This window comes from Streptomyces sp. NPDC053367 (genome assembly GCF_044545925.1).
GTDB lineage: Bacteria > Actinomycetota > Actinomycetes > Streptomycetales > Streptomycetaceae > Streptomyces.
Genome location: NZ_JBITYN010000001.1, coordinates 397,085 through 453,120, shown reverse-complemented (window position 1 = coordinate 453,120; position 56,036 = coordinate 397,085). Strand labels below are relative to the sequence as shown.

General features: G+C 72.1%; 52 protein-coding genes, 2 pseudogenes and 1 riboswitch (1 of these 55 cut by a window edge). Of the genes and pseudogenes, 38 read left to right on the top strand and 16 right to left on the bottom strand.

Going from position 1 to position 56,036, the window contains the following annotated elements; all coding sequences use genetic code 11:
• The first annotated feature begins 156 nt into the window (after window positions 1–156).
• Window positions 157–873, top strand: a complete 717-nt coding sequence (locus ACIGXJ_RS02080) for a class I SAM-dependent methyltransferase (protein ID WP_399640336.1) — start codon at window positions 157–159, stop codon at window positions 871–873.
• A 96-nt stretch (window positions 874–969) separates the two neighbouring features.
• Here the strand turns inward: ACIGXJ_RS02080 and ACIGXJ_RS02075 are convergent, their stop codons facing one another.
• A complete protein-coding gene (locus ACIGXJ_RS02075; protein ID WP_399640333.1) occupies window positions 970–2,187 on the bottom strand; it encodes a bifunctional adenosylcobinamide kinase/adenosylcobinamide-phosphate guanylyltransferase in 1,218 nt (405 codons plus the stop codon).
• Between the two features lie 130 nt (window positions 2,188–2,317).
• On the opposite strand from ACIGXJ_RS02075, the gene ACIGXJ_RS02070 reads away from it, so the two are divergent.
• Window positions 2,318–2,530, top strand: a complete 213-nt coding sequence (locus ACIGXJ_RS02070; RefSeq protein ID WP_399640331.1) for a hypothetical protein — start codon at window positions 2,318–2,320, stop codon at window positions 2,528–2,530.
• An 18-nt stretch (window positions 2,531–2,548) separates the two neighbouring features.
• On the opposite strand, the pseudogene ACIGXJ_RS02065 reads toward ACIGXJ_RS02070, so the two are convergent.
• From ACIGXJ_RS02065 to ACIGXJ_RS02055, 3 genes and pseudogenes are all read right to left on the bottom strand, one after another.
• Window positions 2,549–2,827: pseudogene (locus ACIGXJ_RS02065) on the bottom strand (PDZ domain-containing protein); the annotation flags it as partial.
• A gap of 172 nt (window positions 2,828–2,999) precedes the next feature.
• Window positions 3,000–3,707: a class I SAM-dependent methyltransferase gene (locus tag ACIGXJ_RS02060; protein ID WP_399640328.1), complete on the bottom strand. Its 708-nt coding sequence runs from the start codon at window positions 3,705–3,707 to the stop codon at window positions 3,000–3,002.
• Window positions 3,708–3,790: 83 nt separating this feature from the next.
• The gene (locus tag ACIGXJ_RS02055; RefSeq protein ID WP_399640325.1) at window positions 3,791–4,423 is read right to left on the bottom strand and encodes a DUF3043 domain-containing protein; all 633 of its coding nucleotides are present in this window, start codon (window positions 4,421–4,423) and stop codon (window positions 3,791–3,793) included.
• 263 nt (window positions 4,424–4,686) lie between these two features.
• On the opposite strand from ACIGXJ_RS02055, the gene ACIGXJ_RS02050 reads away from it, so the two are divergent.
• The 6 genes from ACIGXJ_RS02050 (at window position 4,687) to ACIGXJ_RS02025 (ending at window position 13,337) form a co-directional block, all read left to right on the top strand.
• Window positions 4,687–5,481 carry a PspA/IM30 family protein gene (locus tag ACIGXJ_RS02050; protein WP_399640323.1) on the top strand — a complete coding sequence of 265 codons (795 nt, stop codon included), beginning with the start codon at window positions 4,687–4,689 and terminating at the stop codon, window positions 5,479–5,481.
• Window positions 5,482–5,500: 19 nt separating this feature from the next.
• Complete coding sequence (locus tag ACIGXJ_RS02045; protein ID WP_399640321.1) at window positions 5,501–5,779, top strand: hypothetical protein; 279 nt, start codon at window positions 5,501–5,503, stop codon at window positions 5,777–5,779.
• Window positions 5,780–5,897: 118 nt separating this feature from the next.
• A complete protein-coding gene (locus tag ACIGXJ_RS02040) occupies window positions 5,898–7,115 on the top strand; it encodes a sensor histidine kinase (protein WP_399640317.1) in 1,218 nt (405 codons plus the stop codon).
• Window positions 7,112–7,792: a response regulator gene (locus ACIGXJ_RS02035; protein WP_399640312.1), complete on the top strand. Its 681-nt coding sequence runs from the start codon at window positions 7,112–7,114 to the stop codon at window positions 7,790–7,792. Before ACIGXJ_RS02040 ends, ACIGXJ_RS02035 begins: the two co-directional genes overlap by 4 nt.
• Before the next feature lie 156 nt (window positions 7,793–7,948).
• Window positions 7,949–11,056: an efflux RND transporter permease subunit gene (locus tag ACIGXJ_RS02030; RefSeq protein ID WP_399640310.1), complete on the top strand. Its 3,108-nt coding sequence runs from the start codon at window positions 7,949–7,951 to the stop codon at window positions 11,054–11,056.
• Between the two features lie 112 nt (window positions 11,057–11,168).
• On the top strand, window positions 11,169–13,337 hold the full coding sequence (locus ACIGXJ_RS02025; protein WP_399640308.1) for a PQQ-binding-like beta-propeller repeat protein: 2,169 nt from the start codon (window positions 11,169–11,171) through the stop codon (window positions 13,335–13,337).
• Between the two features lie 15 nt (window positions 13,338–13,352).
• On the opposite strand, the gene nadA is transcribed toward ACIGXJ_RS02025, so the two are convergent.
• A complete protein-coding gene (nadA, locus tag ACIGXJ_RS02020) occupies window positions 13,353–14,537 on the bottom strand; it encodes a quinolinate synthase NadA (RefSeq protein WP_399640305.1) in 1,185 nt (394 codons plus the stop codon).
• A 274-nt stretch (window positions 14,538–14,811) separates the two neighbouring features.
• Here nadA and ACIGXJ_RS02015 point away from each other — a divergent pair, with 274 nt between their 5' ends.
• Complete coding sequence (locus ACIGXJ_RS02015; protein WP_010037217.1) at window positions 14,812–15,168, top strand: iron-sulfur cluster assembly accessory protein; 357 nt, start codon at window positions 14,812–14,814, stop codon at window positions 15,166–15,168.
• A gap of 97 nt (window positions 15,169–15,265) precedes the next feature.
• Here the strand turns inward: ACIGXJ_RS02015 and ACIGXJ_RS02010 are convergent, their stop codons facing one another.
• Both ACIGXJ_RS02010 and ACIGXJ_RS02005 read right to left on the bottom strand, forming a co-directional pair.
• Window positions 15,266–16,813, bottom strand: coding sequence for a hypothetical protein (locus tag ACIGXJ_RS02010; protein WP_399640302.1), 1,548 nt, complete (start codon window positions 16,811–16,813; stop codon window positions 15,266–15,268).
• Window positions 16,814–16,985: 172 nt separating this feature from the next.
• On the bottom strand, window positions 16,986–17,198 hold the full coding sequence (locus ACIGXJ_RS02005; protein ID WP_399642161.1) for a hypothetical protein: 213 nt from the start codon (window positions 17,196–17,198) through the stop codon (window positions 16,986–16,988).
• A gap of 130 nt (window positions 17,199–17,328) precedes the next feature.
• Between ACIGXJ_RS02005 and ACIGXJ_RS02000 the strand changes: the two genes are divergently transcribed.
• The gene (locus ACIGXJ_RS02000; protein ID WP_399640300.1) at window positions 17,329–18,303 is read left to right on the top strand and encodes a carbohydrate kinase family protein; all 975 of its coding nucleotides are present in this window, start codon (window positions 17,329–17,331) and stop codon (window positions 18,301–18,303) included.
• Between the two features lie 82 nt (window positions 18,304–18,385).
• On the opposite strand, the gene ACIGXJ_RS01995 is transcribed toward ACIGXJ_RS02000, so the two are convergent.
• Window positions 18,386–19,762, bottom strand: coding sequence for a cysteine desulfurase/sulfurtransferase TusA family protein (locus ACIGXJ_RS01995; protein ID WP_399640298.1), 1,377 nt, complete (start codon window positions 19,760–19,762; stop codon window positions 18,386–18,388).
• A gap of 259 nt (window positions 19,763–20,021) precedes the next feature.
• Between ACIGXJ_RS01995 and coxB the strand changes: the two genes are divergently transcribed.
• The 4 genes from coxB to ACIGXJ_RS01975 all read left to right on the top strand — a co-directional run bounded on the left by coxB (window position 20,022) and on the right by ACIGXJ_RS01975 (window position 24,518).
• Entirely contained in the window at window positions 20,022–20,981 is a 960-nt protein-coding gene (gene coxB / locus ACIGXJ_RS01990; RefSeq protein ID WP_399640295.1) for a cytochrome c oxidase subunit II, read from the top strand.
• Window positions 20,978–22,717 carry a cytochrome c oxidase subunit I gene (gene ctaD / locus ACIGXJ_RS01985; RefSeq protein WP_399640292.1) on the top strand — a complete coding sequence of 580 codons (1,740 nt, stop codon included), beginning with the start codon at window positions 20,978–20,980 and terminating at the stop codon, window positions 22,715–22,717. The genes coxB and ctaD overlap by 4 nt, the downstream gene beginning before the upstream one ends.
• Window positions 22,714–23,112 (top strand): cytochrome c oxidase subunit 4, encoded by a 399-nt coding sequence (locus ACIGXJ_RS01980; RefSeq protein WP_399640290.1) that lies wholly within the window; start codon window positions 22,714–22,716, stop codon window positions 23,110–23,112. Before ctaD ends, ACIGXJ_RS01980 begins: the two co-directional genes overlap by 4 nt.
• A gap of 146 nt (window positions 23,113–23,258) precedes the next feature.
• Complete coding sequence (locus ACIGXJ_RS01975) at window positions 23,259–24,518, top strand: Ig-like domain-containing protein (RefSeq protein ID WP_399640287.1); 1,260 nt, start codon at window positions 23,259–23,261, stop codon at window positions 24,516–24,518.
• A gap of 104 nt (window positions 24,519–24,622) precedes the next feature.
• Here ACIGXJ_RS01975 and ACIGXJ_RS01970 read toward each other — a convergent pair whose 3' ends face one another.
• The gene (locus tag ACIGXJ_RS01970; RefSeq protein ID WP_399640284.1) at window positions 24,623–25,024 is read right to left on the bottom strand and encodes a hypothetical protein; all 402 of its coding nucleotides are present in this window, start codon (window positions 25,022–25,024) and stop codon (window positions 24,623–24,625) included.
• 166 nt (window positions 25,025–25,190) lie between these two features.
• Here ACIGXJ_RS01970 and ACIGXJ_RS01965 point away from each other — a divergent pair, with 166 nt between their 5' ends.
• The 6 genes from ACIGXJ_RS01965 (at window position 25,191) to ACIGXJ_RS01940 (ending at window position 32,337) form a co-directional block, all read left to right on the top strand.
• Window positions 25,191–25,811 (top strand): heme-copper oxidase subunit III, encoded by a 621-nt coding sequence (locus ACIGXJ_RS01965; RefSeq protein WP_399640282.1) that lies wholly within the window; start codon window positions 25,191–25,193, stop codon window positions 25,809–25,811.
• A gap of 77 nt (window positions 25,812–25,888) precedes the next feature.
• Window positions 25,889–26,701: a c-type cytochrome gene (locus ACIGXJ_RS01960; protein ID WP_399640280.1), complete on the top strand. Its 813-nt coding sequence runs from the start codon at window positions 25,889–25,891 to the stop codon at window positions 26,699–26,701.
• On the top strand, window positions 26,698–27,756 hold the full coding sequence (locus ACIGXJ_RS01955) for a Rieske 2Fe-2S domain-containing protein (RefSeq protein ID WP_399640278.1): 1,059 nt from the start codon (window positions 26,698–26,700) through the stop codon (window positions 27,754–27,756). The genes ACIGXJ_RS01960 and ACIGXJ_RS01955 overlap by 4 nt, the downstream gene beginning before the upstream one ends.
• Complete coding sequence (locus ACIGXJ_RS01950) at window positions 27,753–29,390, top strand: cytochrome bc complex cytochrome b subunit (RefSeq protein ID WP_399640276.1); 1,638 nt, start codon at window positions 27,753–27,755, stop codon at window positions 29,388–29,390. The genes ACIGXJ_RS01955 and ACIGXJ_RS01950 overlap by 4 nt, the downstream gene beginning before the upstream one ends.
• A 166-nt stretch (window positions 29,391–29,556) precedes the next feature.
• Window positions 29,557–30,621 (top strand): anthranilate phosphoribosyltransferase, encoded by a 1,065-nt coding sequence (gene trpD, locus ACIGXJ_RS01945; RefSeq protein WP_399640273.1) that lies wholly within the window; start codon window positions 29,557–29,559, stop codon window positions 30,619–30,621.
• 88 nt (window positions 30,622–30,709) lie between these two features.
• A riboswitch (SAM riboswitch) is annotated at window positions 30,710–30,827 on the top strand.
• Window positions 30,828–30,960: 133 nt separating this feature from the next.
• Entirely contained in the window at window positions 30,961–32,337 is a 1,377-nt protein-coding gene (locus ACIGXJ_RS01940) for an aminotransferase class V-fold PLP-dependent enzyme (RefSeq protein ID WP_399640270.1), read from the top strand.
• Between the two features lie 85 nt (window positions 32,338–32,422).
• Here the strand turns inward: ACIGXJ_RS01940 and ACIGXJ_RS01935 are convergent, their stop codons facing one another.
• Together ACIGXJ_RS01935 and ACIGXJ_RS01930 are read right to left on the bottom strand one after the other, a co-directional pair.
• Window positions 32,423–32,704, bottom strand: a complete 282-nt coding sequence (locus ACIGXJ_RS01935; protein WP_037652980.1) for an Lrp/AsnC family transcriptional regulator — start codon at window positions 32,702–32,704, stop codon at window positions 32,423–32,425.
• Window positions 32,701–33,444 carry a rhomboid family intramembrane serine protease gene (locus ACIGXJ_RS01930; RefSeq protein WP_399640267.1) on the bottom strand — a complete coding sequence of 248 codons (744 nt, stop codon included), beginning with the start codon at window positions 33,442–33,444 and terminating at the stop codon, window positions 32,701–32,703. The genes ACIGXJ_RS01935 and ACIGXJ_RS01930 overlap by 4 nt, the downstream gene beginning before the upstream one ends.
• Before the next feature lie 155 nt (window positions 33,445–33,599).
• On the opposite strand from ACIGXJ_RS01930, the gene ACIGXJ_RS01925 reads away from it, so the two are divergent.
• The 5 genes from ACIGXJ_RS01925 (at window position 33,600) to ACIGXJ_RS01905 (ending at window position 38,995) form a co-directional block, all read left to right on the top strand.
• A complete protein-coding gene (locus ACIGXJ_RS01925; protein WP_020939540.1) occupies window positions 33,600–33,839 on the top strand; it encodes a hypothetical protein in 240 nt (79 codons plus the stop codon).
• Window positions 33,840–33,875: 36 nt separating this feature from the next.
• The gene (locus tag ACIGXJ_RS01920; RefSeq protein ID WP_399640264.1) at window positions 33,876–35,225 is read left to right on the top strand and encodes an NYN domain-containing protein; all 1,350 of its coding nucleotides are present in this window, start codon (window positions 33,876–33,878) and stop codon (window positions 35,223–35,225) included.
• A gap of 278 nt (window positions 35,226–35,503) precedes the next feature.
• Window positions 35,504–36,544, top strand: a complete 1,041-nt coding sequence (locus ACIGXJ_RS01915) for an NlpC/P60 family protein (protein WP_399640263.1) — start codon at window positions 35,504–35,506, stop codon at window positions 36,542–36,544.
• Window positions 36,545–36,758: 214 nt separating this feature from the next.
• Window positions 36,759–37,775 (top strand): NlpC/P60 family protein, encoded by a 1,017-nt coding sequence (locus ACIGXJ_RS01910; protein WP_399640259.1) that lies wholly within the window; start codon window positions 36,759–36,761, stop codon window positions 37,773–37,775.
• A 29-nt stretch (window positions 37,776–37,804) separates the two neighbouring features.
• A complete protein-coding gene (locus ACIGXJ_RS01905; protein ID WP_399640256.1) occupies window positions 37,805–38,995 on the top strand; it encodes a hypothetical protein in 1,191 nt (396 codons plus the stop codon).
• Here ACIGXJ_RS01905 and ACIGXJ_RS01900 read toward each other — a convergent pair.
• The gene (locus ACIGXJ_RS01900; RefSeq protein WP_399640254.1) at window positions 38,983–39,513 is read right to left on the bottom strand and encodes a PadR family transcriptional regulator; all 531 of its coding nucleotides are present in this window, start codon (window positions 39,511–39,513) and stop codon (window positions 38,983–38,985) included. The genes ACIGXJ_RS01905 and ACIGXJ_RS01900 overlap by 13 nt on opposite strands.
• A 109-nt stretch (window positions 39,514–39,622) precedes the next feature.
• Here ACIGXJ_RS01900 and ACIGXJ_RS01895 point away from each other — a divergent pair, with 109 nt between their 5' ends.
• Complete coding sequence (locus ACIGXJ_RS01895) at window positions 39,623–40,927, top strand: MATE family efflux transporter (protein ID WP_399640251.1); 1,305 nt, start codon at window positions 39,623–39,625, stop codon at window positions 40,925–40,927.
• Window positions 40,928–41,140: 213 nt separating this feature from the next.
• Here ACIGXJ_RS01895 and ACIGXJ_RS01890 read toward each other — a convergent pair whose 3' ends face one another.
• Window positions 41,141–42,376 (bottom strand): glycosyltransferase 87 family protein, encoded by a 1,236-nt coding sequence (locus tag ACIGXJ_RS01890; protein ID WP_399640248.1) that lies wholly within the window; start codon window positions 42,374–42,376, stop codon window positions 41,141–41,143.
• 120 nt (window positions 42,377–42,496) lie between these two features.
• Here ACIGXJ_RS01890 and ACIGXJ_RS01885 point away from each other — a divergent pair, with 120 nt between their 5' ends.
• Window positions 42,497–43,639 carry a glycosyltransferase family 4 protein gene (locus tag ACIGXJ_RS01885; RefSeq protein ID WP_399640246.1) on the top strand — a complete coding sequence of 381 codons (1,143 nt, stop codon included), beginning with the start codon at window positions 42,497–42,499 and terminating at the stop codon, window positions 43,637–43,639.
• 179 nt (window positions 43,640–43,818) lie between these two features.
• On the opposite strand, the gene ACIGXJ_RS01880 is transcribed toward ACIGXJ_RS01885, so the two are convergent.
• Window positions 43,819–45,615, bottom strand: a complete 1,797-nt coding sequence (locus ACIGXJ_RS01880) for an AMP-dependent synthetase/ligase (RefSeq protein WP_399640242.1) — start codon at window positions 45,613–45,615, stop codon at window positions 43,819–43,821.
• A gap of 312 nt (window positions 45,616–45,927) precedes the next feature.
• Here ACIGXJ_RS01880 and ACIGXJ_RS01875 point away from each other — a divergent pair, with 312 nt between their 5' ends.
• The 6 genes from ACIGXJ_RS01875 (at window position 45,928) to ACIGXJ_RS01850 (ending at window position 50,834) form a co-directional block, all read left to right on the top strand.
• Window positions 45,928–46,704, top strand: coding sequence for a metallophosphoesterase (locus ACIGXJ_RS01875; protein WP_399640239.1), 777 nt, complete (start codon window positions 45,928–45,930; stop codon window positions 46,702–46,704).
• Window positions 46,705–46,787: 83 nt separating this feature from the next.
• On the top strand, window positions 46,788–47,231 hold the full coding sequence (locus ACIGXJ_RS01870; RefSeq protein WP_399640236.1) for an SRPBCC family protein: 444 nt from the start codon (window positions 46,788–46,790) through the stop codon (window positions 47,229–47,231).
• Window positions 47,232–47,250: 19 nt separating this feature from the next.
• Complete coding sequence (locus tag ACIGXJ_RS01865; RefSeq protein ID WP_399640233.1) at window positions 47,251–48,426, top strand: ArsA family ATPase; 1,176 nt, start codon at window positions 47,251–47,253, stop codon at window positions 48,424–48,426.
• Window positions 48,427–48,483: 57 nt separating this feature from the next.
• Window positions 48,484–48,948, top strand: coding sequence for a DUF5304 domain-containing protein (locus ACIGXJ_RS01860; protein ID WP_399640230.1), 465 nt, complete (start codon window positions 48,484–48,486; stop codon window positions 48,946–48,948).
• 55 nt (window positions 48,949–49,003) lie between these two features.
• On the top strand, window positions 49,004–49,957 hold the full coding sequence (locus ACIGXJ_RS01855; RefSeq protein WP_399640228.1) for an ROK family glucokinase: 954 nt from the start codon (window positions 49,004–49,006) through the stop codon (window positions 49,955–49,957).
• Between the two features lie 130 nt (window positions 49,958–50,087).
• A complete protein-coding gene (locus ACIGXJ_RS01850) occupies window positions 50,088–50,834 on the top strand; it encodes an endonuclease/exonuclease/phosphatase family protein (RefSeq protein WP_399640225.1) in 747 nt (248 codons plus the stop codon).
• Window positions 50,835–50,837: 3 nt separating this feature from the next.
• On the opposite strand, the gene ACIGXJ_RS01845 is transcribed toward ACIGXJ_RS01850, so the two are convergent.
• Both ACIGXJ_RS01845 and ACIGXJ_RS01840 read right to left on the bottom strand, forming a co-directional pair.
• Window positions 50,838–51,434: a hypothetical protein gene (locus ACIGXJ_RS01845; protein WP_399640223.1), complete on the bottom strand. Its 597-nt coding sequence runs from the start codon at window positions 51,432–51,434 to the stop codon at window positions 50,838–50,840.
• Window positions 51,427–52,206 carry an alpha/beta hydrolase gene (locus tag ACIGXJ_RS01840; protein WP_399640220.1) on the bottom strand — a complete coding sequence of 260 codons (780 nt, stop codon included), beginning with the start codon at window positions 52,204–52,206 and terminating at the stop codon, window positions 51,427–51,429. Before ACIGXJ_RS01840 ends, ACIGXJ_RS01845 begins: the two co-directional genes overlap by 8 nt.
• 146 nt (window positions 52,207–52,352) lie before the next feature.
• Here ACIGXJ_RS01840 and ACIGXJ_RS01835 point away from each other — a divergent pair, with 146 nt between their 5' ends.
• The 5 genes and pseudogenes from ACIGXJ_RS01835 to ACIGXJ_RS01815 all read left to right on the top strand — a co-directional run.
• Window positions 52,353–53,093, top strand: a complete 741-nt coding sequence (locus ACIGXJ_RS01835) for a lysophospholipid acyltransferase family protein (RefSeq protein ID WP_399642123.1) — start codon at window positions 52,353–52,355, stop codon at window positions 53,091–53,093.
• A gap of 33 nt (window positions 53,094–53,126) precedes the next feature.
• A complete protein-coding gene (gene macS, locus ACIGXJ_RS01830; protein ID WP_399640217.1) occupies window positions 53,127–54,350 on the top strand; it encodes a MacS family sensor histidine kinase in 1,224 nt (407 codons plus the stop codon).
• Window positions 54,347–55,021 (top strand): response regulator, encoded by a 675-nt coding sequence (locus tag ACIGXJ_RS01825; RefSeq protein ID WP_399640214.1) that lies wholly within the window; start codon window positions 54,347–54,349, stop codon window positions 55,019–55,021. Before macS ends, ACIGXJ_RS01825 begins: the two co-directional genes overlap by 4 nt.
• 12 nt (window positions 55,022–55,033) lie before the next feature.
• Window positions 55,034–55,183 (top strand): annotated as a pseudogene (locus tag ACIGXJ_RS01820) (6-phosphofructokinase); the annotation flags it as partial.
• Between the two features lie 21 nt (window positions 55,184–55,204).
• Window positions 55,205–56,036: the 5' end (the start) of a CHAT domain-containing protein gene (locus ACIGXJ_RS01815; RefSeq protein ID WP_399640211.1), read on the top strand. The gene runs 2,900 nt beyond the window's last position; 832 of the gene's 3,732 nt are visible here — the first part of the coding sequence; the start codon lies at window positions 55,205–55,207; its stop codon lies off the right edge, out of view.

Below are 56,036 nucleotides of genomic sequence, written 5' to 3'. Positions count from 1 at the left end.
GGCACCACTCGAATAGGACGCCGCCACATCGCCACCACACCCCCACGACGTCGTTGCACCCAAGATCGGGATCCCATACGTTCCGTTTTGCAGTGGATTGTCGTACCCCCGTCTGCCGCCCGTGTCCGCCGCCCCGGCCGTCCCTGGGAGTCACCGATGCCACCCGCCCACGCCGCTCCACGCCGCGACGACTGCCCGTGGTGCGGCTCCAGGAGCCTGCGCACCAGGCCGGGTTCGCCCGCCGTCGACGAATGCCGCGACTGCGCCCACGTCTTCCAGAACCCCAGACAGGTGTGCCTGCCGCTGTTCGACGCCCGGACGGACGGGGTGCGCGCCGCCGTCACCCGGCTGCGCCACCGCCTCGCCGCCCGCGCGATGCTGCCCTTCCCCGAACCGGAGAGCTGGCTCGACGTAGGCACCGGCCACGCCGACTTCCCCGAGACCGCCCGCATGGTCTTCCCCTACACCGCCTTCGACGGCGTCGACGCCACCCCCCGCGTCGCCCACGCCCGCGCCGCCGGCCGCGTAGAGGAGGCCCACGTGGGCCCGCTGACGGCCCCCGAGGTCCTCACCCGGCTGCGCGCCCGCTACGACGTGGTCAGCCTCCTCCACCACCTGGAGCACACCACCGACCCCCGCGCGGAGCTGCGCGCCGCGCTGACCGCCCTCCGCCCCGGCGGCCACGTCCTGATCGAGACGACCGACCCCCGCCGGCTGCCCCTGCCACGCGTCCCCCACCTGCTGCCCCCGGCGAACGTCCGCGCCGAACTCTCGGCCGGGGGCTGCGAACTGGTCACCTCCACGGTGCCCGCGTTCCTGCGCCGGGCCCGGGTGTCACGGGCGTACCGGGTCATCGCGAGGAGGTGCGCCTAGCGCGGGGCGGGCGCGAGCCGCCGGGCGAGCACGGGCCGTCGTCGGCCGGTCGCGCGGCTCCCCGCGCCCCTGAGGGCATCCGCCCCGGCCGCGCCCTCAGCCCCGCAGCACGAGGGCCTGGCCCGCCACCACCAGCAGCACCTGTTCGCACTCACCGGCGAACGCCGCGTTCAGGCGGCCGAGTTCGTCCCGGTAGCGCCTTCCCGAGGCGGTGGCGGGCACGATGCCGGACCCCACCTCGTTGGAGACGGCGACGACGACCCGCCGGGTCTCGCGCACGGCGTCCGTCAGTTCACGCACCCGCTCCCGCAGGGCCCGCTCGCCCCCGTCCGCCCACTCGGCGTCGTCCCACGCCCCGACCGCGTCCATCGCGTCCGTCAGCCACAGCGACAGACAGTCGACCAGCAGCGGCGGCCCGTCGTCCTTCAGCAGCGGCACCAGGTCGCAGGTCTCCGACGTACGCCACGAACCCGGCCGCCGCTCCCGGTGCGCCGCCACCCGGGCCGCCCACTCGGTGTCCCCGCCCCGCGTCCCGCCCGTCGCCACGTACAGCACGTCCGGGAACGCCTCGAGGCGCCGCTCGGCCTCCACCGACTTCCCCGACCGCGCCCCGCCCAGCACCAGCGTCCGCCGCGGCACGTCCGGCACGTCTCGCATGCTCTGGTACGCCCCCACCGCCAGCGTCGTCCCGTCCGGCACGGCCCGCGCACCGGCCGCCGCGAGCCGCCGCCGCAACTCCGCGCCCGGCGGCACGTCGTGGTCCAGATGCACGGCGAGCACATCCGTCGTCGGCCCCACCGCGCCCACCGCCCGCAGCCGGGCCAGCGCGTCCGGCCGCCCGACGACGTCCAGGAGCACCATGTCGTACGGCTCCCCGGCCGCGCCGCCCTCCTCGAGCCCGGCCGGCGCCCCGCCCGGCGGGAGATACAGCAGCCGCTGCCCCTCCGGCCCCGTCACGGCGTACCCGGTACCCGGCGCGTCCATCGCCACCGCCCGCACCCGATGCCCCGTCAGCGACGCCAACTCCCGCCCGTCCGGCACCCGCCCCGGCTGCGGCAGCCCCGCCGGCACCTCGACGGCCGGCCCTTCGTGGGGGTGCGACAGCAGCACCTGCCGTACGCCCGACAGCGACCGGCCCGCCCGGGCGGCGGCGAAGGCCGCACCAAGGGTGAGGTCGAGCAGCAACGCCCCGTCCACCAGCAACGCGGTGGCCGCCCGCGCGTCCGCACCGAGCGCGGTCGCACAGGCGGCACAGGGACAGTCGGGCCGGGGAAGCCCGGCGGGGGCACCAGTGCCGAGAAGCGTCAGTTCCACGCCCTGATTCTCGCCGGTCACTGAGGAACACGCCCGGCGGGTACGTCCCTCAGGGGCGCGTGGCCGCACCACAGACGGCCCGCGGCCGAACGGCTACGCTCGACGCAGTCAAACGATCAGGGAGGCCTGCATGGCGACATGGACGTGGCGGTTCGAGAAGGCCGACGGGACGGAGGTCCAGCCCGCGGTCCAGCCCGAGGAGTTCACCACGCAGGGCGACGCGGAGTCCTGGATCGGCGAGTACTGGAAGGACCTGCTCGCCGGCGGAGCCGACCAGGTGCGCCTGTTCGAGGACAGCACCGAGATCTACGGCCCGATGAGCCTGCACGCCGACGAGGCGTGACGGGCGGGGGCGGCCGCCTCACTGCTCGCCCAGCGTGACGTCCACGGTCTTCTCGGCCCCGTCCCGCTCGAAGGCGAGCGAGACCTCGTCACCCGGCTTCTCGTCGGCGAGCGCCTCCGTGAGGGAGGTGATCGTCGTGATGTCCGTGTCACCGAGCCGGGTGATGACGTCCCCGCTCCGCAGTCCGGCTCCGTCGGCCGCCCCGCCCCGCTGGACGTCGACCACGGCGACCCCGACGGCACGGTTGCCGTCGTCGACGAGCGTACGGCCGGTGATGCCGAGCGCGGCCCGCCCGGCGCACCCGAGTCCCGGCCGCCGCCGGAGCACCCGGCCGGCGCGAGGCGGCACAGCACCGCGATGACGGGCACGGCGGCGCGGAACCGGGAAGCGTCCATGCCCCGAGTCTCACGCGGGGGCCGGGCCCCGGCCTGTCCGGCTCACCCGAACGGGGGCCGTCCCCGCCCGCGGGTCAGCCGCGTACCCCGCACAGGTGCAGCAGCGCCGCCACCGCGCGGTAGGGGTCCGTACGGCCCGCCTTCTGCTCGGCGGCCAGCAGCCGGTCGAGGTCCTCGGCGCCGGGGATCTCCGCCCCGTCGGCCGCGGTGTCGGTGAAGACCCGCACGCCGTACCAGGCGTGCAGCGGCGCCCCGATGCCCGCCAGTGTCGCGGTGAGCGTCTGCAGCCGGTCGGCCCGTACGTCCAGCCCGAGACGGTTGCGGTAGGCGGTGGTGTCGAAGGCGGCCAGCGCCCCGGCCCAGTCGCCGGCCATACCCGGCCGCATGGCCAGCGCGTCGGCGTTGCGGACCAGCAGCGACAGCAGCCCGCCCGGCGCCAGCACCCGCGCCAGGCCCGCCAGCAGCGGGTCCGGCTCCTCGACGTACATCAGCACGCCGTGGCACAGCACCACGTCGAAGCTGCCCGGCAGGAAGTGCACACCGGTGTCCCGGCCGTCGCCCTGCACGATCCGCATCCGCTCCCGGATGCCCTCGGGCTCGGCGGACAGCGCCTCACGCGCCGCGGCGATCATCGTCGCGTCGCGCTCGATGCCGGTGACCTCGTGGCCGATCCGGGCCAGGCGCAGCGCCTGCGTGCCCTGGCCCATCCCCACGTCGAGCACCCGCAGCCGCTGCCCGACCGGGAACCGCCCGGCTATCTGCTCGTCGAGCTGCCGGGCCACCAGCTCCTGCCGTACGACATCACGCAGCCCGCCCAGCCTGCTCAGCCAGGCGTCGGCCGCACCCCCGGAGAAAGCGGCTGTGCTCAGGGCCGCTCTCCGCGCTTGACCTGCGGCTTGGGCAGCCGGAGCCGGCGCATCTGGAGGCTGCGCATCAGGGCGTAGGCCACCGCGCCGCGCTTGTTGTCGTCGGGGAAGCGCTCACGCAGCGCCTTCTTCAGGCGGAGGCCGGTGGCGAGCGAGTCGAGCACGATCAGCACGATCACGACGAGCCACAGCAGCAGCGCCAGCGTCTGCACGTTCTGCACGCGGACCACGCTCAGCACCAGGATGACCACGGCCATCGGCAGGAAGAACTCCGCGATGTTGAAGCGCGAGTCGACGAAGTCGCGGGCGAAGCGGCGCACCGGACCCTTGTCACGCGCGGGCAGATAGCGCTCGTCACCCCCGGCCAGCGCCTGGCGCTGCCGCTCCAGGGCGGCACGGCGCTCCTCCCGCTGCCGCTTGGCGGCCTCCTTGCGGTTGGTCGGCGTACTGGCCACGCTGCGCCGCTGGGCCTGGGCCTGGCTGCGCTTCGGCGTCGGCCGGCCCTTGGGGGCCTGCGGGTCACGGGGCTGCTTGGAGTCGGTCAGCGACGCCTTGTCGGCGACGGCGGCCTTCTCTTCCTTGGTGGCACGGCTACGGAACACAAAACCCAAGGGTACGGGGTGCCGAGGCATGGACCCCAGCCCCGTGGGGAACGATCCGGCAACACCAGTCGTCTGTAGAGGGACAGAGGGGACGTTGCGCACACCCCCGACAAGACCCCTCGGGGCCCTCGGGGATCACCTACTCCCTACGCCGGAGCCGGACCGTACGCAGTCGTCCTCGGGGATGAGCGCATCCGACCCTGAACAGTGCGTCAATGGATGCAGGGCCCGTACTGTGGGTTCTGTCGCAGAGCTGTGAGCCGGAGTCCGTCAGAAGGGGGCGCGGAAAGCCCATGAGCGGTGTCATGAAGCGGATGGGGATGATCTTCCGCGCGAAGGCGAACAAGGCCCTGGACCGGGCCGAGGACCCGCGCGAGACCCTCGACTACTCGTACCAGAAGCAGCTGGAGCTGCTCCAGAAGGTGCGCCGCGGTGTCGCCGACGTGGCCACCTCGCGCAAGCGCCTGGAGCTCCAGCTCAACCAGTTGCAGCAGCAGTCCTCCAAGCTGGAGGACCAGGGCCGCAAGGCGCTCGCGCTGGGCCGCGAGGACCTGGCCCGCGAGGCGCTCTCGCGCCGGGCCGCCCTCCAGCAGCAGGTGACCGACCTGGAGACGCAGCACGCCACCCTCCAGGGCGAGGAGGAGAAGCTCACCCTCGCGGCGCAGCGCCTCCAGGCCAAGGTGGACGCCTTCCGTACGAAGAAGGAGACCATCAAGGCCACCTACACCGCGGCCCAGGCGCAGACCCGGATCGGCGAGGCGTTCACCGGCATCTCCGAGGAGATGGGCGACGTCGGCCTGGCCATCCAGCGCGCCGAGGACAAGACCGCCCAGCTCCAGGCCCGCGCCGGCGCGATCGACGAACTGCTGGCCTCCGGCGCCCTCGACGACCCCACCGGCATCGCCAAGGACGACATCCAGGCCGAGCTGGACCGGCTGTCCGGTGGTACGGATGTAGAGCTGGAACTGCAGCGCATGAAGGCCGAGCTGGCGGGCGGCTCGTCCGACCGGCAGGCCATCGAGGGCGCCCAGGGTCAGGGGCAGTCCCAGCAGCAGCCGCAGGACACCCCGCGGTTCGACAAGCAGTAGGCCACGCCGAGGAGGCGACATGATCGTCAGGATCATGGGGGAGGGCCAGGTGGCGTTGGGCGACGCCCACCTCGCCGAACTGGACAAGCTGGACAACGAGCTGCTGGCCGAACTGGAGAGCGGCGACGAGTCCGGCTTCCGCCGCACGTTCGACGCCCTCCTGGACGCCGTGCGCCGTCTCGGGACGCCGCTTCCGGACGACTCCCTCGATCCGTCCGACCTCATCCTGCCGTCGCCGGACGCGTCGCTGGAGGAGGTCCGGGAGATGCTCGGCGACGACGGTCTGATCCCGGGCTGAGCAGGAGGGGGCGGGTGGGCGTCGCGGTCAGCCTGTCCGGCGCGGCTGACCGCGCCCGTGCGGCAAAGCCGCACATCGAGAACGGTCCCGCACCACCGGGTGGGTACCGTAGGGCCCCGTGACCACCCTCGACCGCGTCCGTGCGCGCACGAAGGCCCATCCACTGGCGTTGGACGCGGTGCTGGCGGCCGGTGTCCTCGTGTGCATGGTCGCCGGCTCCTTCGTGGATCCCCGGGGTGAGAACGGAGTCACCTGGGGTCTGCGCACCCCCGACGTCCTCAGCCTGGTGCTCATGGCGTTCGGGGCGGTGGCGCTGGTGTTCCGGCGGCGGGCGCCCCGGACGGTCCTGCTCGTCACCGGCGGGCTGTCGCTCGTCGAGTGCGTCACCGGCGACCCCCGTGCCCCCGTCGCCATGGCCGCCGTGATCGCCCTGTACACCGTCGCCGCCACCACCGACCGGCCCACCACCTGGCGGGTCGGCCTGCTCACCATGACCGTGCTGACCGGCGCGGCCATGCTCGCCGGGCCCCTGCCCTGGTACGCGCAGGAGAACCTCGGCATCTTCGCGTGGACGGGCATGGCGGCGGCGGGCGGCGACGCGGTGCGCAGCCGGCGGGCGTTCGTGCAGGCGATCAGGGAGCGCGCGGAGAAGGCGGAGCGCACACGCGAGGAGGAGGCGCGGCGGCGGGTCGCGGAGGAGCGGCTGCGGATCGCCCGGGACCTGCACGACGTGGTCGCGCACCACATCGCGCTGGTCAATGTGCAGGCCGGCGTCGCCGCGCACGTCATGGACAAGCGGCCGGACCAGGCCAAGGAGGCCCTCGCCCACGTCCGGGAGGCCAGCCGGTCGGCGCTGAACGAGCTGCGGGCGACGGTCGGGCTGCTGCGGCAGTCCGGCGACCCCGAGGCGCCCACCGAACCGGCACCGGGCCTGGACCGGCTCGACGAGCTGGCCGGCACCTTCCGCGCGGCCGGACTGCGCGTCGAGGTCGCCCGCACCGACCAGGGCACCCGATTGCCGGCCGCCGTCGACCTGGCCGCCTACCGGGTCATCCAGGAGGCGCTCACCAATGTGCAGAAGCACGCCGGGCAGGGCGCGAAGGCCGAGGTGAGCGTGGTCCGGGTGGGCCCGAGCATCGAGATCAGCGTCCTGGACGACGGCAGCGGCGACCACACCCCGTCCGACGGCGGCGGGCACGGGCTGCTCGGTATGCGCGAGCGCGTCACCGCCGTACGCGGCACCCTGACCACCGGCCCCCGGTACGGCGGCGGTTTCCGGGTCCATGCCATCCTGCCGGTCAAGACCCGCACCAGTCCGAGCGAGGCCGACGTATGACGATCCGTGTTCTGCTCGCCGACGACCAGGCCCTGCTGCGCAGCGCGTTCCGGGTGCTCGTCGACTCCGAACCGGACATGGAGGTCGTGGGGGAGGCGTCCGACGGCGCCGAGGCCGTGCGGCTGGCGAAGGAGCGGCAGGCCGACGTCGTCCTGATGGACATCCGCATGCCCGGCACCGACGGGCTCGCCGCGACCCGGCTGATCAGCGCCGACCCGTCCCTCGCCCAGGTCAGGGTGGTCATCCTGACGACGTTCGAGGTCGACGACTACGTCGTGCAGTCGCTGCGCGCGGGCGCCTCCGGCTTCCTCGGCAAGGGGGCGGAGCCCGAGGAGCTGCTGAACGCGATCCGGGTCGCGGCGGGCGGTGAGGCGCTGCTGTCGCCGGCCGCCACCAAGGGGCTGATCGCCCGCTTCCTCGCCCAGGGCGGTGACGCCGAGGACCGCGACCCGGCCGGCTCGGAGCGGCTGGACGCGCTGACCGTGCGCGAGCGCGAGGTGCTGGTGCAGGTCGCGGGCGGGCACTCCAACGACGAGATCGCCGAGCGGCTCACCGTCAGCCCGCTCACCGTGAAGACCCATGTGAACCGGGCCATGGCGAAGCTGGGCGCCCGGGACAGGGCCCAGCTGGTGGTCATCGCCTACGAGTCGGGGCTGGTCCGTCCGAAGGCTGACTGACCCCGGCCGGGCCCTACTGCGCCCGCAGTATGCGCGGCATAAGGAAATGGACCTGGAGGCTAAGGGTCGCGGCTCCGGGATGGCCCAGGGTGTTGGGGTGGGCGCTCTCCGGTGCCCCCCACCTCCGCTCCGGCCGTCGAAAAGAGACCCCGACCCATGTCCTGGCTGTCGAGATTCAGCCTCGCGCAAAGGGCCCTGATCGGGCTGATGTCGATCATCGCGCTCGCCTTCGGGGCGATCGCGATACCCCAGCTCAAGCAGCAGCTGCTGCCCACCATCGAACTGCCCGTGGTGTCGGTCCTCGCGCCGTACCAGGGCGCGTCCCCGGACGTGGTCGAGAAGCAGGTCGTCGAGCCGATCGAGGACAACCTCGAGGGCGTCGACGGCATCACCGGCGTCACCTCCACGGCGAGCGAGGGCAACGCCGTGATCATGGCGTCCTTCGACTACGGCAACGACACCGAGCAGCTCGTCGCCGACGTCCAGCAGGCCGTCAACCGCGCCCGCGTCCAGCTCCCCGACGACGTCGACCCGCAGGTCATCGCCGGCTCCACCGACGACATGCCGACGGTCGTGCTGGCCGTCACCTCGGACAAGGACCAGCAGGCCCTCGCCGACCAGCTGGACCGCGCAATCGTCCCCGACCTGAAGGACATCGACGGCGTCGGCCAGGTCACCGTCGACGGGGTCCGCGACCTCCAGGTCACCGTCACCCCGGACGAGCGGAAGCTGGCCGCGGCCGGGCTGACCTCGCAGTCCCTCGCCCAGGCCCTCCAGGCGGGCGGCGCCACCGTCCCGGCCGGCTCCTTCGACGAGGGCGGCGCCAACCGGACCGTCCAGGTCGGCGGCGGCTTCACCTCGCTGGCGCAGATCGAGGACCTGATGGTCACCGGCGAGGCCGGCAAGCGGCCGGTCCGCCTCGGTGACGTGGCCTCCGTCGAGCAGGAGCAGGCCCGCGCCGACGCCCTCACCCGCACCAACGGCCGGCCCAGCCTCGCCGTGATGGTCACCATGGACCACGACGGCAGCGCGGTGGCGATCTCCGACGCCGTCGAGGACAGGCTGCCCGAGATGCGCGAGGCGCTCGGCTCCGGCGCGACCCTGACGATCGTCAGCGACCAGGGCCCGGCGGTGAAGAAGTCCATCGAGGGCCTGACCACCGAGGGCGCCCTCGGCCTGCTCTTCGCGGTCCTGGTCATCCTGGTGTTCCTGGCGTCGGTCCGCTCGACGCTGGTGACGGCCGTGTCCATCCCGCTGTCCGTGGTGCTCGCGCTGATCGTGCTGTGGACGCGCGACCTGTCGCTGAACATGCTCACCCTCGGCGCGCTGACCATCGCGATCGGCCGGGTCGTGGACGACTCGATCGTCGTCCTGGAGAACATCAAGCGCCACCTCGGCTACGGCGAGGAGCGCGAGTCCGCGATCCTCACCGCCGTCCGCGAGGTCGCGGGCGCGGTCACCTCCTCCACCCTCACCACCGTCGCCGTGTTCCTGCCGATCGGCCTGGTCGGCGGCATGGTCGGCGAGCTGTTCGGCTCCTTCAGCCTCACCGTGACGGCCGCCCTGCTGGCCTCGCTGCTGGTGTCGCTGACCGTCGTGCCGGTGCTGTCGTACTGGTTCCTGCGCGCCCCCAAGGGCACCCCGGAGGACGCCGAGGAGGCACGCCGCCGCGCCGAGGAGAAGGAGGCGAACAGCCGCCTGCAGCGCCTCTACGTCCCCGTCCTGCGGTTCGCCACCCGGCGCCGGGTGACCAGTGTGGCGCTCGCGATCGTGATCCTGGTCGGCACCTTCGGCATGGCACCCCTGCTGAAGACGAACTTCTTCGACCAGGGCGACCAGGAGGTGCTCACGGTCCGCCAGGAGCTGGCGCCCGGCACCAGCCTGGCCGCGACCGACGCCCAGGCGAAGAAGGTCGAGAAGCTGCTCGCCGGCACCGAGGGCGTCAAGGACTACCAGGTCACCGTCGGCTCCTCCGGGTTCATGGCCGCCTTCGGCGGCGGCACGGACACCAACCAGGCGCAGTACAACGTGATGCTGGAGGAGTCGGCGTCCTCCGACGAGGTCACCGACCGCATCGAGGCCGGTCTGAAGAAGCTGACCGGCATCGGCACCACCACCGTCGCGGCCGGTGACGGCTTCGGCAGCCAGGACCTCAGCGTGGTCGTGAAGGCCGCCGACGCCGGTGTCCTGCGCGAGGCCGCCGAGCAGGTCCGCACCACCGTCGCGAAGCTCGACGACGTCACCGACGTCACCAGCGACCTCGCCCAGAGCGTTCCGCGCATCTCGGTGAAGGCCAACGACAAGGCCGCCGCGGCCGGGTTCGCCGACCAGACCCTCGGGATGGCCGTCGCCCAGGCGGTGCGCGGCACCACCGCCGCCCAGGCCACCCTGGACGACACCGAGCGCGACATCGTCATCCGCTCGGCGAAGCCCGCCACGACCCTCGCCGAGCTGCGGAAGCTGCCGCTGGGCCCGGTCCGGCTGGGTGACATCGCGACCGTGGAACTGGTGGACGGCCCGGTGTCCATGACCCGGATCGACGGTCAGCGCGCGGCCACGATCACCGCCCGACCGACCGGCGACAACACCGGCGCCGTCAGCGCCGACCTCCAGTCGGCGATCGACAAGCTGAAGCTGCCCGCGGGCGCCACGGCCGAGATCGGCGGGGTCTCCTCCGACCAGGACGAGGCGTTCGCCAACCTGGGCCTGGCGATGCTCGCCGCGATCGCGCTCGTCTTCATGCTGCTGGTGGCGACCTTCCGCTCGCTGGTCCAGCCGCTGATCCTGCTGGTGTCCGTCCCGTTCGCCGCGACCGGCGCGATCGGCCTGCTGGTGGCCACCGGCACCCCCATGGGCGTGCCCGCGATGATCGGCATGCTGATGCTGATCGGCATCGTCGTCACCAACGCGATCGTGCTGATCGACCTGATCAACCAGTACCGCAGGCAGGGCCACGGCGTGGTCGAGGCCGTGATCGAGGGCGGCCGCCACCGGCTGCGCCCGATCCTGATGACCGCGCTGGCGACCATCTTCGCCCTGCTCCCGATGGCCCTCGGCGTCACCGGCGAGGGCGGCTTCATCGCCCAGCCGCTCGCCGTGGTCGTCATCGGCGGCCTGATCACCTCCACCCTGCTCACCCTGCTCCTCGTGCCGACGCTCTACGCGATGCTGGAGCTGCGCAAGGAGCGCCGCGCGAACAAGCGCGCGGCGAAGCGGGAGAAGAAGGCCGCGCTGCCCGCCCAGAAGGAACCGGCCGGGGTCTGACGGTATTTTCGGCGGCCGGGTTCCATGCCTGATGCACGGAACCCGGCCGTCGCCGTGTCCGGGCCTCGTATCCTGCTGTCTCGACTGGCGTACGGGGGAGAGGGATCGGAGCGTGCCGCTGCACAAGGACGATCCGGGATCGGTCGGCGGGTACAAGCTGCTCGACCGGCTGGGAGCCGGTGGCATGGGCGTCGTCTACCGGGGCAGAGCGCGCTCCGGCCGCGAGGTCGCCGTCAAGGTGGTGCACGCCCAGTACGCGCAGGACGGCGTCTTCCGCGCCCGGTTCCGGCAGGAGATCGCGGCCGTCCGCAAGGTCAGCGGCGCCTTCACCGCGCCGGTGGTGGACGCCGACCCGGACGCGGCGCGGCCCTGGATGGCCACCCAGTACGTGCCCGGCCTCTCCCTCGCCACCCGCATCCGCGAGCAGGGCCCCGTCGGGGAGGCGGAACTGCGCCGGCTCGCCCTGGGCCTGGTGGAGGCGCTGCGGGACATCCACCGGGCCGGAGTCGTGCACCGCGACCTCAAACCGGCCAACGTCCTGATCGCCGGCGACGGCCCCCGCGTCATCGACTTCGGCATCTCCCGGGCCGCCGAGAACAGCACCCTCACCGAGACCGGCCAGATGATCGGCACCCCGCCGTTCATGTCTCCCGAGCAGCTCACCGACGCCCGCTCGGTCGGCCCCGCCTCCGACGTCTTCTCGCTCGGCGCGCTGCTGGTGTTCACCCTCACCGGCCGGGGCCCCTTCGACGCGGACAGCCCCTATCTGACGGCGTACCGGGTCGTCCATGACGCCCCCGTCCTGGACGGCGTACGGCAGCCGCTGCGCGACATCCTGGAGCGCTGCCTGGCCAAGGAGGCCGCGGACCGGCCCCGGCTGGACGAGCTGGCCAAGGAGTTCGCGGCGGTGCTGCCGGAGGGCGACGATGAGGACCCGGCCACGGTGATCCTCGGCGCCAAGGCCTCACCGGACACGGGGGCGGCCGGCCGGCCAGGACGCCGGCGCCGGGTGCGCCCGCTGCTCGCCGCGACCGGCACGGTCGGCGCGCTGGTGCTCGGCCTGACGGCGTATCTGCTGATCGGGCCCGGTCAGGCGGAGAGCCCGGACCGGGCGCTGCCGGACGGCTGGCTGCCCTGGCAGACCACGGTGTTCGAGACGCAGGCCGGGGGCGTGCAGATGGGGACGTCGGGCGGCGGGCGCACACCGGCCGGCGAGCCCGCGTGTCTGACGCACCAGGACGCCGTCTACTGCGCGGGCGACGACATCCCGCCCGTCCGTCTGGACGCCCGGACCGGCCGGACCCTCTGGCGAGCCGATGCCGCCACGATCGACCCGGAGAAGGAGACGTACAACGCCGTACTCCTCGGCGTGCGTGACGGCACGCTGCTGGTGCAGCAGTCGATCATGACGTTCGAGGACGACGAGACCTCCCCGAGCGACATCGTGGGGCTCGACGCGAGGACCGGCAAGCGGCTGTGGACGCAGCACGTCAGGGACGAGAACGTCGATCTGGCCCTGTCCGCGGGGCTGGTCCTCACCTCCGACGACGGTGGCAGCAGCGTGACGGCGAGGGATCCGCGCACCGGTGCCGTGCGCTGGAGCGTGCCGCTGCCCAAGGGCTACTACTGCTCGTTCCGGCCGGGCGGCCGCGAGGCGTACGGGGAGTGCACATGGCTGGGGGACTCGGTCCGGGAGCAGCTGATCCTGGTCCTCGACCCGGCGGACGGCTCGGCACGCCGGCTGACGACCCCCGCCGACAGCGGCCTGGCCGGGACCGTCGACGGGCGGCTGGTGCTGCTGCGCTCGCCCGACACCGACGAACTGATCGTGGAGGGCGGGCAGTACGACCGGACGGAGCTGGTGGATCCGGACACCGGCGCCCGTACGACGGTGAAGCTCGCCGGGAGCCTGGAGGGGGAGCCGACCCTGTCGGGCGGGATGCTGTGGTTCGTCTCCGACGGCGGCGTGGTCACCGCGGTGTCCCCGCTCACCGGGGAGCAGCGGTGGCGGACCCGGACCAGCCTGGAGCAGCCGGGCGCCGCCACGTACGACGCCGCCGCGGACACCGTGTACCTGGCCACCGGCAGCGGCCGGGTGGCGGCCCTCGACGGGCGGGACGGCACCGTGCTGTGGGAGACCCTGCCGCGCACCGGGGCCTCGAGCGGCATGCTCGGCCCCGGCGTGCTGCTCTACGAGGGCGCGCTGGTGGTGGCCACCGGCGACGGCACCGTCTTCAGCCTCGACCCCGCCGACCCCGAGCGCAGACCCGGCTCGGGGTGACGGGCGCCGCCCCGCCTACGGCAGGGCGAGCATGCGCTCCAGGGCGAGCTTGGCGAACGCCTCGGTCTCCTTGTCGACCTCGATGCGGTTGACGAGGTTGCCCTCGGCCAGGGACTCCAGCGCCCAGACCAGGTGGGGGAGGTCGATGCGGTTCATCGTCGAGCAGAAGCAGACCGTCTTGTCGAGGAAGACGATCTCCTTGCCCTCGGGAGCGAAACGGTTCGCCAGGCGGCGGACCAGGTTCAGCTCGGTGCCGATGGCCCACTTGGAGCCGGCCGGGGCCGCCTCCAGCGTCTTGATGATGTACTCGGTCGAGCCGACGTAGTCCGCCGCGGCGACGACCTCGTGCCGGCACTCGGGGTGCACCAGGACGTTGACGCCCGGGATGCGCTCGCGCACGTCGTTCACCGAGTCCAGGCTGAAGCGGCCGTGCACCGAGCAGTGGCCCCGCCACAGGATCATCTTCGCCGCGCGCAGCTCCTCGACGGTCAGACCGCCGTTCGGCTTGTGCGGGTTGTAGAGCACGCAGTCGTCCAGGGACATGCCCATGTCGCGGACGGCGGTGTTGCGGCCGAGGTGCTGGTCCGGCAGGAACAGGACCTTCTCGCCCTGCTCGAACGCCCAGTCCAGGGCGCGCTGCGCGTTGGAGGAGGTGCAGATGGTGCCGCCGTGCTTGCCGGTGAAGGCCTTGATGTCGGCCGAGGAGTTCATGTACGACACCGGCACGACCTGCTCGGCTATGCCGGCCTCGGTCAGCACGTCCCAGCACTCGGCGACCTGCTCGGCGGTGGCCATGTCGGCCATCGAGCAGCCGGCGGCCAGGTCCGGCAGCACGACCTTCTGGTCGTCGGAGGTGAGGATGTCCGCGGACTCGGCCATGAAGTGCACACCGCAGAACACGATGTACTCGGCCTCCGGGCGCGCGGCCGCGTCCCGGGCCAGCTTGAAGGAGTCGCCCGTGACGTCCGCGAACTGGATGACCTCGTCGCGCTGGTAGTGGTGGCCGAGCACGAACACCTTGTCGCCGAGCTTCTCCTTGGCGGCACGGGCCCGCTCGACCAGGTCCGGGTCGGACGGCGACGGAAGGTCACCGGGACACTCGACACCGCGCTCGCTCTTCGGGTCGGCCTCACGACCGAGGAGCAGCAGGGCGAGCGGGGACGGCTGGACGTCGAGGTCCGGGGTCTGGGCGGTGGTCACGACACGCACCCTTTCTTCTTTTCGTCGAACTGACGCTATCTATCATAACCGCTTCACGTCAGTTTGACGATGGCCATAGTGTCGATGTGACGTGAATCCCCATGCCGCCCCGGAGGGCTGTGCCGCGGGACATTTCCCGCCCCGGAGCCGGTGTGCGAGCATGAAAAGAAGGACCGGCCCGGCATCAGATGAAGGACCGGCCCGGAATGAATCCGAGGCCCCGCCGGTTGCAACCGTCGGCAAGCAGTCTCCGTACAACCCGGGAGAGATGTAGATGTCCGTATCGGACGAGACCAGCACCGTCACCGACGGCATCATCCTGACCGACGCCGCCGCGTCCAAGGTCAAGGCCCTGCTCGACCAGGAAGGCCGTGACGACCTCGCCCTGCGCGTCGCCGTCCAGCCCGGCGGCTGCTCCGGCCTGCGCTACCAGCTCTTCTTCGACGAGCGCTCGCTCGACGGCGACGTGGAGAAGGACTTCGGCGGTGTGAAGGTCGTCACGGACCGCATGAGCGCCCCCTACCTCGGCGGTGCCACGATCGACTTCGTGGACACGATCGAGAAGCAGGGCTTCACGATCGACAACCCGAACGCGACCGGCTCCTGCGCCTGCGGCGACTCCTTCAGCTGAGCCTCACTTCCTGAGGTCGCACGAGGCGCACGACGGCGGCGGTCCCCCTTTCACAAGGGGGGCCGCCGCCGTCCGTCTCTCCGTCTCTCCGCCTTCGCTACCGGGCCGTGGACGCCCCCGGCAGCCGCGCCCCCGGCTTGTCCAGCGGCACGCCCCGGTCGTCCGAGCCGACCACCCGGCGCTCGCCGAGCGGCTCGTCCAGCTGGACCGTCCGGTGGAAGACCTTGGCGATGAGGATGCACATCTTGCCCGGCCAGGGCTTCTCGGTCACCGTCACCGTCACCCGGTCCGCGCTCTCCGACGCGGCCACCTCGTAGTCGGCGCACACCCCGCCCGTGAAGCGCACCGTCAGCTCACGGCCCTCGGCCTCGTACGCCTCCACCCGCACATCGCGCGGGCTCGGCGTGGCGGTCGGCTCGTCCTGGCCCGGCGCGGACGGGCGCGGGCTCGGCGGAGCGGTCGGCTCACCGGGCGGCGGGCTGTCCGGAGCGGGGGAGGCCAGATAGCGCGGCTCGACCGCCGGATGCGTCACCGTGAAGGTGTCCTCCGCCCCCGGCGCCCGCACCTCGAACAGCCACGACGGCACCAGCGCCTGCCGTCCGTCCACGACATGCGTCGCCAGCCCGAAGACCGCCTCGCGCACCTCGATGGTCTGCTTGTCCAGCGGCTCGGGGTCACAGGGCGCGATCTGCCCCGACTCGCCCAGCGGCTCCGGGCTCGCACACCCGCCGACACCCGAACCCGCGCGGAGCGAGCCGGCATTCATCCGGTCCAGCGTCTCGCGCGCGCCCAGCACCGGGTAGGTGTCGCCCTTCACCGGCGCCTTCAGCTGGCCGTTGCCGCCGACGATCTCGCCGTCCCCGCCGACCGTCAGCCCGGTCGCCCAGCCGTACGTCGGCAGTCCGCCGATCACCGGGTCGGCGTTCACCACCCGCTGCGCGCCCATGACCTGGCTCGCGTCGATCTTGGCGTCGTCCTGGCCGACGGCCTTCAGCACCGGCGCGGCCGCCTTCCTCGCCGCGTCCTCGCTCACCGGGTCGGCGGCCGGGGCCATCGGGCCGCGGTGCGGGCACGAGGTGGCCTTCGGCTTGCAGTTGTCCGTGCCGGGCGCGTACCGGTGGAACGTCCAGGTGCCCGGCGCCTGCCGGTTCACCTGGAGCGTCGGCCCCGAGTCGTCCTTCGGGCCGACCCGCCAGGCCTGGCCCTGGAGGACCGGGGTGCCGTCGATGTCCAGCGCCGCCGCCAGCTTCGCCACGTCGGCCTGGGTGACCTCGCCCCTCGCCCGGTACACCGGCGCCGAGTCGGGGCCGTCGGGCAGCGCGCCCTCGGCCCGGTAGACGGCGCCGTTCGGGTCGGGCTCGCCCGGCGCGATACCGGCGCCGCCGCCCTCGGACCAGCCGTCCAGGACCAGCGGCGGGGGAGTGCCGTCACCGCCGGGCGCACCGGACGCGCGGCCCGTGCCGTCGGAGCCGCCGGTCGCGGAGGCGGCGAGGTAGGCACCGCCGCCCGCGACGAGCAGCACGGCCGCGGCGACGGACGCGACGACGGGCGGACGGCGCCGCCCCGGCCGCTCCTCGGCGGACGTGCCTGCCTCATCCGCGACGACGTCGTCGCGGTCGGGGTTGTCGGATCGCTCGGTGTTCACCGCATCGCTCCTGCTGCTGAAGGGTCGTCTCTCGCCTCCCCGCGAGGGGGGACGGCGATGAGACGCGCCGGGGGAGCGTGAGGTTCCCTGCCGTGCGCCGGTTCACTCCTCAGGGTGAGCCGGCGGGGCGATCGGCTCTTTCCGGGCCTGTCGGCCGTTCGGGCACGCGGGCTCAGTCGCCGTAGTCCGACATCGCGTCCAGCAGCCGGGCCGACGCCGGCGGCACCGTCACGCCGTGGATGCCGGCGGGGGAGACCGGGCGGGCGTCGGGCCGTTCCGGGGCCGCCCAGTGCGGGGCCATCCGGGCACAGTCGCCGCGCAGGGACGCCAGGTCGCCGTCGAGGTCGGCCTGGGCGGGGGTGGCGGGAGCCTTGAGGTTCGTCATGACCGCACCGTATGCACGACCGCGCTCACGAAGAAAGATCTACTATCGGGTAGTTTTGCCTGCTTCTGGGTCGCCCCGTCCACCGGGTAGCGTGGACTGTCATTACCCCTCCACCCAGGAGACCCACGCCGTGCGCATCGCAGTCACCGGCTCCATCGCCACCGACCACCTCATGACCTTCCCCGGCCGGTTCGCCGACCAGTTCGTCGCGGACCAGCTGCACACGGTCTCGCTTTCCTTCCTGGTCGACAACCTCGACGTGCGGCGCGGCGGAGTCGGCGCGAACATCGCGTTCGGCATGGGCCAGCTCGGCACGAAGCCGATCCTGGTCGGCGCGGCCGGCTTCGACTTCGACGAGTACCGGGCGTGGCTGGACCGGCACGGCGTCGACACCGGCTCGGTCCGCATCTCCGAGACCCTGCACACCGCCCGCTTCGTGTGCACCACCGACGCCGACCACAACCAGATCGGCTCCTTCTACACCGGCGCGATGAGCGAGGCCCGCCAGATCGAGCTGAAGACCGTCGCCGACCGCGTCGGCGGCCTCGACCTCGTCCTGATCGGCGCCGACGACCCCGAGGCGATGCTCCGCCACACGGAGGAGTGCCGGACGCGGAGGATCCCGTTCGCCGCCGACTTCTCCCAGCAGATCGCCCGGATGAACGGCGAGGAGATCCGGATACTGCTGGACGGGGCGACGTACCTCTTCTCCAACGAGTACGAGAAGGGCCTCATCGAGTCCAAGACGGGCTGGACGGACGCCGAGATCCTCGGCAGGGTCGGCCACCGGGTGACCACGCTCGGCTCGCGCGGCGTGCGCATCGAGCGCGTGGGCGAGCCGGTCATCGAGGTCGGCTGCCCCGAGGAGGACCGCAAGGCCGACCCGACCGGTGTCGGCGACGCCTTCCGGGCAGGGTTCCTTTCCGGGCTGGCCTGGGGGGTCTCGCTGGAGCGGGCGGCGCAGGTGGGGTGCATGCTCGCCACGCTGGTGATCGAGACCGTCGGTACGCAGGAGTACCAGCTGCGGCGGGCGCACTTCATGGACCGGTTCACCAAGGCGTACGGGCATGACGCGGCGGACGAGGTCCGCGGGCATCTGAGCTGATCGGCCGGGTCCGGGCCGCGGGGTCTGAGCGCGCTCACGCGGCGGTAGCCGCATGCCGACACAGCCCCGCGCCCCGGCCGGCTCAGCTCGATCTGCGTACCAGGTACGCGGTTCCCTTCTCCGCCTTCTCCTCGCCCACGTACTGCTGTTCGCGCATCTCGCACCACGCCGGGATGTCCAGCCGGGCCGCCTCGTCGTCGGACAGCACCCTGACCAGGCCGCCCACCGGCACGTCCCCGATCACCTTGGCCAGCTCGATGACCGGGATCGGGCAGCGCTTGCCCAGGGCGTCGACGACCAGCTCGTCCTGGACGACGGCCGCGACCGGCGCCGGGGCGCCCAGCTTCTCCCGTACGGCGGCCACCGCGGCCGGCAGGACGTCCAGGAAGCCGTCCACGTCCTCGGACACCGCCCCCATCGGCAGGGACACGCGCACATTGCCCTCGGTCAGCACACCCATGGCCTTCAGGACATGGCTCGGCGTCAGGGTGCTGGACGTGCAGGACGAGCCCGAGGAGACGGAGAAACCGGCCCGGTCCAGCTCGTGCAGGAGCGCCTCGCCGTCGACGTAGAGGCAGGAGAAGGTGACGACGCCGGGCAGCCGGTGGTCCGGGTCGCCGACCACCTCCACGTCCGGCACCAGCCGCGGCACCCGCACCCGGATCCGCTCCGTCAGCTCCCGCAGCCGTACCCCCTCCTGGGCGGCCTCGGCGCGCACCGCCCGCAGGGACGCCACGGCCGCGACGATCGCCGGGATGTTCTCGAAGCCGGCCGCTCGCCCGGACTCCCGCTCGTCCACCGGTCCTTGGGCCGCGAAGCGCACCCCCTTGCGGACGACGAGCAGCCCGACCCCTGACGGACCGCCCCATTTGTGGGCGCTCCCCGTCAACAGGGACCAGTCGCCCTCCACCGGACCCCACCCCAGCGACTGCGCCGCGTCCACCAGCAGCGGCACCCCGGCCGCCCGGCACACCTCGGCCACCTCCGCCACCGGCTGCACGGTCCCCACCTCGTGGTTGGCCGACTGCAGACACGCCAGCGCGGTGTCCTCCCGCAGCGCCTCCGCGTACGCCGACGGGCTCACCCGTCCCGTCCGGTCGACACCCACATGAGTGACCGTGCCCCCCGCGCGCTCGTGCACCTCGGCCGAATGGAGCACGGCGGAGTGTTCGACCGATGACACGATCAGGTGGCGTCCGACGCGCCGCCGCCCCGCCGACGCCCCCGCCACACCGGTGTGCAGCGCCCGCGTTCCCGAAGGGGTGAAGACGAGCTCGTCGGGCCGGCACCCCACCGCCTCCGCCGCGGCCTCCCGCGCGGCGTCCAGCAGCATCCGCGCCCGCCGCCCCTCCCGGTACAACCGCGCGGGATCGGCCCACCCTTCATCCAAAGAGGCCAACAGCGCCTGACGGGCCACGGGATGGAGCGGAGCACTGGAAGCAGCGTCGAAGTAGGACATACGGAAACGCTAAATCGTCCCGAAGGGCAACGTCCTCAAGGGGCGCGGGGAACTGCGCGAACGGCCACGACGAACCCGCACCCGCCAAACCAGCGAACCCACGGAGTGACTAGGCACCCCTCCCCGCGAACCCCCGGAGGGCGTCGGCTAGGGTTTGGTCCGCATAAACATCCAAACCCCTGCCCGACGCAGGGCGGCGACCGACCAGCGAGAAGGCCGCAGCCAATACGCGCGGGCGAGACTCTCGGGAAGGCGCTACGTGAGTCCCAACGGCTCCGACCGCTCGCCGCGGCGCCCGATGCGGCGGAAGCTGCTGCAGGCACTGACCGCGGGCCTGGTCCTGGCGACCGCCACCGGTTGCACATGGAAGGACTTCCCCCGCCTTGGCATGCCCACCCCCACCACAGAAGAGGCTCCGCGGATCCTCTCCCTGTGGCAGGGCTCCTGGGCTGCCGCGCTCGCCGTCGGCGTGCTGGTGTGGGGCCTGATCCTCTGGAGTGCCATCTTCCACCGGCGCAGCCGCACCAAGATCGAGGTACCTCCGCAGACCCGGTACAACGTGCCCATCGAGGCGCTGTACACGGTGGTCCCGATCATCATCGTCTCGGTCCTCTTCTACTTCACGGCCCGCGACGAGTCGAAGCTGCTCGACATGTCGAAGAAGCCCGACGTCACGGTCAACGTGGTCGGCTTCCAGTGGAGCTGGTGCTTCAACTACATCGAGAACGTCGAAGGTTCCACGGGCGACGCCAAGAAGGCCAAGGAACTGGACGCGATCCCGGACCGCTACAAGGACGCGTTCCCGGCGAACGCCGGCGGTGTCTACACCTGCGGCACGCCCGGTGAGCGCAACCCGCAGACCGGCAACCCCGGCCCGACCCTGTGGCTGCCCAAGGGCAAGACCGTCCGCTTCGTCCTGACCTCGCGCGACGTCATCCACTCCTTCTGGGTGGTGCCGTTCCTGATGAAGCAGGACGTCATCCCGGGCCACACCAACGCCTTCCAGGTGACCCCCAACCAGGAGGGCACCTTCCTGGGCAAGTGCGCCGAGCTGTGCGGCGTCGACCACTCCCGGATGCTGTTCAACGTGAAGGTCGTCTCGCCGGAGCGCTACGAGCAGCACCTGAAGGACCTCGCCAAGAAGGGGCAGACCGGTTACGTTCCCGCGGGCATCGAGCAGACCGCCCATGAGAAGAACCGGGAGACGAACAACCTGTGAGCATCCTCAACGAACCTCAGGGTGCCGGGGCAGCCGAAGACTCGTACTACGAGGACGAGCTGCCGGTCCGGCGCAAGCAGCCCGGCAACGTCGTGGTGAAGTGGCTGACGACCACCGACCACAAGACGATCGGAACGCTCTACCTGGTCACGTCGTTCGCGTTCTTCTGCATCGGCGGAGTCATGGCGCTGCTCATGCGCGCCGAGCTGGCCCGCCCGGGCCTGCAGATGATGTCGAACGAGCAGTTCAACCAGGCGTTCACGATGCACGGCACGATCATGCTGCTGATGTTCGCGACGCCGCTGTTCGCCGGCTTCGCGAACTGGATCATGCCGCTCCAGATCGGTGCCCCCGACGTCGCCTTCCCGCGGCTGAACATGTTCGCCTACTGGCTGTACCTGTTCGGCTCGCTCGTCGCCGTCGCCGGCTTCCTCACCCCGCAGGGTGCGGCCGACTTCGGCTGGTTCGCCTACGCCCCGCTGTCGGACGCGGTCCGCAGCCCGGGCATCGGCGCCGACATGTGGATCATGGGTCTGGCCTTCTCCGGCTTCGGCACCATCCTCGGCTCGGTCAACTTCATCACCACGATCATCTGCATGCGCGCCCCGGGCATGACGATGTTCCGCATGCCGATCTTCACCTGGAACGTCCTGCTGACCGGTGTCCTGGTCCTGCTGGCCTTCCCGGTGCTGGCCGCGGCCCTGTTCGCGCTGGAGGCCGACCGCAAGTTCGGCGCCCATGTCTTCGACGCGGCCAACGGCGGAGCCCTGCTGTGGCAACACCTCTTCTGGTTCTTCGGACACCCGGAGGTGTACATCATCGCCCTGCCGTTCTTCGGCATCATCAGTGAGGTCATCCCGGTCTTCGCCCGCAAGCCGATGTTCGGCTACCAGGGTCTGATCGCGGCGACCATCGCCATCGCGGGTCTGTCCGTGACCGTGTGGGCGCACCACATGTACGTCACCGGCGGCGTGCTCCTTCCGTTCTTCTCCTTCATGACGTTCCTCATCGCCGTCCCGACCGGTGTGAAGTTCTTCAACTGGATCGGAACGATGTGGAAGGGCTCGCTGTCCTTCGAGACGCCGATGCTCTGGGCGACCGGCTTCCTGATCACCTTCACCTTCGGTGGTCTGACCGGCGTCATCCTGGCCTCGCCGCCGATGGACTTCCACATCTCCGACTCGTACTTCGTGGTGGCGCACTTCCACTACGTGGTGTTCGGCACCGTCGTGTTCGCGATGTTCTCCGGCTTCCACTTCTGGTGGCCGAAGTTCACCGGCAAGATGCTCGACGAGCGCCTGGGCAAGATGACCTTCTGGACGCTGTTCGTCGGCTTCCACGGCACGTTCCTGGTCCAGCACTGGCTGGGTGCCGAGGGCATGCCGCGGCGTTACGCCGACTACCTGGCGGCCGACGGGTTCACCGCCCTGAACACGATCTCCACGATCAGCTCGTTCGTGCTCGGCGCGTCGGTCCTGCCGTTCTTCTACAACATCTGGAAGACGGCCAAGTACGGCAAGAAGATCGAGGTCGACGACCCCTGGGGTTACGGCCGGTCCCTGGAGTGGGCGACGTCCTGCCCGCCGCCGCGCCACAACTTCCTCACCCTGCCGCGGATCCGCAGCGAATCCCCGGCGTTCGACCTGCACCACCCTGAGATCGCCGCGCTCGAGCAGCTGGGCCACGGTTCCCAGGAAGCCGCCGCGCTGGCGGGCGGCAAGGAGGCCGGCAAGTGAAGATCCAGGGCAAGATGTTCATGTGGCTGAGCGTCTTCATCCTCGTCATGGCCGTGTTCTACGGCGTGTGGTCGAAGGAGCCGGCCGGTACGACGGCGCTCTTCCTGGCCTTCGGCCTGTGCATCATGGTCGGCTTCTACCTCGGCTTCACGGCCAAGCGGGTCGACACCGGTGCCCAGGACAACAAGGAGGCCGACGTCGCGGACGACGCCGGTGAGCTGGGCTTCTTCAGCCCGCACAGCTGGCAGCCGCTGGCGCTGGCGGTCGGTGGCGCCATCGCGTTCCTCGGCGTGGCCGTGGGCTGGTGGCTGCTGTACTTCGCCGCTCCGATCATCCTGATCGGCCTCTGGGGCTGGGTCTTCGAGTACTACCGCGGTGAGAACCGCACCCAGTGAGCCCGGCTCCCAGTAACACGCGCTGAGCGCTCAGGAACCCGGACACTCCGTCAGGAGGGTCCGGGTTCCTCCGTTTCGCCCACTGGCGGTACCTCGTCCGTGTCACCCGGCGCGCCGCTGTTGACGAAGCTTCCTACGTTGAGTCCATGAGCACCTCTCCGCGCATCGTCGCCGGCTGCATCCTGCTGGTCATGAGCCTCGGCCCGGCCCTCGCGGCCTGCGGCGCCGACGGCAACCCGCTGTCCGCGGCGCCGTACGACGCCGCGGACCAGGTCTCCTTCAACGCCCCCGAGGGCGACGGGAAGAAGGCCGATCCGGACAAGCCCCTGGAGATCACGGCCGAGGACGACGACGGCCGTATCACCGACGTCACCGCCGTGGACGCCGCAGGACGCCATGTGGCGGGCGAACTCTCCGCCGACGGCACCCGCTGGCACAGCACCTCACCGCTGGCCGCGAACGCCCGCTACACGGTCCGGGTGAGCACCGAGGACGAGGACGGCGCCCCCGGCCGCAAGGTCGTCACCTTCGACACCGGCAAGCCCCGCACCCAGAAGCGCCTGGACGTCACCTTCGGCCCCAGGACCGGCCAGTACGGCGTCGGCCAGCCCATCACCGCCGAGCTGAGCAAGCCGGTCAGGGACAGGGCCCAGCGCGCCGTCGTCGAGCGCGCCCTCAAGGTCGACTCCGTCCCGTACGCCGCGGGCGCCTGGCACTGGGTGGACGACCAGAAGCTGCACTACCGGCCCAAGGACTACTGGCCCGCCCACGCCACGATCCGGGTGCGCAGCAACCTGGAGGGCATCAAGATCAGCGACCGGCTCTGGGGCGGCAGCGCCAAGCCCGTGACCCTCACCACGGGCGACAGCGTCATCGCCGTCACCGACGCCGCCTCGCACTACATGACCGTCTACAAGAACGGCAAGGAGATCAAGTCCCTGCCGGTCACCACGGGCAAACCCGGCTTCGAGACCCGCAACGGCGTCAAGGTCGTGCTGGGCAAGGAGTACTACGTACGTATGCGCGGCACCAGCATCGGCATCGCCGAGGGCTCCGCCGAGTCGTACGACCTGCCCGTCTACTACGCCACCCGCGTCACCTGGAGCGGCGAGTACGTCCACGCCGCCCCCTGGTCCGTGGGCTCCCAGGGCTACGCCAACGTCAGCCACGGCTGCACCGGCATGAGCACCGGCAACGCCCAGTGGTTCTTCGAGCACGTCCGCGAGGGCGACGTCGTCAAGGTCGTCAACTCCGGCGGGCACACGATGGAATCCTTCGGCAACGGCTTCGGCGACTGGAACGTCCCCTGGGAGAAGTGGCGCGAGGGCAGCGCTCTCCTGGGCGAGGGCACGTCGGCGGGCCAGACCCAGGAAGAGGTCGCGAGGCTACGGCCGGCCGCGGCGTGAGGGACCTCGGGAGGCGCGGGGCCGTACCGACCTGCCGCGCCGCGTGGGCGCGGCAGGCCACGGACGGCCCGCAGCCGCCCGGTGACCGCGCGCCCCCACGGTGCTCAGGCGCTCTGGAGCCGCTTCTGCCGCAGCAGGGACGCCAGGGCGGAGGCGAACTCCACCGGGTCCACCGGATGCGTCACCGCCGCGTCGGCCCGGCTCCAGGTCGCGAGCCAGGCGTCCTGCGGCCGCCCGATGAGCAGCAGCACGGGCGGGCACGCGAACACCTCGTCCTTGATCTGCCGGCACATCCCCATGCCCCCCATGGGCACGGCCTCCCCGTCGAGGACGCAGACGTCGATCCCGCCCTTGTCCAGCTCGCTCAGCACGGCCGCGGGCGTGGCGCACTCCACGAACTCCACGACCGGCACGTCCGGAGCCGGTCGCCGGCCGGTGGCGAGCCGCACCTGCTCCCGGGTGTTGGAGTCGTCGCTGTAGACCAGCACCGTGGCGGTCGGCTGCATTGTTCCTCCGAGACGTCGGCGTCGTACGGACAGGACGGGCGGGGCCGTTGGGCCGGATGCTACTCCTGTCGTCCTCCCCCTGAACACCACGTCAACACCGGTTCGGCGGGCAGCAACACTCCGAACGGCACCCCCCGGAGTGAGGGCGGGATAAGCGACCGACATAATGTCGGTCGTGGCGACAGCAACGACAGTAGAAACCGGGCACGCGCACCCGTCGGTCAATCGACCGAACCTCACCAGCGTCGGAACCATCATCTGGCTGAGTTCCGAGCTGATGTTCTTCGCGGCCCTCTTCGCGATGTACTTCACCCTGCGATCGGTGACCGGTCCCGAGTTCTGGGCGGAAAAGGCCGAGGCCTTGAACTTCCCGTTCTCGGCGACGAACACCACGATCCTGGTGCTCTCCTCCCTCACCTGCCAGCTCGGCGTGTTCGCCGCCGAGCGCGGTGACGTGAAGAAGCTCCGGATGTGGTTCATCGTCACCTTCGTGATGGGTGCGATCTTCATCGGCGGTCAGGTCTTCGAGTACACGGAGCTGGTGAAGAAGGACGGGCTCTCCCTGTCCTCCGACCCGTACGGCTCGGTGTTCTACCTGACCACCGGCTTCCACGGCCTGCACGTGACGGGCGGTCTCATCGCCTTCCTGCTGGTCCTCGGGCGTACGTACGCGGCCCGCAGGTTCACCCACGAGCAGGCGACCGCCGCCATCGTCGTGTCCTACTACTGGCACTTCGTCGATGTCGTCTGGATCGGCCTCTTCGCCACGATCTACATGATCAAGTAGCGGGACCCGATCCACCGCGCGTTCCCGAAGCGCACATCCAAGCATCGACGCAGAAGATCCTGACACCGGGGTAATCCGTGAAAAAGCTCTCCGCACGACGACGCCATCCGCTGGCGGCGGTCGTCGTCCTACTCCTCGCGCTGGCGGCCACTGGGGGGCTGTACGCCGTGTTCGCGCCCGCGGACAAGGCGCAGGCCGATGAAACAGCCCAGTCCCTCACCATCGACGAGGGCAAGAAGCTCTACGCCGTAGGCTGCGCCAGCTGCCACGGCACCGGCGGTCAGGGCACCTCCGACGGTCCGAGCCTGGTCGGCGTGGGCGCCGCGGCCGTCGACTTCCAGGTCGGCACCGGCCGTATGCCGGCGGCGACCTCCCAGGGCGCCCAGGTGCCGCGGAAGAAGAACATCTACTCGCAGGCCGAGATCGACCAGCTCGCGGCGTACATCGCCTCGCTGGGCGCCGGCCCGTCCGTTCCGTCGGAGGAGCAGTACGGCCCCGAGGGCGCGGACATCGCCAAGGGCGGCGAGCTCTTCCGCACCAACTGCGCGCAGTGCCACAATTTCACCGGCAAGGGTGGCGCGCTCACCAAGGGCAAGTACGCCCCGTCCCTCGAGGGCGTCGACCCCAAGCACCTCTACGAGGCCATGCAGACCGGCCCGCAGAACATGCCCTCGTTCCCCGACACCACGCTGTCGGAGCAGAACAAGAAGGACATCATCGCGTACCTCGACGCGGTCAACAGTGACGAGACGGAGAGCCCCGGTGGTCTCGAGCTGGGCGGCCTCGGGCCGGTCAGCGAGGGCCTCTTCGGCTGGATCTTCGGCCTCGGCTCGCTGATCGCGGTCGCCGTCTGGGTCGCCGCTCGGACCGCAAAGGCCAAGAAGTCATGAGTAGCCAAGACATTCCAGAAGAGAACCTGCCCGCTGAGCAGGGCACCGCGCACGGCGCGGTGAGCGTCGCGGACGAGAAGAACCCGTTCGCGGACCCGGGCCTGCCGCCCCACGAGCACCGGATCCAGGACATCGACGAGCGGGCCGCCAAGCGGTCCGAGCGCACGGTCGCCCTGCTGTTCACGGTGTCGATGCTGGCCACCATCGGCTTCATCGCCTCGTACGTGGCGATCCCGCACGACAAGTCGGTCTTCATCTTCCCGATCGGTCACCTCAACGCGCTGAACTTCGCGCTGGGTCTGACCCTCGGCGCCGCCCTGTTCTGCATCGGCGCGGGCGCGGTCCACTGGGCCCGCACCCTGATGTCCGACGTGGAGGTCGCCGACGACCGTCACCCGATCGAGGCGCCCGCCGACGTCCGCGCGAAGGTCCACGAGGACTTCCGCCAGGGCGCCAAGGAGTCGGTGATCGGCCGGCGCAAGCTGATCCGCAACACCATGCTCGGCGCGGTCGCCCTGGTGCCGCTGTCCGGTGTCGTGCTGCTGCGCGACCTCGGCCCGCTGCCCGAGGACAAGCTGCGCCACACGATGTGGCGCAAGGGCAAGCTGCTCGTCAACATGAACACCAACGAGCCGCTGCGTCCCTCCGACGTCGCCGTGGGCTCGCTGACCTTCGCCAAGCCCGAGGGCCTGGAGGAGCACGACCACGACTTCCAGAACGAGATCGCCAAGGCGGCCCTGATGATCGTCCGGCTCCAGCCGGAGGACATCAAGGACAAGCGCGAGCTCGACTGGTCGCACGAGGGCATCGTGGCGTTCTCCAAGATCTGCACCCACGTCGGTTGCCCGATCTCGCTGTACGAGCAGCAGACGCACCACGTGCTGTGCCCCTGCCACCAGTCCACCTTCGACCTGTCCGACGGTGCCCGGGTGATCTTCGGTCCCGCCGGTCACGCCCTGCCGCAGCTGCGCATCGGCGTGAACGACGAGGGCTACCTCGAGGCGCTCAGCGACTTCGAAGAGCCCGTCGGTCCTGCCTTCTGGGAGCGCGGATGAGCACCAACGACACCACTGAGTCCCGCGCTCGCGGGAAGGCACCGGCCGGCGAGCGGATCGCCGACTGGGCCGACGGCCGGCTCGGGATCTACTCCCTGGCCAAGGCCAACATGCGCAAGATCTTCCCCGACCACTGGTCGTTCATGCTGGGTGAGATCTGCCTCTACAGCTTCATCATCATCATCCTCACGGGTGTGTATCTGACGCTGTTCTTCCACCCGTCGATGAACGAGGTGGAGTACCACGGCAGTTACGTGCCGCTGCAGGGCCAGCTGATGTCGGAGGCGTTCTCCTCCACGCTGGACATCAGCTTCGACGTCCGCGGTGGTCTGCTCATCCGGCAGATCCACCACTGGGCGGCGATCATCTTCCTCGCCGGCATGTTCGTGCACATGATGCGCGTGTTCTTCACCGGCGCGTTCCGCAAGCCGCGTGAGATCAACTGGCTGTTCGGCTTCCTGCTGTTCGTCCTGGGCATGTTCACCGGTTTCACCGGCTACTCGCTCCCGGACGACCTGCTCTCCGGCACCGGTGTCCGCTTCACGCAGGGCGCGATCCTGTCCGTGCCGCTCGTCGGTACGTACATCTCGATGTTCCTGTTCGGCGGCGAGTTCCCGGGCACCGACTTCGTGGCCCGCTTCTACTCGATCCACATCCTGCTGCTGCCGGGCATCATGCTCGGTCTGGTGGTCGGCCACCTGATCCTGGTCTTCTACCACAAGCACACGCAGTTCGCGGGTCCCGGCAAGACCAACAAGAACGTCGTCGGCATGCCGCTGCTGCCGGTCTACATGGCCAAGGCCGGAGGCTTCTTCTTCCTGGTCTTCGGTGTGATCGCGGCGCTGGCCGGCATCGCCTCCGTGAACCCGATCTGGGCCATCGGCCCGTACCGTCCGGACCAGGTGTCCACGGGCGCCCAGCCCGACTGGTACATGGGCTTCGCCGAGGGTCTGATCCGTGCCATGCCGGGCTGGGAGATCAACCTGTGGGGCCACACGCTGGTCCTCGGTGTGTTCGTCCCGCTGGTGCTCTTCGGTGTGTTCCTCGCCGCGATCGCGGTCTACCCGTTCATCGAGTCGTGGGTCACCGGCGACAAGCGCGAGCACCACATCCTGGACCGCCCGCGCAACGCCCCCACCCGCACCGCGCTGGGTGTCGCCTGGGTCACCGCCTACATCATCATGCTGATCGGCGGCGGCAACGACATCGTGGCCACCCACTTCCACCTGTCGATCAACGCGGTCACCTGGTTCGTCCGGATCAGCTTCTTCGCCGGACCGGTCATCGCGTTCGTCGTCACCAAGCGGATCTGCCTCGGCCTGCAGCGCCGCGACAAGGACAAGGTGCTGCACGGCCGCGAGACCGGCACGATCAAGCGCCTGCCGCACGGTGAGTACATCGAGGTGCACGAGCCGCTCAGCCAGGAGGCGCTGCACACGCTCACCGCGCACGAGCAGTACAAGCCGGCCGAGATCGGCCCGACGGTCGACGAGAACGGCGTCGAGCGGAAGGTGAAGGGTTCCGAGAAGCTGCGCGCGAAGCTGAGCAACGCGTACTTCGGCGAGGACTCCCAGATCCCGAAGCCGACCGTCGAGGAGTACAAGGAGATCACGAGCGGCCACGGCCACCACTGATCGCTGCGCTCGCCACGCCACGCTGAAGGGCCTCACCCCGGCCGACCGGGGTGAGGCCCTTCGCCGTGCCCGGGGCCGTCCGGGGTTCGGACGGGGGCCTTCGGGCCCGGCCCCGGCTGGATAGGGTGGGATCACACTCTTCCCTCACGACGATCAGGAGCGGCTGATGAGCGCTGTGACCCCCGCTGGAGGCGACACCGCGGCGGGCCGTTCCTGGCCCGAGGTGCTGAACGCCCTGCTGGACGGACACGACCTGAGCGCGGAGGCGACCGCGTGGGCGATGGACCGGATCATGCGGGGCGAGGCGACGGACGCGCAGATCGCCGGGTTCGCGGTGGCGCTGCGCGCCAAGGGCGAGACGGTGGAGGAGATCACCGGTCTGGTGCGTGCGATGTACGAGCACGCCAACGTCATCCACGTGCCGGGGGAGACGGTCGACATCGTCGGCACCGGCGGCGACGGCGCCAAGACGGTGAACATCTCCACCATGTCCTCCATCGTGGTGGCCGGCACCGGCGCGAAGGTCGTCAAGCACGGCAACCGCGCCGCGTCCTCCGCCTCGGGCGCCTCCGACGTGCTGGAGAAGCTCGGCGTCAACCTGGAGCTCACCCCGCAGCGGGTGGCCGAGGTCGCCGAGGAGGCCGGCATCACCTTCTGCTTCGCGGTGAAGTTCCACCCGGCGCTGCGTCATGTGGCGGCGGCCCGCGGCCAGTTGGGCATCCGCACCACCTTCAACTTCCTCGGTCCGCTGACCAACCCGGCCAAGGTGAAGGCGCAGGCGGTCGGAGTCGCGCACGCGCGCATGGCACCGATCGTCGCGGGCGTCCTCGCCGAGCGCGGCAACTCCTCGCTGGTCTTCCGCGGCGACGACGGCCTGGACGAGCTGACCACCACCGCCACCTCCCGGGTGTGGGTGGTCCGCGACGGCGAGGTCACCGAGGAGTCCTTCGACCCGCGCGAGGTCGGCCTCGACCTGGTCCCGGTGGAGGCCCTGCGCGGCGCGGACGCCTCCTACAACGCCGAGGTCGCCCGCCGCCTGCTGGACGGCGAGAAGGGCCCGGTCCGTGACGCCGTCCTGCTGAACTCCGCGGCCGCGCTGGTCGCCCTGGAGCCCACCGGCGCCCCGCTGGCCGAGCAGATCCGGGCCGGCATGGCGAAGGCCGCCGAGTCGGTCGACTCGGGCGCGGCCCGGCGCACGCTCGACCGCTGGGTGACGGTCAGCAACAGCTGACCGCACCCCGCACCGTACGGCGGTCGTCGTTCCGCGATCCGGACACGGGTTGCGGGGCGACGATCATTTCGCGTACGTTCCTGTACCAGGTCATGAGTGACAGTCATGAGGCCCCGGCCGACTGTCCGGCAACCCTCCGTCCGTGGCGGGGTGCCCCGGGTGAAGACCAGGCCGCACGGCAGCAAGGCCTGCGGCAAGCGCGGACCCCTCGCGAAACCAGGGGTCCTGGGTCGTCCGAGGGAGCCTTCCGTGAGCAAGCGAATGCGATAGGGCCGCCGAGCCCCGCCTCCGCACACCCTTTCTCTCTCCTTCCTCCTCACGTCTCACGGGAGTTCCGCCATGTCCGTCTTCAGTGCTGCCACCGACCAGTCCGTCTGCCGTGACATCTCGGAGGCGCTGCCCGTTCTGGGCCGGGATGTCACCGTCCCGCTCGTCACCGGCGGCGAGGTCACCTACGCGGCCCTCGACTACGCGGCCAGCGCCCCGGCGCTCCAGCGGGTCTGGGACGACGTGGCCGCCTACGCCCCGTACTACGGCAGCGTGCACCGCGGTGCCGGCTACCTCTCCCAGCTGTCCACCGACCTGTTCGAGAACGCCCGCGGGACGGTCGCCGAGTTCCTCGACTGCCGCGCCGACGACCAGGTGGTCTTCACCCGCTCCACCACCGACTCCCTCAACCTGCTCGCGCGGGCCCTGCCCGCCGGCTGCCAGGTCTTCGTCTTCGAGACCGAGCACCACGCCTCGCTGCTGCCCTGGCAGGACGTGGCCCGGGTGACCTACCTCAACGCCCCGCGCACCCCCGCCCAGGCCGTCGAGACGCTGGAGCGGGCCCTGGCCGCCCGTGACCCGTACGGCCCGGCCCTGGTGTGCGTGACCGGCGCCTCCAACGTCACCGGTGAGCTGTGGCCGGTGCGCGAGCTGGCCGCCGCCGCGCACGCCCACGGCGCCCGGATCGTCCTGGACGCCGCCCAGCTCGCCCCGCACCACCCCGTCTCCGTCCGCGACCTCGACGTCGACTGGGTCGCCTTCTCCGGGCACAAGCTGTACGCCCCCTTCGGCTCCGGCGTCCTCGCCGGCCGTGCCGACTGGCTGCGCGAGGCCGAGCCCTACCTCGCGGGCGGCGGCGCCAGCCGCAAGGTCACCCGGCGCGAGGACGGCGGGGTCGACGTCGAGTGGCACGACACCGCGGCCCGCCACGAGGCCGGCTCCCCGAACGTCATCGGCGCCTACTCCATCGCCTCCGCCTGCAAGGCCCTCACCGAGGCGGGCTGGGACACCCTGGTCGCCCGCGAGGAGCACCTGATCGCCAAGGTCCGCGCGGGCCTCGCCGAGGTCCCCGAGGTGCGGATCCTCTCCCTCTTCGGCGACGACGCCCCGCGCGTCGGCGTGATCTCCTTCGTGGTGGACGGCTGGAACAGTTCCCACTTCGCCGCCGCCCTCTCCGCCGAGTACGGCATCGGCGTCCGCGACGGCCTCTTCTGCGCCCACCCGCTCGTCCGCACCCTGCTGGGCACCGACCCCCAGACCCAGGGCGAATGCGGAGCCCCCGAGGCCGCCCCAGGCGAGAAGTCCCTCAACGCCATCCGGGTCAGCTTCGGCGCGGGCACCCCCGACGAGCACGTGGACAGGTTCGTCAGCGCGGTGAAGGAACTGGTGACGCAGGGCGCGAAGTGGCAGTACAGGACGGTGGAAGGCCGCTGCGTCCCCGCGGTGTAGCTACCCAGGGGCGCGGGGAACTGCGCGATCGGCCGAGAACGACCGGCAGACGCGTACGGCCCCGCGCCCACCTTGTCGGCAGGCGTCAGGAATCCAGCCCGATCGCAAACGCGGCCTCGAGGTCGTGCTGCGAGTACGTCCGGAACGCCACATGCGTGTCCGTCGCCTCGACCCCGGGAATCTTGCTGATCCGCCCGGGAATGACATCCGCCAGATCCTCGTGCTCCCGCACCCGGACCATGGCGATCAAGTCGTACGTGCCCGTGACGGAGAAGACCTCGCTCACGCTCTCCAGCGAAGCGATCTGCTCGGCGATCTCCGGAATCCGGTCCACGCTGGTCTTGATCAGAACGATCGCGGTGATCACGGCTGGTTCTCTCCCTCGGGGGCCGGAGCTGGGGCGTCCTTCACTCTAGTCGTACGGCCGTACCGGGCCCACGCGTAGGCGAAGCCCAGCCCGAAGCCCACCAGGTGGGCCAGGTACGCCACCCCGGGCCCGTCCGGGGCCCGCCCCGCGGCGAGCCACTGCAGGGCCGCCCAGAAGGGCAGCACGACCCAGGCGGGGAACCGCAGCGGCAGGAAGAACAGGAACGGCAGCAGGCTGGTCACCCTGGCCCTGGGGAACAGGGCCAGGAACGCCCCCAGCACCGCGGAGATCGCCCCGGACGCCCCCACCAGCGACTGCGGGGAGTCGGCGTTGGCCCCCGCGTAGCCCAGCAGCGCGAGACAGCCGCAGCCGAGATAGAAGAGAGTGAACTCGATCCGGCCCATGCGCTCCTCGGTCATCACCCCGAAGACGTGGAGGAACAGCATGTTGCCGAGCAGGTGCACCCAGCTGCCGTGCACGAACAGCGCCGTCGCCGGGGTCAGCGCGGACCTCGCGGCGCCCTCGAACAGCTCGGCCGGGACCACCCCCCAGCGCCGGAACCAGGCCCGCTGGGCGGCGTACAGCTCCTCCCCGGAGCCGTAGGCCGGGTTCAGGCCCGCCGCCGGGCCGATCAGGAAGATCAGGCAGCACAGGCCGATCAGTGCGTACGTCATCGGCGCCGCCGGCCGCCGCATCACCCCGGCCGCCCGCCCGGCCACCGCGCTCCAGTTGCTGATCACGAACACAGAGCATGGCGTAACCGGACGCATACGCACAGATCGCCTCGCCGCCGTGGACACACGGGCATGGGGTCGCCACCAGGCCGTAGGGTTACGAGCCACACGCGCCGGGAAGCCGGCGCATCACGGAGACTAGAAGGAAGCGAACAGTCACGATGACGGTTCCCCTGCCGACCGCCACGACCCGGTGGCGCTGCACCCTGTGCGGCAATCTCACCCGCTTCGATGTGACCCGCTCGTCGAAGGTCGTCGAGTACGTCCACCTCGACCTGGCCGGAGAGCCGAACGTGGAGGAGCGCGAGGTGGTCAGTGAGACCATCGAGTCGGTGCGCTGCCGCTGGTGCAACGCGGTGGACCAGGTGGAGCTCGTGGACAGGCCGGGCGCCGGCTCCTGAGGGGAGCCGGTCCCGCACAGCATTGGGGTGTGACGGATGGTGGAGACCGCAGGCGGGGGGCCGGGCGACGGCGCCGCCGAGGTGCTCGACCGTCCGCTGCCCGACGGCGTGCGCCGCCGGGTCGTGCAGATCGTCTCGGACGGCTTCGGCGGGCTGACGGTCGCCGAACTGCCGGCCCAGCTCAGACAGTACGCCCGGTTCGCCCCGAACCGCCGGGCCAAGTTCGCGGGCAACGCGATGGCCGCCGCGCTGGAGACGGACCCGCTGTTCCGGCAGCGGATCGGCGAGAAGCTGAGGGAGGCCCAGCCGGAGCTGACCGGGGCCCTCGACGCGGGGACGCCACCGCCGGCCGCGGACCCGCTGGACGTGGCGGCCGCGGCCTATGTGCTGCGCCCCACCGGCTGGGTGAAGCTGGTGACCGCCGCGGGCGAGGAGGCCCAGCGCGCCGACGCCGAACGCGCGGACGAGGAGACCCGGGCCGAGCTGGAGCGGCTGCGCGCCGAGCTGACCGCCGCCCGTGAGCAGACCCGCGCGGAGACCGAGCGGCTGCGCACCGAGCTGGAATCGGCCCGCAAGGAAGCCGAATCGCTGCACCGAAAGCTCCGCGCGGCGCTCAGCGACGTCAAGCGCGGCGAGGCCGCGCTGCGCAAGGCGCAGGCCGAGATGGACGCCGTACGGGCGGAGAGCCATGCGCAGGTGTCCGCCGCGGAGAGCGAGACGCGGCGGCTCAAGGCGCGCCTGGGGGAGACCGAGGCGGCCCTGGAGGCCAGCCGCAAGGCGGCCCGCGAGGGGCGCAGCGTCGAGGACATGCGGGTACGGCTGCTGCTGGACACCGTGCTCGACGCGGCGCAGGGGCTGCGCCGTGAACTCGCCCTGCCGCCGGTGTCGGTGCGGCCGGCGGAGACCGTGGACGCGGTCGAGCCGGGGCGGATGACGCCGAAGGACATCGCCGCGCGGGCGCTGAGCGAGGACGACCCGGCGATCCTGGACCAGTTGCTGGCGCTGCCGCAGGCGCATCTGGTGGTGGACGGCTACAACGTCACCAAGACCGGCTATCCGCAGATGCCGCTGGAGAAGCAGCGTCTGAGGCTCCTCGGGCAGCTCTCGCAGCTCGCCGCGCAGACCGGCGCCGAGGTCACCTGTGTCTTCGACGGTGCCGAACTGGCCGCGCCGGTGCTGCTCGCGCCGCCGCGCGGGGTGCGGGTGCTGTTCTCCAAGGCGGGCGTCACGGCGGACGAGTTGATCCGCCAGCTGGTGCGCGCCGAGCCGCCGGGCCGGCCGGTCATCGTCGCCTCCACCGACCGCGAGGTGGCCGACGGAGTGGCCCGTGCCGGGGCCCGCCCGGTGGCCTCGGCGGTGCTGCTGAAGCGCTTCTCGCGCGGCTGAGCCGGAGAACCGGAACCGGAGCAGCGGAGCCCGCGCGGCCTATGCCCCATGGGACGGCGTACGCACCATCGGCAACGTACAAGCTCATTGCCCGAATTGGGCGACTCGTCACGCAACGTAGCGTCAAGCGCGCGTCACTGCATGTGAGTTGTGGGCAAAGAATGCGCTCCGTGAGGGAATTTCTGGGGCTCAGGATTTGAACTGATCACAATGAGGTCACTAGGTTTAGCCCTCGAACCTCCGATCGGGTGATCACTCACGAGAAGGAGTCCACCCCCGTGGCGTCCCACCGTCGACCCAAGCAGCCCAGTCGCGCACGCGTGACCGTGCTGACCACCGCAGCCGCCGCTGCCGTCGCGATCAGCGCGCAGGCCGCCAATGCCGCGCCCAGCGAGAAGCCGAGCAAGGACGAGGTAAAGGCGAAGGTCGACAAGCTCTACGAAGAGGCCGAGCAGGCCACCGAGAAGTACAACGGGGCCAAGGAGAAGCAGGGGAAGCTCCAGAAGGGGATCTCCACGATCCAGGACAACGTCGCGCGCGGCCAGGAGGAGCTCAACGAGCTGCGCGACGGCCTCGGTTCGATGGCCAGCGCCCAGTACCGCAGCGGCGGCATCGACCCCTCCCTGCAGCTGTTCCTGTCCGCGGACCCGGACGACTACCTCGACAAGGCCTCCACGCTCGACCAGTTGAGCGGCCAGCAGGTCGAGGCGCTCGAGGACATCCAGGACAAGCAGCGCGAACTCGCCCAGCAGCGCGCCGAGGCCACCGAGAAGCTCAAGGACCTCGCCTCCACCCGCGAGGAGCTGGGCAAGAAGAAGGAAGAGGTCCAGGGCAAGCTCGCCGAGGCGCAGAAGCTGCTCAACTCCCTCACCGCGGCCGAGAAGGCCGCCATCGCCGCCGAGGAGGAGCGCGCCAGCCGCGACGCGGGCGAGCGCGTGGACCTCGGCGAGAGCGTGCCGGCCTCCGGCCGGGCCGCCGCGGCCTTCGCCGCCGCCCAGAGCAAGCTGGGCTCCCCGTACGTCTACGGCGCCTCCGGCCCGTCGTCCTTCGACTGCTCGGGTCTGACCTCCTGGGCCTACGCCCAGGCCGGTGTGGGCATACCGCGCACCTCCGAGGCGCAGGCCAACTACGGCACCCGCATCTACTCGCAGAGCGACCTCCAGGTCGGCGACCTCGTCTTCTTCTTCAACGACCTGCACCACGTCGGCCTCTACGCCGGCAACGGCCAGATCATCCACGCCCCGCGCACCGGTACGGTCGTGCGCTACGAGTCGATGGGCACCATCGGCGGCCCGTTCATGTTCGGCGTCCGGGTCTGACCCGATCCGAGGGCCGGCGCCTTCAAGATCAGGACACCGCACCGCCCGAACGGGCGAATCCGCAAGGCGCGTCGTGACTCCACGCCCCGCCGCTGACCTGCGTCGGCGGCGGGGCGTCACCGTGCGTGCCCGCGGAGGTCTTTGGCCGGTGCCCCGTCGCGGGGTTACTGTCTGCCGCGTTTCCAGCCAGCCAGTGGAAGGAGCGCGTGCCGACGTGGGCTCTCATCGCCGTCTTGCGCCGTCCGGGTTCGACCGCGGGATCGCCGCCCTGTGCGCCCTGTCCGCAGCGGCGCTCGGCGCCGTACCGGCCGCCACCTCCGCGGTGGCCGCGCCGCTCGACGACACCCGGGCCGAGGTGGACCGCCTCTACGCCGAGGCGGAGAAGGCCACCGAGGCCTTCAACCAGGCGGACGAGCGAGCGGACGCGCTGCGCGAGCAGGTGGGCGAGGCGCAGGACGAGATCGCCCGCCAGCAGGAGCGCATCAACTCCATGCGGGAGGCGCTCGGTTCGCTGGCCGGCGCCCAGTACCGGGCCGGCGGCCTCGACCCCACCGTCGCCCTGCTGTTCTCCGACGACCCGCGCGACTACCTGGACAAGGCCGCCACGCTCGACCGGATCAGCGCCCGCCAGGCGGGACAGCTCGACGAACTGCAGGACGCGATGCGCGAACTCGCCCAGGAGCGTGCCGAGGCGACCGGCAAGCTCGCCGAGCTGGAGAGGAGCCGCAAGGCGGTCGCCGCCCACAAGCGCACGGTCGAGCAGAAGCTGGCCCGGGCCCGGCACCTGCTCGACTCCCTGCCGGACGCCGCCCGTGACGCCTTCGACCGCGCCTCCCGCTCGGGCCGCACGGACCTGCCCGGCCTCTCCGGGGCCGCCCCGGCCTCGGGCCGCGCGGCCGCCGCGCTGGCGGCGGCCCGGTCCGCGCTCGGCAGACCCTACGTGTGGGGCGCCAACGGGCCCGTCGGCTTCGACTGTTCGGGCCTGATGCAGTGGTCGTACGCGCAGGCCGGGGTGGCCCTCCCGCGCACCTCCCAGGGGCAGCGCTTCGCCGGCCGCCAGGTTCCGCTGTCCGAGGCGCAGCCCGGGGACCTGGTCACCTACCGCTCCGACGCCAGCCACGTCGGCATGTACGTCGGCGACGGCCAGGTCATCCACGCCCCCTATCCGGGCGCGCCGGTGCGCTACGACCCGGTCGGGATGATGCCGGTCGCCTCGGTGACCCGGGTCTGATCCGCCCGGTCGGCCTTACGATCGGGAGGATGGCGGGTCGAGGGCGGGTACGGGGCGCGGTTGTCGCGGCGCTCTGTGTGCTGCTCGTCTCCCCGTCCGGCTGCGGCGGGCCGGCCGCCGGGGACAGTGCCCGCGCCGAGGTGCAGCACCTGCTGGACCGCCGCGCCGAGGCGCTCGTGGACCGCGACGCCTCCGCCTACCGGGAGACCGGCAGCGCGGTGGCCTACGAGCGGCTGCGGGCCGTGCCGCTGGCCGACTGGTCGTACGACGTGACCGGGGTGCGCCGGGACGGCGACACGGCCACCGCCGACGCCGAGCTGCGCTACCGCCTCACCGGTTACGACGCCGCCCCGGTCACCGCCGGGCGCATCCTGCGCCTCGCGCGCGACCCGGACGGCGACTGGCGAGTGGTGTCCGACCGGCCCGCGCGGAAGTCCGCCCAGCAGCTGTGGGACCAGGGCGCGGTGGACGTGGTGCGCGGCCGGTACGGCATCGTGCTCGGCGTCGGCCGGTCGCGGGAGTCGCTGCGGGACTTCGCGGCCCTCGCCGACCACGCCGTACCGGCCGTGTCCGACGCGTGGCGCGGGCGGTGGAGCGGGCGCGTGGTCGTCCTGGTGCCGGACTCCCTGGACGGCATGGCGGGGCTGCTCGGCTCGCCGGCCTCCGCCTATCGCGGTATCGCGGCGGTGACCACCGGCGAGGTCGGCGGCTCGGGGCGGGCGCCCGCGGACCGGGTCATCGTCAACCCGGACGCGTACGGCATCCTCGGCCCGGTGGGCAAGCAGGTCGTGCTCACCCACGAGACCACCCATGTAGCCACCCGCGCCCACACGGGCGCCGCGACGCCGCTGTGGCTGTCCGAGGGGTACGCCGACTGGATCGGCTACCGCGGCACCGGGCGCACCCCCGCGCAGGCCGCGCCGGAGCTGGCCCGGGCGGTGACCGAGGGCCGGCTGCCCGGGGAACTGCCGGCCGACGGCGACTTCGGCTTCGACGGCGACTCGGCAGCGCTGGCCCGGGCGTACGAGGGCGGCTGGCTGGCCTGCCGGATGATCGCCGAGCGCTGGGGCGAGGCCCGGCTCGGCGCGTTCTACCGCGCGGTGGGGGAGCACCGGCAGCGGGCCGGGGCGGTGGAGGACGCGCTGGAGCGGGTGCTGGGGACGAGCCCGGAGGAGTTCACCGGGCAGTGGCGGGAGTACCTGCGGGCTCAGCTGTCCTGACCGAGCAGCGCGATGGCCTCCGTCAGCCACTCCCGCTCGGCCTTCCCGGTCGCCCGGGCCACCCGCAGCATGCCCTGCCGGAACAGGTCGTCGGCCTGCTCGGCGCGCACGGGTGAGCCGTCCTCGTAGAAGAAACTCGTCGGGGCGTCCAGGAAGTCCAGCCTGCGGCGCAGCACCGCGGCCTGTTCACGCCGGTCGGGCAGATGGCGCAGGAAGGCCAGCAGGGTGTTGAAGCGGACCTGGTCGGTGATCTCGGTCTGCTTCGGGTGCCGCAGCCGCTCCAGCAGGTCCTCGCGGCCCTCGTCCGTCAGGGACAGCACCCGGCGGGGGGCGGCGCTCGCGCCCTCCTCGGTGTGCTGGTCCAGCTTGCCGGCGGTGACCAGGCGGCTGATCGCCGGGTACAGGGCGCCGTCGCTGACCGGGCGGACATGGCCGCTGAGCGCCTTGATGCGCTCCTTGAGCTCGTAGCCGTGCAGGGGTTCCTCGGCGAGGAAGCCGAGGATCGACAGCTCCAGCACCTCTCCTCCTTCTCCGCCTTGTGGCCGGCCGCGCCCTCATGTTACCTCTTATCGAGCTACCTCGAAACGAGGTAGCTCGATAAGAGGTAACCGATCAGAGGGGGATCGCATGGACCACCACCGCGGACAGCTCGTCTCGCTCGCCCACCCCGTCTACTTCTCGCTCCTGGCGTCCGTGGCCGCGGGGATCATCAACACCGTCTGGGTCGCCCGGCTCGGCGGCCCGGCCGTGGCGGCCGTGGCGGTGGCGACCAACACCGAGAACGTGCTGCTGGGCGTCGCCCTGCTCTTCGGCTCGGGGACGACCGTGCTGGTCGCCCACGCCAGGGGCGCGCGCGACCCCGCCGCGGTGCGGGCCGCCGTGAGCGGCGGCTGGGCGGTGTTCGCGCTGATCACCCCCGTCGTGGTGACCGCCGGCTTCCTGCTGCGCGAACCCCTGGCCCGCCTGGTGCTCGGCGGCGGCGAGGCGCTGCCGCTCGCGGCCGGCTACTTCGCGATCTCCATGCCGGGCGTCGCCGTGTTCTTCGCCCAGCAACTGGTCGACGGCATCCTCAAGGGCACCGGCGACACCAGAACCCCCTTGCGGCTCGCACTGCTCGTCAACGGCCTGATCCTGGTCTGCGACCCGTTCCTCATCCACCTCTACGGTGTCCGGGGCGCGGCCGCCTCCACGGTGCTGTGCCGCTGCCTGGCCCTCGGCGCGGGGCTGGTGGCCCTGCGCCGCAACGCGCTGCTGCGGAGCACGGCCCAAGTGCGCTCCCCGGCCCTGGTCCGCCGCACCCTGGCCACCGGGCTGCCGATGGCCGCCGACTTCACCCTCCGCCAGGGCGGCGCCCTCGCGCTGGTCGCGATCGTGGCCCGGATCGGGGTGACGGCGGTGGCCGCGTACGCCATCGCCTACAAAACCCTCTACGTGGCGACGATGGCCTTCTACTCGGTGCGGCAGGCCGCCGCCATCCACACCGCGCACACCCTCGGCGCCGGCCGGGAGGAGCGCCGCGCCATCGGGCGGCAGGCGGTGCTGCTCTCCACGGCGGTGGGCGCGGTGGCGGCCGCCGGTCTCGCCCTCGCCGCGCCCGGGATCATGGCCGCGTTCGGCGCCGAGGGCGCGATCGCCCACGAGGGCGTGGTGTTCCTGCGCTGCGTCGGCCCCTATCTGCTGCTGATGGCCGGGTTCATCGCGCTCGGCGGGGTCTTCGAGGGCAGCGGGGGAGCGGGGGCGCTGCTGCGGGTGACCGTGCTCGGCACAGCCGTGCAACTGCCGCTCGCGTACGGCCTGTCGGGGCTCGGGCTGCCCGGGATCTGTCTGGCGATGGCGCTGTCGATGGGACTGCAGGGCGTGGTGGCCGCGGCGCTGTTCCGGCGGGCGGGGCGCCGGGCGGAGGCGGCGGCGTCCCTGATCAGGGCGGCCTGACACAGGCGGCGACGAACCGGGGGCGCCGGGAGGGGGTGCCGGACATGGACGGGCGGCGCAGGACGCCCCGGACGCCGGGAAGGGCGCCCGAGGTGGACCGGGTACAGGACGCCCGGGGGCGCCGGGAGGGCGCCCGACGTGGGCGAGGCGGCGCAGGACGCCGCGGCGCCGGGCTGGAAGGGCCTGAGACCAGTGGGCAGCGGGCCGGAGGACTCAGGACGAGATCGGCGTCTCCTCCGCCGCGGCGCTCCGCCCGGGCAGCGGCGCGGGGACGCGATCCACCGTGGTCGACCGCCACAGCTCGCGCCCCGCGAGGGCGGCGGCCGTCACCAGCATGCCGTTGCGCAGCACCAGCAGGGTCACCCCGAGGGTGTCGCTGGCGACGACGTGCCCGAACCAGACGGGGAACTCGAGCACCGTCACCAGCGACGCCGCCACCACCAGCAGGCCCGGCAGCCGCATCCGGCTCTCCCGGTAGCCCAGGCACACCGCGGCGAGGCCGACCAGCCACACCAGGTACTGCGGGCTGATCACCCGGCTGGTCGCGGTGAACAGCAGCACCGCCGCGAACGCCGCGTCGGCGAGCGTGGTCGCCGTGAACCGCACCGCGGCCAGCCGCCACAGCAGCAGCCAGCCGAACGCCATCCCGGTCAGCGCCAGCGCGGCCGTGCTCACCACGTCGACGTACGGGCCGAGGAACTCCACCGAGCCGTAGTTCAGCAGCACCCGGCCCTCCCATCCGTGGTGCCGGGCCACATGGAAGACTAGCGAGCCCAGCGACTCCACCTCGGTGCCCCGGTCGCGCTGGAAGGTCAGGAACGCGAACGCGCCCGGCATCGCCAGCGTGAACAGCGCCGCGAGCCCGGCCACGGTCGCGAGCGCGGCCCCCCAGGCCCGGCGCCGTACGCAGCCGACCAGCAGCAGCGCCGGCCACACCTTCAGCATCGCCCCGAACCCGGCGAGGGCCCCCATCAGCCGCGGCCGCCGGGCCCCCGCGAGCAGCGCGGCCACCGCGACCGCGGTCACCATCAGGTCGTAGCGGGCGTACACCGTCGGGCCGAGCAGCGGCACGCCCACCACCCACACCCAGGCGCCGCGCAGCGTACGGCCCGGGCGCTGCCCGGCGAACAGCAGCAGCGCCAGCACGGCGAAGTCGGTGAGGAAGCACAGCACGAAGAAGGCCTGCGCGTACTCCAGGAACGGCAGCAGGGCCGGGGACATGATCGCCAGCGCGGCGGCGGGCGGGTACTGCCAGGTGACGTCCTCGCGCGGGAACGTTCCGTCACTCAGGACCTCGTACCAGCCGTGGTAGATGAACGACACGTCGCTGGTGACGTCCGGGCCGGGGAAGACGAACACCTTGAAGACGAACAGCAGCAGCGCCAGGCGCGTCACGCCCCACACGGCGAGCAGCCCGAGAGCGGCGCGCCTGTCGTTCGTGTTGTCCACCCGTGCCCCAATTCGTCCGCTGCCCGTCCTGCGGGGCCATGGTCCTGCGACGGCCCCCGCGCCCACCGGGCAGCGCGGCCGTGCCGACCCGCGAGTCTACGTTGGGTAAGGTCGGCGGCGATGCGCAAGACCCTGATCGTGACCAACGACTTCCCGCCGAGGCCGGGCGGCATCCAGGCGTTCCTGCACAACATGGCGCTGCGGCTCGACCCGGAGCGCCTTGTCGTCTACGCCTCCACCTGGAAGCGGAGCCGGGAGGGCGTCGCGGCGACCGCCGCCTTCGACGCCGAGCAGCCCTTCACCGTCGTACGCGACCGCACGACGATGCTGCTGCCGACCCCGGGCGCGACGCGGACGGCCGTGCGGCTGCTGCGGGAGCACGGCTGCACCTCGGTGTGGTTCGGGGCGGCGGCCCCGCTCGGCCTGATGGCACCCGCCCTGCGCCGGGCGGGCGCCGAGCGGCTGGTGGCCACCACCCACGGCCACGAGGCCGGCTGGGCCCAGCTGCCCGCCGCCCGGCAACTGCTCGGCCGGATCGGCGAGACCACCGACACCATCACCTACCTCGGCGAGTACACGCGCTCGCGCATCGCCACCGCGCTCAGCCCCGCCGCGGCCTCCCGGATGGTCCAGCTTCCGCCGGGCGTCGACGAGAAGACCTTCCATCCGGCCTCGGGCGGCGACGAGGTCCGCGCCCGCCTCGGCCTGACCGACCGCCCCGTGGTCGTCTGCGTGTCCCGCCTGGTCCGCCGCAAGGGCCAGGACACCCTCATCCAGGCGATGCCCCGCATCCTCGCCGCCGAGCCGGACACCGTCCTGCTGATCGTCGGCGGCGGCCCGTACGAGAAGGACCTGCGCCGGATGGCGGCCGAAACCGGGCTCGGCGACTCCGTCCGCTTCACCGGCCCCGTCCCCTGGTCCGAGCTGCCCGCCCACTACGGCGCCGGCGACGTCTTCGCGATGCCCTGCCGCACCCGGCGGGGCGGCCTCGACGTGGAGGGCCTCGGCATCGTCTACCTGGAGGCCTCCGCGACGGGCCTGCCGGTCGTCGCGGGCGACTCGGGCGGCGCCCCCGACGCGGTCCTGGACGGCGAGACCGGCTGGGTGGTCCGAGGCGGCTCCCCGGCGGACGCCGCCGAGCGGATCGTCACGCTGCTGGGCGACCCCGAGCTGCGCCGCAGGATGGGCGAGCGGGGCCGGGAGTGGGTCGAGGAGAAGTGGCGCTGGGACCTGCTGGCGGAGAACTTGAAGGCGCTGCTGTAGGACAGTGCCTCAAGAGGCGCGGGGCCGTGCCGGTGTGCGGCTCCGCCCGCGCGGGCGCGAGCGCCCCCCCGCGGCCGCCGGCCGCAGCCGCACAGCCCCCGCCTCGTCCCTGGGCGCACGACACAGGGCGCGGGCCCCGCAGAGGGATCCGCGCCCTGACGACAACCCCGCAGCCGCGCCTACTTGGCGTAGATCGCCTCGATCTCTTCCGCGTAGTCCTTCGCCACCACGTTCCGCTTCAGCTTCAGCGACGGCGTCAGATGGCCCGACTCCTCCGTGAACTGGGCGGGCAGGATGCGGAACTTCCGCACCGACTCCGCCTTCGACACCGCGGCGTTGCCGTCGTCGACGGCCGCCTGGATCGCGGCCTGCAGATCCGCGTCCCCGCGCAGCGACGCCGCGGTGGACCCCGCCGGCTTGCCGTGCTCGGCGGCCCAGCGGCCCAGGAACTCCTCGTCGATGGTGATCAGCGCGCCCACGAACGGCCGCCCGTCACCGACGACCATGCACTCCGCGACCAGGGCGTGCGCCCGGATGCGGTCCTCGATCACGGCCGGGGCGACGTTCTTGCCGCCCGCGGTGACGATGATCTCCTTCTTGCGGCCGGTGATCCTGAGGTAGCCGTCCTCGTCGAGGGTGCCGATGTCGCCGGTGTGGAACCAGCCGTCGGCCAGCGCCTCCTCGGTCGCGCCCGGGTTGTTCCAGTACTCCTTGAACAGGTGCTCGCCGTGCAGCAGCACCTCGCCGTCGTCGGCGATGCGCACCACCGAGCCGGGCAGCGGCTGGCCGACCGTGCCGATCTTCTGCCGGTCCCACGGGTTGAACGCGGTCGCCGCACAGGACTCGGTCAGACCGTAGCCCTCCAGCACGGTGAAGCCGATGCCGCGGAAGAAGTGGCCCAGGCGCTCGCCCAGCGGGGCGCCGCCGGAGATCGCCGCCTCGCCGCGGCCGCCGAGGACCGCGCGCAGCTTGCTGTAGACCAGCCTGTCGAAGACCTTGTGCTTGAGCTTCAGCCCGAAGGACGGCCCCGCCGGGGTGTCCAGCGCCGCGCTGTAGGCGATCGCGGTGTCGGCGGCCTTGTCGAAGATCTTGCCCTTGCCGTCCGCCTGCGCCTTGGCCCGCGCGGAGTTGTACACCTTCTCGAAGACGCGCGGCACGCCGAGGATCAGCGTCGGGCGGAACGCGGCCAGCTCGTCGGTGAGGTTCTTGATGTCGGGGACGCAGCCCAGCTTGATCGGCGCGATCATCGGGGCGATCTGCACCAGGCGCCCGAAGACGTGCGCGAGCGGCAGGAACAGCAGGACGCTGCACTCACCGGTGCGGAACAGCGGACGCAGCCGCTCGACGACATTGCCGCACTCGGCGAAGAACGCCCGGTGGGTGAGGACACAGCCCTTGGGGCGCCCGGTCGTGCCGGAGGTGTAGACGATGGTCGCCGGGTCGTCCGCCTTGGCGGCCGAGCTGCGCTCCTCCACCGTCTCGTCGGCGACGTCCTGCCCGAGCCGGCCCAGCTCCTGCACACCGCCGGCCTCGATCTGCCAGACGTGCTTGAGGGCGGGCAGCGACTCGCGCACCGACTCCACCGCGGCGGCGTGGTTGTCCAGCTCGACGACGCAGGCGGTGGCGCCCGAGTCCGACAGGATCCACTGCACCTGCTCCGGCGAGCTGGTCTCGTACACCGGCACGGTCACCGCGCCCGCGCTCCAGATCGCGAAGTCCAGCAGCGTCCACTCGTAGCGGGTGCGCGACATCAGGCCGACCCGGTCGCCCGGCTGCACACCGGAGGCGATCAGACCCTTGGCGGCCGCGCGCACCTCGGCGAGGAACTCCGTGGCGGTCACGTCCTGCCAGCGGCCGGACACCTTGCGGGCGATGACGGCGACGTCGGGATGCTGCGCGGCGTTTCTGCGGACGATGTCGGTCAGATTGCCGTCCGCGGGGACCTCGTACAAAGCCGGAAGGCTGAACTCGCGCAAGACTGCTGCTCCTCATAGGGCGCCGGCGCCACGACGTTGTGCGATGCGACGGTGCGGTCCAAGGCTCGGGCAAGTGCTCGGGGATTCACATGTAGGGAATTCACATGTTGAAAACCAGAGCACGACTGGACTGCCCGGACGTTACCCGCCGGTATGGCGTCTACGACAGGGGGTCCCGGCGAGATGTTCGCTGCGTCACACAGTTGGGTGTTCCTTCGCGCACAGTAGTCGACGGCGTTCGGAACCAGCCAGTAACCGCAGGTCCGGCAGGCACTGTTCACCGGGCCGACGCGGCGCCTACCCTTGATCGCCATGGCATCCACCCGCGTCCACGTCGTGAGCGACGTCCACGGCAACGCCGCCGACCTGGCCCGGGCCGGGGACGGCGCCGACGCCCTGATCTGCCTGGGCGACCTCGTCCTCTTCCTCGACTACGCCGACCACTCGCGCGGCATCTTCCCCGATCTGTTCGGCGTCGAGAACGCCCACCGGCTCGTGGAACTGCGCACCGCCCGCCGCTTCGAGGAGGCCAGTGCCCTCGGCCGGCAGCTGTGGGCCGGCATCGGCGCCGACCGCGCCGCCGTGATCGAACGCGCCGTGCGCAAGCAGTACGCCGAGCTCTTCGCCGCTTTCCCCACCCCGACCTACGCCACCTACGGCAATGTCGACATGCCGCCGCTGTGGAAGGAGTACGCGGGGCCGGGGACCCGCGTACTCGACGGCGAGCGCGTGGAGATCGGCGGCCGCACCTTCGGCTTCGTCGGCGGCGGCCTGCGCACCCCCATGCGCACCCCGTACGAGATCTCCGACGAGGAGTACGCCGCCAAGATCGAGGCCGTCGGCGAGGTCGACGTGCTGTGCACCCACATCCCGCCCGAGGTGCCCGAGCTGGTCTACGACACGGTCGCGCGCCGCTTCGAGCGGGGCAGCCGCGCCCTGCTGGAGGCGATCCGCCGGACCCGTCCCCGTTACGCCCTGTTCGGGCACGTCCACCAGCCCCTGGTGCGGCGCATGCGCGTCGGGGCGACGGAGTGCGTCAACGTCGGGCACTTCGCGGGCAGCGGCCGGCCCTGGGCGCTCGAATGGTGACCTGCGCCGCGCGGTAGCCTTCACGCTGCGCATGCGTGCGCACCACGACTTCTTGCCGGACCGCATCTGGAGGAGCCACGGCGATGGCGGAACACACCAGCTCGAGCATCACGATCGAGGCGGCACCGGCCGACGTCATGTCGGTGATCGCGGACTTCGCCCGCTATCCGGACTGGACGGGCGAGGTCAAGCAGGCCGAGGTCCTTCGGACGGACGCGCAGGGGCGGGCCGACCAGGTGCGGCTCGTCATGGACGCCGGGGCGATCAAGGACGACCAGGTGCTCGGGTACACCTGGACCGGGGAGAACGAGGTCTCCTGGACGCTGGTGAAGTCCCAGATGCTCAGGTCGCTCGACGGCTCGTACGTGCTCAGGCCCGTGGGAGCGGGTTCGACCGAGGTCACCTATCAGCTCACGGTCGACGTCAAGATCCCCATGCTCGGGATGATCAAGCGCAAGGCGGAGAAGGTCATCATCGACCGGGCGCTGGCCGGGCTGAAGAAGCGGGTGGAGTCGGGCGCGAAGTAAGGGGGCTACCGTCACCCTCATGCGCACCCTCCTGATCATCGGTCCGGGTGGCAGTGGCCGTACCACTGTCGCCGCCGCCACCGCGCTCGCCGCCGCCCGGCAAGGCCGTCGGACGCTCGTGCTGAGCGCCGACCGGACCGACTCCCTGGGCGCCGCCCTCGGTACGGCCACCGGACCGGACCCCGTCCAGGCCGGTGAGCACCTCACCGCATGGCGCCCCGACCCCGCCACCGGCTTCCGGGACGGGCTCGCCGCGCTGCAGGAGCGGGCGGCAGGCGCGCTCGATCTGCTCGGGGCCGCCCGGCTGGAGGCCGAGGAGCTGACGCCGCTGCCCGGGGCCGACGAACTGGCGCTGCTGCGGGCCCTGCGGGACGCCGCGCTGTCCGAGGCGCACGACCTCGTCGTGGTGGACACCCCGCCGCTCGACCGGGCCCTCGCGCTGCTCACCCTCCCCGAGGAGCTGCGGCGCTGCCTGCGCAGGCTGCTGCCGCCCGAGCGGCGGGCGGCCCGGGCGCTGCGGCCGGTGCTGGGGCGGCTGGCCGGGGTGCCGATGCCGGCGGAGTGGCTGTACGAGGCCGCCGCGCGGTGGGACGTGGAGCTGGGAGCCGTCGAGGCCGTGCTCGCGGACAAGGACACGCACCTGCGGCTGGTGGCCGAGCCCGGCCCGGCCGGTGCGGACGCGGTGCGGACCGCGACCCTGGGCCTCGCCCTGCGCGGCCGGCGCCCCGAGCGGCTGGTGGCCAACCGGACGATGCCCGAGGCGGAGGCGGCGCCCGGCAGCTGGCTCGCGGGGCTCGTGGTGCAGCAGCGCAAGACGGTGGAGGAGTGGCAGGGCGTCCACGACGTCCAGACCGTGCCCCATCTAGGACGTGACCCGCGCGGCACGGAGGACCTGGCCCGGCTCGCCGTGTCCGCGGAGGCGGGCGGCCCCTCCGCCGTCGACTGGCCGGTCGAGGACCGGCTCGTACGGGACGGCGTCCTGGTGTGGCGCATCCCGCTGCCCGGCGCCCGCCGCGACGAGCTGGACCTGATGCGGCGCGGCGACGAACTCGCCCTCGGGGCGGGCCCGTTCCGCCGGGTCGTCGCCCTGCCCTCCGCGCTGCGCCGCTGCACCGTGGACGGGGCGAGCCTGCGCGAGGACGAGCTGCGCATCCGGTTCGCGCCGGACCCCGCACTGTGGCCGGCAGGGCGCTGAACCGGCGGCGTCCGGTCGGGTAACGTCGTAAGAACGAACCGTAGTCAGGAGCCCGCCATGAGCGAAGAGCACCCCACGGCAGGGGAGCGTCCGACCGCGGCCGACGCCGACGCCTGGGCGACGGCGTGCGCCGAGGACCTCGCGGCGGAGAAGGCCCGGCGCCAAGGCCGGCAGGGCCCGCCCCCCGGCTCGGCCGCCGAGGAGCTGCGCCGCCTCGTCGACACCGTCGCCGACAAGCTCGGCGGACTGCAGTCGCCCCTGCTCGGCGCGGTCGCCGGACCCGCGGCCCAGCAGGTCGTGCAGCAGGTCGTCCAGCAGGCCAAGGCGGCCGTGGAACCCGTCATCGAGCGCAACCCCGAGGTCTTCGACCACCTCGCCACCGCAGGTCAGGAACTCCTCGCGGCCTACCGCTCCGCCGTCCAGGCCCAGGAGAAGCGCTGGACCGCCAGGACCGCGGACTTCGAGCACGGCCCCGACGACGGCGACAGCGGTCCATCAGGCGAACGCATCGACCTGGACTGACGGCCTCCTCGGGTACGGTTGGCCGTAGCGGGGCTCGACCGAAACTGAGGGATTCATGGGACTCACCATCGGCGTCGACATCGGCGGCACGAAGATCGCGGCCGGCGTGGTCGACGAGGAAGGCAACATCCTCTCGACCTTCAAGGTGCCGACCCCCACCACGCCCGAGGCCATCATCGACGCCATCGCCTCGGCGGTGGAGGGCGCACGCGCGGGACACGAGATCGTCGGCGTGGGCATCGGTGCCGCGGGATACGTCAACCGTCAGCGCTCGACGGTCTACTTCGCACCCAACATCGACTGGCGCAACGAACCGCTCAAGGAGAAGGTCGAGGCGCGCACCGGCCTCCCGGTCGTCGTGGAGAACGACGCCAACGCCGCCGCCTGGGGCGAGTACAGGTTCGGCGCCGGCAAGGGCCACCGGAACGTCATCTGCATCACGCTCGGTACCGGCCTCGGCGGCGGCATCATCATCGGCAACAAGCTGCGCCGCGGCCACTTCGGCGTCGCCGCCGAGTTCGGCCACATCCGCATGGTGCCGGACGGCCTGCTGTGCGGCTGCGGCTCGCAGGGCTGCTGGGAGCAGTACGCCTCCGGCCGCGCCCTCGTCCGCTACGCCAAGCAGCGCGCCAACGCCACCCCGGAGCGCGCCGAGGTGCTGCTCGCCCTCGGCGACGGCACCCCCGACGGCATCGAGGGCAAGCACATCTCCGTGGCCGCCCGCCAGGGCTGCCCGGTCGCCGTCGACTCCTACCGCGAGCTGGCCCGCTGGGCCGGCGCCGGCCTCGCCGACCTCGCCTCCCTCTTCGACCCGTCGGCGTTCATCGTCGGCGGCGGCCTCTCCGACGAGGGCGACCTGGTCCTCGACCCGATCCGCAAGTCCTACAAGCGCTGGCTGGTCGGCGGCAACTGGCGCCCGGTGGCGGACGTGATCGCGGCCCAGCTGGGCAACAAGGCCGGCATGGTCGGCGCGGCGGACCTGGCCCGCGAACCCGACCCGATCATGTAAGCACCTGTTCCTTTCAGGGGCGCGGGGCTGTACGAACATGCGGCTGCGCCGCGTGGGCGCGACCGGCACCACGAACGGCCGGTCGCGCACCTGCGCCGCGCCCCGACTCATCGGGCGTACATTGATCGACATGACGCCGCTCCCCAAGTCCCGCACGGACGCAGACGGTTCAGCAGTCATCAGGGTTCTCAGCTACAACGTCCGCTCACTGAGGGACGACACGGACGCCCTGGCCCGCGTCATCCGGGCCTGCGCCCCCGACCTGGTCCTCGTCCAGGAGGCCCCGAGGTTCTTCCGCTGGCGCAAGAAACTCGCCCGCCTGGCCAAGGCGACCGGCCTCGTCACCCTCTCCGGCGGCGCCACCGCGGCGGGCCCCGCGCTGCTGTGCAGTCTGCGGGCCACGACCGAGCGCACGGAGGACGTGCTGCTGCCCCTGACGCCGGGCCACCACCGACGAGGTCTCGCCACGGCAGTGGTCCGCTTCGGCGGCGCCCGGGTGGGCGTGATCAGCTGCCACCTCTCCCTGGACAAGGCCGAGCGCCAGGAGCAGGGCGGCATGCTCCTGGACCGTGTGGCGGCACTGGGCACCGAGCACGTCATCGTGGGCGGCGACCTCAACGAACGCCCCACCGGGCCGACCTTCGAGCGGCTGGCGTCCCAGCTCCAGGACTGCCACACCACGGCCCCCTGGGGCGCCTCGGACACCTGGATCCGGGACGCGCCGCACCGCCGTATCGACGCGGTCTTCGCGACCAAGGGCGTCGAGGTGCTGGGCTGCGGGGTGCCCGTCGACCAGCCGGGCATCACCGCCGCAGACCTGAGGGCGGCCACGGACCACCTTCCGGTGCTGGCCGCCCTCAGAATCCCGGCGAGCTGAGCGTCAGACGACGGCTCCGCGCCCGGGGTCGTCGTCCTCGTCGTCGTCCGTGCGCATCCGCGCCACCAGCGTGGCGAACCCGCCCAGGAAGCCGCCGATGCCGAGCGTGGTCAGCCACCAGGTCATGTCCCAGCCGAGCACGACGGCCAGCAGAAGCAGCACCGGGCCGCCGATCACGCCCAGCCAGGCGAACTTGGCGGTGGTGTCGGCGGTGGGCAGCGGCGGCGGCTCCGGCGGCACGAAGTGCCCCTCGTCGCCGTCGTCGAAGTCCTCCTCCGACGGCTCGGCGACCGAGTAGTCGCGCGGGCCGACACCGGGGGCGAAGGAGACCGAGCTGCCCAGCGGCTTCGGGGCCCCCTCCTTCTCCTTCAGGGGTGCCGGGGCGTCCCCCTCGGGGTCGGTGTTCTTCTCGGACTCCAGCAGGGCCAGGTCCTCCACCGACTTGAACGGCTTGGCACCGGGCGGGTCCGGCGGCTCGTCGCCGTACCCCGCGACGATCGCCGCCCACGCGGCGTCCTCGTCGAAGGGCACGCTCTGCTCCTCCGGACCGAGGCCGTCGCGCTCCTCCCGGTCTCTGCTCTCGGAGTCGTGCTCAGCCACCTGCGGCCGTCCCTTCCTTGCCGACACTGGGTGCGAGCCGGCCGATGAACGCGTAGCTCTCCGCGAAGATCCGGTCCGCGTCGTGGTCCAACGTAGCGACGTGGTAGCTCTGTTCCAGCAGCAGCTCGGTGACGTCCGTGGAGGACACCCTGCCGAGGATGCGGGCCGAGTCGGCGGGCGGGACGACATGGTCCTGGGGGCTGTGCAGGACCAGCAGGGGCTGGGTGACCTGGGGCAGCTCGGCGTCGACCACGCGGAAGAACCGGCGCAGGGAGTGCGCGGCGTGCAGCGGCACCCGGTCGTAGCCGATCTCGGCACTGCCCGGCTTGGCGATGTCGCTGGCGATGCCCTTCGTCGTGCGGACGAGATGCCGGGCCACCGGAAGGGCGTACGCCGACAGGCCGTGCACCTTGTTCGCCGGGTTGACGAGGACCAGGCCGGCCACGTCGGCGCCGTGCCGCGCGGCGAGGCGCAGGGAGAGGGCGCCGCCCATGGACAGGCCGAACACGAAGACCTGCGCGCAGCGCGCGGTGAGGGCGCGCAGCTCGCGGTCCACCTCCGCGTACCAGTCCTGCCAGCCGGTGAGCTGCATGTCCTCCCAGCGGGTCCCGTGCCCCGGCAGCAGCGGCAGGGACACGGTCAGACCGCGCTCGGCGAGGTACTCCGCCCAGGGGCGCAGCGACTGCGGGGAACCGGTGAAGCCGTGGCACAGCAGGACGCCGACCTCGCCGCCCTCGTGGCGGTACGGCTCGGCTCCAGGAAGGACCGGCACCTTCGGTCTCCTTGTGGGTGAGAGGGGCTGAGAGGGGCTGTGGGCTTCACCGTACGCGACCGCTCCGACACCGACCAGGGCCGTCGGGCCACTCGCGCGACCTCCGGGTTAAGGTCTGATCCACAGACACAGGAGGCACTCGGTTGTTGTACGGCGCGATGAAGGTCACCGTCGGGGGTTCGCTGAAGCTCGTCTTCAGGCCCTGGGTGGAGGGCCTGGAGAACGTCCCCGCCGAGGGTGCCGCGATCCTGGCGAGCAATCACCTGTCCTTCTCGGACTCCTTCTTCCTGCCCGCGGTGCTCGACCGCAAGGTGACGTTCATCGCGAAGGCCGAGTACTTCACCACCCCGGGGGTCAAGGGACGGCTGACGGCCGCGTTCTTCAAGGGCGTGGGCCAGCTGCCCGTGGACCGCTCCGGTGCGCGCGGTGCCGGTGAGGCCGCGATCAAGAGCGGCATCGAGGTGATCGAGCGCGGCGAACTGTTCGGCATCTACCCCGAGGGCACCCGCTCGCCCGACGGCCGGCTCTACCGCGGCAAGCCCGGCGGCCTCGCCCGCGTGGCGCTCGCCACCGGCGCCCCGGTGATCCCCGTCGCCATGATCGACACCGAGAAGATCCAGCCGCCCGGCAAGGTCCTGCCGAAGGTCATGCGCCCCGGCATCCGGATCGGAAAGCCCCTGGACTTCAGCAGGTACCACGGCATGGAGCACGACCGGTTCGTGCTCCGGGCGGTGACCGACGAGGTCATGTACGAGATCATGAAGCTCTCCGGCCAGGAGTACGTCGACATGTACGCGACCGCCGCCAAGCGGCAGATCGCGGAAGCCGCCAAGGCCGAGAAGGAGGCCGCGAAGGAAGCGGCGAAGGCGGCGAAGAGCGGGACGTAAGAAGGGGATCCGGGGGAAGCGGGGGGTGGGCCGGTGGCGCGGCGCGAGAAGGTCATGAGGATGTCGGTCGAGCTGCCGCTGTGGCGTGCGCTGACCGGCTTCCGGGTGCTGACCTTGCTGTACGCGGTCGGCCTGTTCGCCACCGCCTACGACGAGTTCCGCCGGCCCGGGCTGGCCATCGGGTACTACGCCGTCCTCGCCGTGTGGACCCTGGCGACCCTGCCCCGGGTGCAGAACGCGGCGAGCTGCACACGGCGCTTCCTCGCCGTGGACCTCACGGTCGCGCTCACCGGCATCGTGCTCACCCCGCTCGCCGACGCGCCGGAGCGGATCGCCGACGGCGGGCCGACACTGCCGTCGATATGGACCGCCGGCTCGGTGCTCGCCTTCGCGATCAAGGGCGGCTGGCGCTGGGCGGCCGGCGCCTCCACCGCGGTCGCCGTCGCCAACCTGATCGAGCGCGGCGCCCCCGCCCGGGACACCGTCCACAACGTCATCCTCGTCTGGGTCGCCTCCATCGCCATCGGCTACGTCGTCGAGGTCGCCCGCGCCTCCGAGCGCACCCTCGCCCGCGCCCTGGCGATCGAGGCGGCCACCCGGGAGCGGGAGCGGCTCGCGCGGGACATCCACGACAGCGTGCTGCAGGTGCTGGCCATGGTGCAGCGGCGCGGCGCGGTCATCGGCGGCGAGGCGGCCGAGCTGGGCCGGCTGGCCGGTGAGCAGGAGGTCGCCCTGCGCACCCTGGTCTCCGGCGGCCTGACCCACGTCTCCCGGGTGTCGGAGGACGCCGCCGAGGGGGCCGTCGTACGCGTGGTGGAGGAGCCGGACTCCGGCGAGGACCACGGGCCGGCCGATCTGCGCCCGCTGCTGGCCCCCTTCGCCTCCGGCCGGGTCAGCCTCGCCGAGCCCGGCGCGCCCGTGCCGATGGAGCCCGCGGCGGCCCGGGAGCTCGCGGCGGCGGTCGGGGCGGCCCTGGACAATGTGCGGCAGCACGCGGGGGAGGACGCCCGCGCCTGGATCCTGGTCGAGGACTGGCCCGACGAGGTGATCGTGACCGTCCGCGACGACGGCCCCGGCATCCCCGAGGGCCGGCTCGCGCAGGCCGAGGGCGAGGGCCGCATGGGCGTGGCCCTGTCCATCCGCGGACGGCTGCGCGACCTCGGCGGCACCGCCGAGCTGGTCTCGATCCCGGGGCAGGGCACCGAGGTCGAGCTGAAGGTACCGAAGGTCTCACGGGGGAAGGCAGGACAGCGATGACCGAGCAGGCGATCAAGGTGATGGTGGTCGACGACCACCCCATGTGGCGCGACGCGGTCGCCCGTGACCTGGCCGAGTCCGGCTTCGACGTGGTCGCCACGGCGGGCGACGGCGAACAGGCCGTACGCCGCGCCAGGGCGGCCGGCCCCGACGTCCTCGTCCTCGACCTCAACCTGCCCGTCAAGCCCGGCGTCCAGGTCTGCAAGGAGCTCGTCGGCCACAACCCGGCGCTGCGTGTGCTGGTGCTGTCCGCCAGCGGTGAGCACGCCGACGTGCTGGAGGCCGTGAAGTCCGGCGCGACCGGCTATCTGCTGAAGTCGGCGTCCACCGAGGAACTCCTCGACGCGGTGCGCCGCACGGCCGTCGGCGACCCGGTGTTCACGCCCGGCCTCGCCGGACTGGTCCTCGGCGAGTACCGCCGCCTCGCCTCCGAGCCCGCCCCCGCCTCCGGGCAGGACGACGACCCCAGGGCCCCGCGCCTCACCGACCGGGAGACCGAGGTGCTGCGCCTGGTCGCCAAGGGCCTGAGCTACAAGCAGATCGCCGAGCGGCTCGTCATCTCCCACCGCACCGTCCAGAACCACGTCCAGAACACCCTCGGCAAGCTCCAGTTGCACAACCGCGTCGAACTCGTCCGGTACGCCATAGAGCGGGGCCTGGACGACGAGTGACCCCGCGGGGTTTCAATCGACTGCGTACGCGACGGGGACTTCGGCAAGATGGTCGCGCTGCGCGGCACGGACATCGTGCGCGTACCCGTCGCCGCGGCGACGGCGAGGCTGAAGACGGTCGACCCGAAGCTGTACCAGGAGGTCGGCGTCTTCTTCGGCTGACGTCTTCTTCGGGGGGCCACGGTGGCGGGACTGTTCAACCGGCTCGGGTTCGCTGCGCTGCTGCAGCGGCACAAGGAGGAACTGGCCGCCGTCTGGCCCGCCGTCCGCGACGGCGGCGAGCCACCCGCCCCGGGCCCCGGCCGGGCGGCCGGACTCACCGTCCTGCTGCGCACCGCGGCCAGGGCGGTCAGCGACGAAGGAGCGCCCGAACACGCGGTGTTCCTGCTCGCCGCCGCCCTGCTGCACCGCGCCCTCCCCGACGCCGTGCCGCCCGCCTTACGCCCCCTCGTCGACGTCCGCGCGGACATCGACGAGGACGCCGCCGCCTTCGCGGGCCGCACGGCCGCGCTGCTCCTGCAGCGGGCACAGGCCCCCGACACCCCCGAGGCACTGCGCCCCTGGTGCCTCGACGCCGCCCTGCTGTGCGGCAACCGCTGTCTGCGCGGCCGGCCCGCCGACGACCCGGTGCTCGGCGCGGTCCACGAAGTGCTCTCCCACGCCGCCGAACTCCGCTTCCGCACGAGCGGCGAGACGGCCGACGAGGACACCGCCCTCACCCACGCCCGCGCCGCACTGGAGGCGGCGGGCGGGAGTGGGAGCGACGGCGGGCGGGCCGGTGCGGATCCCGGCGCGGCGGGCGAGCGCGCTCGGCTCGCCGGGCGGCTGGCCGGGCTGCTCACCGCCCGGGGGTCCCGTACGCGTGACTCCGGTCGTATGGAGGACGCCGTCGAACTGGCCCGCACGGCGCTGGCCGGCCTGGACCCGGCCGGCCCGTTGTGGCTCGCACAGACCGCGTCGGCGATATCGACGTTCCTGACCGCCACGGCCCGGGAGAAGACGGACGTCACCCTCC

What these genes read in the sequence shown, in the direction of transcription:
- ACIGXJ_RS01925 (WP_020939540.1), top strand. Translation starts at nt 33,600, where the DNA reads ATGACGGTTCCCCTGCCGACCGCCACGACCCGGTGGCGCTGCACCCTG.
- ACIGXJ_RS01870 (WP_399640236.1), top strand. Translation starts at nt 46,788, where the DNA reads ATGGCGGAACACACCAGCTCGAGCATCACGATCGAGGCGGCACCGGCC.
- ACIGXJ_RS01965 (WP_399640282.1), top strand. Translation starts at nt 25,191, where the DNA reads ATGTCGGTCGTGGCGACAGCAACGACAGTAGAAACCGGGCACGCGCAC.
- ACIGXJ_RS01920 (WP_399640264.1), top strand. Translation starts at nt 33,876, where the DNA reads ATGGTGGAGACCGCAGGCGGGGGGCCGGGCGACGGCGCCGCCGAGGTG.
- ACIGXJ_RS02005 (WP_399642161.1), bottom strand. Translation starts at nt 17,198, where the DNA reads ATGACGAACCTCAAGGCTCCCGCCACCCCCGCCCAGGCCGACCTCGAC.
- ACIGXJ_RS01855 (WP_399640228.1), top strand. Translation starts at nt 49,004, where the DNA reads ATGGGACTCACCATCGGCGTCGACATCGGCGGCACGAAGATCGCGGCC.
- ACIGXJ_RS02015 (WP_010037217.1), top strand. Translation starts at nt 14,812, where the DNA reads ATGTCCGTATCGGACGAGACCAGCACCGTCACCGACGGCATCATCCTG.
- ACIGXJ_RS02055 (WP_399640325.1), bottom strand. Translation starts at nt 4,423, where the DNA reads ATGCCTCGGCACCCCGTACCCTTGGGTTTTGTGTTCCGTAGCCGTGCC.
- ACIGXJ_RS02035 (WP_399640312.1), top strand. Translation starts at nt 7,112, where the DNA reads ATGACGATCCGTGTTCTGCTCGCCGACGACCAGGCCCTGCTGCGCAGC.
- ACIGXJ_RS01995 (WP_399640298.1), bottom strand. Translation starts at nt 19,762, where the DNA reads ATGTCCTACTTCGACGCTGCTTCCAGTGCTCCGCTCCATCCCGTGGCC.
- ACIGXJ_RS02070 (WP_399640331.1), top strand. Translation starts at nt 2,318, where the DNA reads ATGGCGACATGGACGTGGCGGTTCGAGAAGGCCGACGGGACGGAGGTC.
- ACIGXJ_RS01895 (WP_399640251.1), top strand. Translation starts at nt 39,623, where the DNA reads ATGGACCACCACCGCGGACAGCTCGTCTCGCTCGCCCACCCCGTCTAC.
- ACIGXJ_RS02050 (WP_399640323.1), top strand. Translation starts at nt 4,687, where the DNA reads ATGAGCGGTGTCATGAAGCGGATGGGGATGATCTTCCGCGCGAAGGCG.
- ACIGXJ_RS02030 (WP_399640310.1), top strand. Translation starts at nt 7,949, where the DNA reads ATGTCCTGGCTGTCGAGATTCAGCCTCGCGCAAAGGGCCCTGATCGGG.
- ACIGXJ_RS01905 (WP_399640256.1), top strand. Translation starts at nt 37,805, where the DNA reads ATGGCGGGTCGAGGGCGGGTACGGGGCGCGGTTGTCGCGGCGCTCTGT.
- ACIGXJ_RS01850 (WP_399640225.1), top strand. Translation starts at nt 50,088, where the DNA reads ATGACGCCGCTCCCCAAGTCCCGCACGGACGCAGACGGTTCAGCAGTC.
- ACIGXJ_RS01885 (WP_399640246.1), top strand. Translation starts at nt 42,497, where the DNA reads ATGCGCAAGACCCTGATCGTGACCAACGACTTCCCGCCGAGGCCGGGC.
- ACIGXJ_RS01865 (WP_399640233.1), top strand. Translation starts at nt 47,251, where the DNA reads ATGCGCACCCTCCTGATCATCGGTCCGGGTGGCAGTGGCCGTACCACT.
- ACIGXJ_RS02045 (WP_399640321.1), top strand. Translation starts at nt 5,501, where the DNA reads ATGATCGTCAGGATCATGGGGGAGGGCCAGGTGGCGTTGGGCGACGCC.
- ACIGXJ_RS01955 (WP_399640278.1), top strand. Translation starts at nt 26,698, where the DNA reads ATGAGTAGCCAAGACATTCCAGAAGAGAACCTGCCCGCTGAGCAGGGC.
- ACIGXJ_RS01940 (WP_399640270.1), top strand. Translation starts at nt 30,961, where the DNA reads ATGTCCGTCTTCAGTGCTGCCACCGACCAGTCCGTCTGCCGTGACATC.
- ACIGXJ_RS01860 (WP_399640230.1), top strand. Translation starts at nt 48,484, where the DNA reads ATGAGCGAAGAGCACCCCACGGCAGGGGAGCGTCCGACCGCGGCCGAC.
- ACIGXJ_RS01950 (WP_399640276.1), top strand. Translation starts at nt 27,753, where the DNA reads ATGAGCACCAACGACACCACTGAGTCCCGCGCTCGCGGGAAGGCACCG.
- ACIGXJ_RS01975 (WP_399640287.1), top strand. Translation starts at nt 23,259, where the DNA reads ATGAGCACCTCTCCGCGCATCGTCGCCGGCTGCATCCTGCTGGTCATG.
- ACIGXJ_RS01825 (WP_399640214.1), top strand. Translation starts at nt 54,347, where the DNA reads ATGACCGAGCAGGCGATCAAGGTGATGGTGGTCGACGACCACCCCATG.
- ACIGXJ_RS01875 (WP_399640239.1), top strand. Translation starts at nt 45,928, where the DNA reads ATGGCATCCACCCGCGTCCACGTCGTGAGCGACGTCCACGGCAACGCC.
- ACIGXJ_RS01970 (WP_399640284.1), bottom strand. Translation starts at nt 25,024, where the DNA reads ATGCAGCCGACCGCCACGGTGCTGGTCTACAGCGACGACTCCAACACC.
- trpD (WP_399640273.1), top strand. Translation starts at nt 29,557, where the DNA reads ATGAGCGCTGTGACCCCCGCTGGAGGCGACACCGCGGCGGGCCGTTCC.
- ACIGXJ_RS02080 (WP_399640336.1), top strand. Translation starts at nt 157, where the DNA reads ATGCCACCCGCCCACGCCGCTCCACGCCGCGACGACTGCCCGTGGTGC.